The 57,164-nt window shown below is 72.1% G+C and carries 48 protein-coding genes, 1 tRNA gene and 1 pseudogene (1 of these 50 running past the window's edge); 21 read left to right on the forward strand and 29 right to left on the reverse strand.

All coding sequences use genetic code 11. The features are described 5' to 3' along the window. Positions 1-41 precede the first annotated feature (41 nt). The 3 genes from ACI793_RS02875 to ACI793_RS02885 form a co-directional block, all read right to left on the reverse strand. Entirely contained in the window at positions 42-788 is a 747-nt protein-coding gene (locus tag ACI793_RS02875) for an alpha/beta hydrolase (RefSeq protein WP_456604855.1), read from the reverse strand. 1 nt (position 789) lies between these two features. Next, positions 790-1,455, reverse strand: a complete 666-nt coding sequence (locus ACI793_RS02880) for an enoyl-CoA hydratase-related protein (protein ID WP_456604856.1) — start codon at positions 1,453-1,455, stop codon at positions 790-792. A 99-nt stretch (positions 1,456-1,554) separates the two neighbouring features. Then, positions 1,555-2,286, reverse strand: a complete 732-nt coding sequence (locus tag ACI793_RS02885; protein WP_456604857.1) for a class I SAM-dependent DNA methyltransferase — start codon at positions 2,284-2,286, stop codon at positions 1,555-1,557. 277 nt (positions 2,287-2,563) lie between these two features. Between ACI793_RS02885 and ACI793_RS02890 the strand changes: the two genes are divergently transcribed. Next, positions 2,564-4,180, forward strand: coding sequence for an ABC transporter substrate-binding protein (locus ACI793_RS02890; RefSeq protein ID WP_456604858.1), 1,617 nt, complete (start codon positions 2,564-2,566; stop codon positions 4,178-4,180). A 208-nt stretch (positions 4,181-4,388) separates the two neighbouring features. On the opposite strand, the gene ACI793_RS02895 is transcribed toward ACI793_RS02890, so the two are convergent. Next, entirely contained in the window at positions 4,389-7,043 is a 2,655-nt protein-coding gene (locus ACI793_RS02895; protein WP_456604859.1) for a DUF6493 family protein, read from the reverse strand. Further along, positions 7,036-8,403, reverse strand: coding sequence for an SWIM zinc finger family protein (locus ACI793_RS02900; RefSeq protein WP_456604860.1), 1,368 nt, complete (start codon positions 8,401-8,403; stop codon positions 7,036-7,038). The genes ACI793_RS02895 and ACI793_RS02900 overlap by 8 nt, the downstream gene beginning before the upstream one ends. An 80-nt stretch (positions 8,404-8,483) precedes the next feature. Between ACI793_RS02900 and ACI793_RS02905 the strand changes: the two genes are divergently transcribed. Continuing rightward, positions 8,484-11,069 carry a DUF6493 family protein gene (locus tag ACI793_RS02905; RefSeq protein ID WP_456604861.1) on the forward strand — a complete coding sequence of 862 codons (2,586 nt, stop codon included), beginning with the start codon at positions 8,484-8,486 and terminating at the stop codon, positions 11,067-11,069. A gap of 668 nt (positions 11,070-11,737) precedes the next feature. Here ACI793_RS02905 and ACI793_RS02910 read toward each other — a convergent pair. From ACI793_RS02910 to ACI793_RS02925, 4 genes are all read right to left on the reverse strand, one after another. Further along, positions 11,738-13,630 carry a glycosyltransferase family 4 protein gene (locus ACI793_RS02910; RefSeq protein ID WP_456604862.1) on the reverse strand — a complete coding sequence of 631 codons (1,893 nt, stop codon included), beginning with the start codon at positions 13,628-13,630 and terminating at the stop codon, positions 11,738-11,740. Positions 13,631-14,440: 810 nt separating this feature from the next. Further along, positions 14,441-16,306, reverse strand: a complete 1,866-nt coding sequence (locus ACI793_RS02915) for a hypothetical protein (protein WP_456604863.1) — start codon at positions 16,304-16,306, stop codon at positions 14,441-14,443. Next, complete coding sequence (locus tag ACI793_RS02920) at positions 16,303-16,848, reverse strand: ABC-three component system middle component 2 (RefSeq protein ID WP_456604864.1); 546 nt, start codon at positions 16,846-16,848, stop codon at positions 16,303-16,305. Before ACI793_RS02920 ends, ACI793_RS02915 begins: the two co-directional genes overlap by 4 nt. Further along, positions 16,845-17,906 (reverse strand): ABC-three component system protein, encoded by a 1,062-nt coding sequence (locus tag ACI793_RS02925; protein ID WP_456604865.1) that lies wholly within the window; start codon positions 17,904-17,906, stop codon positions 16,845-16,847. The genes ACI793_RS02920 and ACI793_RS02925 overlap by 4 nt, the downstream gene beginning before the upstream one ends. A 1,101-nt stretch (positions 17,907-19,007) precedes the next feature. Between ACI793_RS02925 and ACI793_RS02930 the strand changes: the two genes are divergently transcribed. Together ACI793_RS02930 and ACI793_RS02935 are read left to right on the forward strand one after the other, a co-directional pair. Next, complete coding sequence (locus tag ACI793_RS02930; protein ID WP_456604866.1) at positions 19,008-19,307, forward strand: helix-turn-helix domain-containing protein; 300 nt, start codon at positions 19,008-19,010, stop codon at positions 19,305-19,307. A gap of 73 nt (positions 19,308-19,380) precedes the next feature. Then, a pseudogene (locus ACI793_RS02935) lies at positions 19,381-20,406 on the forward strand (tyrosine-type recombinase/integrase); the annotation flags it as partial. Positions 20,407-20,605: 199 nt separating this feature from the next. Here ACI793_RS02935 and ACI793_RS02940 read toward each other — a convergent pair. The 4 genes from ACI793_RS02940 to ACI793_RS02955 all read right to left on the reverse strand — a co-directional run bounded on the left by ACI793_RS02940 (position 20,606) and on the right by ACI793_RS02955 (position 22,528). After that, a tRNA-Ala gene (locus tag ACI793_RS02940) sits at positions 20,606-20,678 on the reverse strand. Between the two features lie 114 nt (positions 20,679-20,792). Next, complete coding sequence (locus ACI793_RS02945; protein WP_456604867.1) at positions 20,793-21,206, reverse strand: VOC family protein; 414 nt, start codon at positions 21,204-21,206, stop codon at positions 20,793-20,795. Between the two features lie 20 nt (positions 21,207-21,226). Further along, positions 21,227-21,640 (reverse strand): helix-turn-helix domain-containing protein, encoded by a 414-nt coding sequence (locus ACI793_RS02950; RefSeq protein WP_456604868.1) that lies wholly within the window; start codon positions 21,638-21,640, stop codon positions 21,227-21,229. Positions 21,641-21,721: 81 nt separating this feature from the next. Next, positions 21,722-22,528, reverse strand: coding sequence for a M23 family metallopeptidase (locus ACI793_RS02955; RefSeq protein WP_456604869.1), 807 nt, complete (start codon positions 22,526-22,528; stop codon positions 21,722-21,724). Between the two features lie 416 nt (positions 22,529-22,944). Between ACI793_RS02955 and ACI793_RS02960 the strand changes: the two genes are divergently transcribed. The 4 genes from ACI793_RS02960 (at position 22,945) to ACI793_RS02975 (ending at position 27,248) form a co-directional block, all read left to right on the forward strand. After that, positions 22,945-24,480, forward strand: a complete 1,536-nt coding sequence (locus ACI793_RS02960; protein ID WP_456604870.1) for a mannitol dehydrogenase family protein — start codon at positions 22,945-22,947, stop codon at positions 24,478-24,480. Between the two features lie 68 nt (positions 24,481-24,548). Beyond that, entirely contained in the window at positions 24,549-25,313 is a 765-nt protein-coding gene (locus ACI793_RS02965; protein ID WP_456604871.1) for an HAD family hydrolase, read from the forward strand. Next, complete coding sequence (locus tag ACI793_RS02970) at positions 25,310-26,446, forward strand: CDP-glycerol glycerophosphotransferase family protein (protein ID WP_456604872.1); 1,137 nt, start codon at positions 25,310-25,312, stop codon at positions 26,444-26,446. The genes ACI793_RS02965 and ACI793_RS02970 overlap by 4 nt, the downstream gene beginning before the upstream one ends. Beyond that, complete coding sequence (locus ACI793_RS02975) at positions 26,424-27,248, forward strand: phosphocholine cytidylyltransferase family protein (RefSeq protein WP_456604873.1); 825 nt, start codon at positions 26,424-26,426, stop codon at positions 27,246-27,248. The genes ACI793_RS02970 and ACI793_RS02975 overlap by 23 nt, the downstream gene beginning before the upstream one ends. A 49-nt stretch (positions 27,249-27,297) precedes the next feature. Here the strand turns inward: ACI793_RS02975 and ACI793_RS02980 are convergent, their stop codons facing one another. Genes ACI793_RS02980 through ACI793_RS02995 form a run of 4 tightly spaced genes read right to left on the reverse strand, consistent with a single transcriptional unit; the run spans position 27,298 to position 31,198 of the window. Continuing rightward, on the reverse strand, positions 27,298-28,002 hold the full coding sequence (locus ACI793_RS02980) for an SCO family protein (RefSeq protein WP_456604874.1): 705 nt from the start codon (positions 28,000-28,002) through the stop codon (positions 27,298-27,300). After that, positions 27,999-28,730 carry a YcnI family copper-binding membrane protein gene (locus ACI793_RS02985; protein WP_456604875.1) on the reverse strand — a complete coding sequence of 244 codons (732 nt, stop codon included), beginning with the start codon at positions 28,728-28,730 and terminating at the stop codon, positions 27,999-28,001. The genes ACI793_RS02980 and ACI793_RS02985 overlap by 4 nt, the downstream gene beginning before the upstream one ends. 48 nt (positions 28,731-28,778) lie before the next feature. Then, entirely contained in the window at positions 28,779-30,557 is a 1,779-nt protein-coding gene (locus ACI793_RS02990) for a copper resistance CopC/CopD family protein (RefSeq protein WP_456604876.1), read from the reverse strand. Beyond that, positions 30,554-31,198, reverse strand: a complete 645-nt coding sequence (locus ACI793_RS02995) for a zf-HC2 domain-containing protein (protein ID WP_456604877.1) — start codon at positions 31,196-31,198, stop codon at positions 30,554-30,556. Before ACI793_RS02995 ends, ACI793_RS02990 begins: the two co-directional genes overlap by 4 nt. A 104-nt stretch (positions 31,199-31,302) precedes the next feature. Here ACI793_RS02995 and ACI793_RS03000 point away from each other — a divergent pair, with 104 nt between their 5' ends. The 5 genes from ACI793_RS03000 to ACI793_RS03020 all read left to right on the forward strand — a co-directional run bounded on the left by ACI793_RS03000 (position 31,303) and on the right by ACI793_RS03020 (position 36,262). Further along, positions 31,303-31,866: a sigma-70 family RNA polymerase sigma factor gene (locus tag ACI793_RS03000; RefSeq protein ID WP_456604878.1), complete on the forward strand. Its 564-nt coding sequence runs from the start codon at positions 31,303-31,305 to the stop codon at positions 31,864-31,866. A 106-nt stretch (positions 31,867-31,972) separates the two neighbouring features. Next, the gene (locus tag ACI793_RS03005) at positions 31,973-32,590 is read left to right on the forward strand and encodes a DUF47 domain-containing protein (protein WP_456604879.1); all 618 of its coding nucleotides are present in this window, start codon (positions 31,973-31,975) and stop codon (positions 32,588-32,590) included. A 20-nt stretch (positions 32,591-32,610) separates the two neighbouring features. Then, positions 32,611-33,612 carry an anion permease gene (locus ACI793_RS03010; RefSeq protein WP_456604880.1) on the forward strand — a complete coding sequence of 334 codons (1,002 nt, stop codon included), beginning with the start codon at positions 32,611-32,613 and terminating at the stop codon, positions 33,610-33,612. A 10-nt stretch (positions 33,613-33,622) separates the two neighbouring features. Continuing rightward, positions 33,623-35,038 (forward strand): MFS transporter, encoded by a 1,416-nt coding sequence (locus tag ACI793_RS03015; protein WP_456604881.1) that lies wholly within the window; start codon positions 33,623-33,625, stop codon positions 35,036-35,038. Between the two features lie 243 nt (positions 35,039-35,281). Further along, positions 35,282-36,262 carry a sulfite exporter TauE/SafE family protein gene (locus tag ACI793_RS03020; protein WP_456604882.1) on the forward strand — a complete coding sequence of 327 codons (981 nt, stop codon included), beginning with the start codon at positions 35,282-35,284 and terminating at the stop codon, positions 36,260-36,262. A gap of 81 nt (positions 36,263-36,343) precedes the next feature. Here ACI793_RS03020 and ACI793_RS03025 read toward each other — a convergent pair whose 3' ends face one another. After that, complete coding sequence (locus tag ACI793_RS03025; protein WP_456604883.1) at positions 36,344-37,339, reverse strand: NAD-dependent epimerase/dehydratase family protein; 996 nt, start codon at positions 37,337-37,339, stop codon at positions 36,344-36,346. 64 nt (positions 37,340-37,403) lie between these two features. Further along, the gene (locus ACI793_RS03030; RefSeq protein ID WP_456604884.1) at positions 37,404-37,901 is read right to left on the reverse strand and encodes a DUF5994 family protein; all 498 of its coding nucleotides are present in this window, start codon (positions 37,899-37,901) and stop codon (positions 37,404-37,406) included. A 192-nt stretch (positions 37,902-38,093) separates the two neighbouring features. On the opposite strand from ACI793_RS03030, the gene ACI793_RS03035 reads away from it, so the two are divergent. Beyond that, the gene (locus ACI793_RS03035; RefSeq protein ID WP_456604885.1) at positions 38,094-38,462 is read left to right on the forward strand and encodes a nuclear transport factor 2 family protein; all 369 of its coding nucleotides are present in this window, start codon (positions 38,094-38,096) and stop codon (positions 38,460-38,462) included. A gap of 73 nt (positions 38,463-38,535) precedes the next feature. On the opposite strand, the gene typA is transcribed toward ACI793_RS03035, so the two are convergent. Together typA and ACI793_RS03045 are read right to left on the reverse strand one after the other, a co-directional pair. After that, positions 38,536-40,428: a translational GTPase TypA gene (gene typA / locus ACI793_RS03040; RefSeq protein WP_456604886.1), complete on the reverse strand. Its 1,893-nt coding sequence runs from the start codon at positions 40,426-40,428 to the stop codon at positions 38,536-38,538. A gap of 99 nt (positions 40,429-40,527) precedes the next feature. Beyond that, positions 40,528-40,875: a hypothetical protein gene (locus tag ACI793_RS03045; protein WP_456604887.1), complete on the reverse strand. Its 348-nt coding sequence runs from the start codon at positions 40,873-40,875 to the stop codon at positions 40,528-40,530. Between the two features lie 144 nt (positions 40,876-41,019). Between ACI793_RS03045 and ACI793_RS03050 the strand changes: the two genes are divergently transcribed. Both ACI793_RS03050 and ACI793_RS03055 read left to right on the forward strand, forming a co-directional pair. Then, positions 41,020-42,582: an alpha/beta hydrolase fold domain-containing protein gene (locus tag ACI793_RS03050; RefSeq protein ID WP_456604888.1), complete on the forward strand. Its 1,563-nt coding sequence runs from the start codon at positions 41,020-41,022 to the stop codon at positions 42,580-42,582. After that, positions 42,579-43,679, forward strand: coding sequence for an L-dopachrome tautomerase-related protein (locus ACI793_RS03055; protein ID WP_456604889.1), 1,101 nt, complete (start codon positions 42,579-42,581; stop codon positions 43,677-43,679). Before ACI793_RS03050 ends, ACI793_RS03055 begins: the two co-directional genes overlap by 4 nt. Before the next feature lie 52 nt (positions 43,680-43,731). On the opposite strand, the gene ACI793_RS03060 is transcribed toward ACI793_RS03055, so the two are convergent. Then, positions 43,732-44,289, reverse strand: coding sequence for a YceI family protein (locus ACI793_RS03060; protein ID WP_456604890.1), 558 nt, complete (start codon positions 44,287-44,289; stop codon positions 43,732-43,734). 87 nt (positions 44,290-44,376) lie between these two features. Here ACI793_RS03060 and ACI793_RS03065 point away from each other — a divergent pair, with 87 nt between their 5' ends. Next, positions 44,377-44,895, forward strand: coding sequence for a MarR family winged helix-turn-helix transcriptional regulator (locus tag ACI793_RS03065; protein ID WP_456604891.1), 519 nt, complete (start codon positions 44,377-44,379; stop codon positions 44,893-44,895). A 4-nt stretch (positions 44,896-44,899) separates the two neighbouring features. Here ACI793_RS03065 and ACI793_RS03070 read toward each other — a convergent pair whose 3' ends face one another. From ACI793_RS03070 to ACI793_RS03085, 4 genes are read right to left on the reverse strand one after another with little or no spacing between them, the layout of a single operon-like run. Next, positions 44,900-47,008: a xanthine dehydrogenase family protein molybdopterin-binding subunit gene (locus ACI793_RS03070; RefSeq protein WP_456604892.1), complete on the reverse strand. Its 2,109-nt coding sequence runs from the start codon at positions 47,006-47,008 to the stop codon at positions 44,900-44,902. Further along, positions 47,005-48,000 carry an FAD binding domain-containing protein gene (locus ACI793_RS03075; RefSeq protein ID WP_456604893.1) on the reverse strand — a complete coding sequence of 332 codons (996 nt, stop codon included), beginning with the start codon at positions 47,998-48,000 and terminating at the stop codon, positions 47,005-47,007. Before ACI793_RS03075 ends, ACI793_RS03070 begins: the two co-directional genes overlap by 4 nt. Continuing rightward, positions 47,997-48,518, reverse strand: coding sequence for a (2Fe-2S)-binding protein (locus ACI793_RS03080; RefSeq protein WP_456604894.1), 522 nt, complete (start codon positions 48,516-48,518; stop codon positions 47,997-47,999). Before ACI793_RS03080 ends, ACI793_RS03075 begins: the two co-directional genes overlap by 4 nt. Before the next feature lie 39 nt (positions 48,519-48,557). After that, the gene (locus tag ACI793_RS03085; RefSeq protein ID WP_456605184.1) at positions 48,558-49,454 is read right to left on the reverse strand and encodes an enoyl-CoA hydratase-related protein; all 897 of its coding nucleotides are present in this window, start codon (positions 49,452-49,454) and stop codon (positions 48,558-48,560) included. A gap of 85 nt (positions 49,455-49,539) precedes the next feature. Here ACI793_RS03085 and ACI793_RS03090 point away from each other — a divergent pair, with 85 nt between their 5' ends. Both ACI793_RS03090 and ACI793_RS03095 read left to right on the forward strand, forming a co-directional pair. After that, the gene (locus ACI793_RS03090) at positions 49,540-50,193 is read left to right on the forward strand and encodes a TetR/AcrR family transcriptional regulator (RefSeq protein ID WP_456604895.1); all 654 of its coding nucleotides are present in this window, start codon (positions 49,540-49,542) and stop codon (positions 50,191-50,193) included. Positions 50,194-50,257: 64 nt separating this feature from the next. Next, positions 50,258-51,829: a long-chain-fatty-acid--CoA ligase gene (locus ACI793_RS03095; RefSeq protein ID WP_456604896.1), complete on the forward strand. Its 1,572-nt coding sequence runs from the start codon at positions 50,258-50,260 to the stop codon at positions 51,827-51,829. A gap of 19 nt (positions 51,830-51,848) precedes the next feature. Here the strand turns inward: ACI793_RS03095 and ACI793_RS03100 are convergent, their stop codons facing one another. Both ACI793_RS03100 and ACI793_RS03105 read right to left on the reverse strand, forming a co-directional pair. Then, on the reverse strand, positions 51,849-52,517 hold the full coding sequence (locus ACI793_RS03100; protein WP_456604897.1) for a response regulator: 669 nt from the start codon (positions 52,515-52,517) through the stop codon (positions 51,849-51,851). After that, positions 52,514-53,707, reverse strand: a complete 1,194-nt coding sequence (locus ACI793_RS03105; protein ID WP_456604898.1) for a sensor histidine kinase — start codon at positions 53,705-53,707, stop codon at positions 52,514-52,516. Before ACI793_RS03105 ends, ACI793_RS03100 begins: the two co-directional genes overlap by 4 nt. A 191-nt stretch (positions 53,708-53,898) precedes the next feature. Here ACI793_RS03105 and ACI793_RS03110 point away from each other — a divergent pair, with 191 nt between their 5' ends. Continuing rightward, positions 53,899-54,543, forward strand: coding sequence for a hypothetical protein (locus ACI793_RS03110; RefSeq protein ID WP_456604899.1), 645 nt, complete (start codon positions 53,899-53,901; stop codon positions 54,541-54,543). Positions 54,544-54,613: 70 nt separating this feature from the next. Here ACI793_RS03110 and ACI793_RS03115 read toward each other — a convergent pair whose 3' ends face one another. Further along, positions 54,614-55,468, reverse strand: coding sequence for a patatin-like phospholipase family protein (locus ACI793_RS03115; protein ID WP_456604900.1), 855 nt, complete (start codon positions 55,466-55,468; stop codon positions 54,614-54,616). Between the two features lie 80 nt (positions 55,469-55,548). On the opposite strand from ACI793_RS03115, the gene ACI793_RS03120 reads away from it, so the two are divergent. After that, positions 55,549-57,164, forward strand: partial view of a class I adenylate-forming enzyme family protein gene (locus tag ACI793_RS03120; RefSeq protein WP_456604901.1) — the 5' portion only. The gene runs 124 nt beyond the window's last position; the window shows 1,616 of its 1,740 coding nt (coding positions 1-1,616); its start codon is at positions 55,549-55,551; its stop codon lies beyond the right edge, outside the window.

A 57,164-nucleotide genomic window follows, 5' to 3' on the forward strand; every position in this document is an offset into this window, starting at 1 on the left:
ACGCACCGTAGGCCACCGGCCCGCGGGCGATCCCGCTCGGCTCAGCAGCGCGCGAGCGCGGCGAGCAGTGCCGGCCAGGCGGTGCTGCGCGGGTCGATGACGACGAAGTGCCCGCCCGCGACCTCCACGAGCCGGGCCGTGGGGTGCGCGGCGACGTAGGACCGGCCCACGGCGAGCGGGACGATCGCATCGGTGGTGCCGTGCAGGATCGTCACGGCGGTGTCCGGAGCGGGCTGCCGCACCGGGTCCAGGTCGGTGCGCTCGGCAGCAGGCCGGCCGAGGAACGCCCGCACCGCGTCGCCGTCGAGGGCCAGTTCCTCCGCCAGCCGGAGGTCCGCGACGGGCGCCAGCGCGACCACGCCGGCCGGCGCCGGGGTCCGGGGGTCGGCGGCGGCCTGCAGGACCAGATGGCCGCCGGCCGAGTGCCCGACCAGCACGAACCGCCCGTCACAGGCTCGTCCCAGCTCGGGGACGTCGGCCAGGAACCGGATCGCCGCGGCGACGTCGTCCACCGTGTCGTCGGGCCGGCCGGGCACCCGCCGGTACTCGATCGCGGCCGTCGTCCAGCCGGCGGCGGCGAGGGCTGTGGTCAGCGGGCGCGCGTGGACGCGGTCGTAGGCCGGCCGCCAGAACCCCCCGTGCACGAAGACCACCAGGGGCCGCCCCTCGGCGCCTGGGCCGCCGAGGTAGAGGTCGACGACGTGGTCGGGGTGGTCGCCGTAGCGCAGCTCCCGGTCGGGTCCGGGGGCGGGCAGCTGCAGGACCGAGCGGTCCTCGGGGGCGGCCACGTCAGCCGCGGTCGCCGGCCCGCAGGCTGTCCAGGGCCGGGCCGTACATGCGCGCCTTGATGGTGCCCAGCGTGGCGCCGGCCTTGCCGGTCAGCCCGGTGGCGATCTCCACCGCCGTCGAGCGGACGGCGTCCTCGGCCACGGCCTGGTCGACGATGCCGGCCTCGACGGCCTCGGCACCCCCGTAGCGGCGGCCGGTGGTCATCGCGATGTGCGCGGTCTGCGGCGCGAGCCGGGACTGGATCAGCGCGGACATGCCCGGGGTGAACGGGATGGCGATGTCGACCTCGGGGAGGCACCAGAAGCCGCGGTCTTCGCGCATGACGCGGACGTCGTGGCACAACGTGAGCATGGCGCCGGCGGCGAACGCATGGCCCTGGACCGCGGCCACGGTGGGCAGCGGCAGCGCGAGCACGCGGGCCAGGAGGTGCTGGACGCCGGACACGTACCCGCCCCACTGGTCCTCGTGCGTGGAGAGCCAGTCGAGGTCCAGGCCGTTGGAGAAGAACTTGCCGGTGGCCGTGGTGACCAGGGCACGGGCGCCCTCGGTCTGCTCGACCTCGTCGAGCGCGGCGCCGACCGAGGTCAGCCAGTCCGGGGAGAAGCGGTTCTCGGTGTCGCCGAGGTCGAGCACGAACACGTCGCCGGAGCGATCCAGCGTGGGCATGGCGGGTCCTTCCGGAGGAGGCGGTCAGCGGGCCGCGCTGCGGCCGTGTCGCCGCCGATCATGCCGTCCGGTGGCGTGTCCACCGCCCCGGACACCTCGTCAGGCCGGTTTCCGCCACACCGAGACGTGGCTCCCGCTCTCGCCGGTGAAGGGCTCTCCGCGCCAGCCCGCCGTCCGCCGGTCCAGCTCGAGCCCGGCCAGGTGCGCCATGAGGTCGAGCTCGGCGGGCCAGACGTAGCGGAAGTTGCTGGCCGCGTACCGGACGGTCCCGTCGTCGGCACGCCAGTAGTGGTGGGAGGTGCCCTGCTGCGTGACCGGGTCGAGGGTGTCGAAGCCGGTGTGGTGGCCGCCGACGTGGAAAGGCACCGCCGTCTGCCCCGGCGGGAAGCGCCGGAGCGGCGGGACGCCCAGCTCGACGACGAAGCACCCGCCCGGCGCGAGGTGGCGTGCGGCGTTGCGGAAGCACTCGACCTGCTCGGCCTGGGTCCGCACGTTCCCCAGGCTGTTCCAGACCACGTAGACCAGCGAGAACTCACCGGGGGCGGTGCTGGTGGCCATGTCCCCCACCACCACCGGGATGCCGGCACCTTTCCGGTGGAGCTCGTCGGCCATGGGCCGGGACAGCTCGATGCCGGTGACGGGCACGCCCCGCGCGGCCAGGGGGATGGCGACGCGCCCGGTGCCGATCGCGAACTCCAGCGCCGGCCCCTCCCCGGCCAGGCCGGCGAGGAACGCGACCGCCGGGTCGAGGACCTCGGGCGCGAACATGAACGCCGCGGTGTCGTCGTAGGTGCTCGCGGTCGCTGCGTCCCAGACGTCGCTGCTGCTCACGGGCCGCAGCCTGGCCCTTCGCCGGCCGGGCCACCATCCGTTTCCCGCCGCGTTGTGCGCAACGCATGGCGGGCCGGAGAACATCGGTGCGCTCCGCACAGTGATCCACATCACCAGGCGGTCCAGACTTCGAACCAGCGCTCTGCGCTCGCGCAGGTGCGCCGGCCTCCGGCGCGCCGTGCTGTCTGTGGATGACCGATCGAGGAGTGGACACATGCGAGGACATCGACGCCCGATGGGAGCCCCGTGGAAGCGGACTCTCGCTTCGGTAGGGCTCGTGGGGCTCCTGCTCGGGAGCGCTGCCTGCGGTGGTGGCGGCGACGACGAGAGCGCCGGACCGGCCCAGGAGGGCACGGTCGACGACATCTCCGAACAGGGTGACCCGGTCACCGGCGGCACCATCGAGGTCGGGCTGGAGGCGGAGACCAACAGCTGGCTGCCCGGTGAGGGCAGCTTCGGCAACCCGGGCACGACGGTGGCCTTCGCGATCTACGACCCGCTGATGAAGCGCACCGAGGAAGGGGAGGTGAAGCCCTACCTCGCCGAGTCGATGGAGCCCAACGAGGACTTCACCCAGTGGACGCTGACGCTGCGTCCGGACGTCCAGTTCCACGACGGGACGCCGCTGAACGCGCAGGCGCTGAAGTCGAACTTCGACGACTACCTCACGCTCCCGACGTCCAACGTCGCCGCGAGCCTGGCGGAGGTGACCTCGATGGAGGTCGTCGACGACCTCACGGTGCAGTACAACCTCGAGGCCACCAACGCGGCCTTCCCGGACATCCTGACCCAGTCGCCGGGATGGCCGTTCTCGCCCACCGCGGCCGCGGCAGCCGGCCCCGACGCCGGCTCGCAGCCCGTCGGCACGGGCCCGTTCCAGTTCGTGAGCTGGCAGCGCGACAACGCGCTCGAGGTGGAGCGGAACGAGAACTACTGGCAGGACGGACTCCCCTACCTGGACGGCATCACCTTCCGGCCGATCCCCGACGAGGACACCCGCCTGGCCAGCCTGGAGAGCGGTGACATCCAGGCCATGCAGACCCTGCGCCAGAGCACCATCGCCCGGGCGCGGGACCTGAGCGGTGTCGACAACTACGAGTACCTGGGCAACAACAGCGGCGGGTCGCTGCTCAACACCGGCCGGCCGCCGTTCGACGACGTGCGGGTGCGGCAGGCGCTGGCCTACGCCATCGACCAGGAGGAGCTCATCGAGGTGCTCGGTGGCACCGGCATGACCCCGCCGGCCACGCAGTACTTCAGCCCGGACAGCCCGTTCTACTCCGAGGACGCCGCCGAAGCCTTCCCGGGCTTCGACCCGGAGCAGGCCCAGGAGCTCTACGACGACTACATCAACGACCCGTCCCGCTCCGACGGGCAGCCGGCCGGCACCCCGATCTCCTTCACCTACAACTGCCCGCCCGACCCCAGCCTGAACGAGCTCTCCCAGCTCTACCAGGCGTTCTGGAGCTCGCTCGGCATGGAGGTGGAGCTCAACGCGGTCGAGCAGGCCGCCCACATCCAGAACGCCATCGCGCGGGACTACGACGCGGCGTGCTTCCGGTTCAGCGAGGAGGCCGACCCGTACTTCATCCTCGACGAGGCGTTCACGGAGGGTCCGCTCAACTTCACCGACTACACCAGCCCGGAGATCGACGAGCAGCTGGAGGTCCTGCGCACGACGACGGACCTCGAGGAGCGTCAGGCGGCGGTCGAGGAGATCAGCCTCCACCTCTCCGAGAACGTGCCGAACCTCTTCACCGGCTACACCCTGACCGACATCGCGGTGCAGGAAGAGGTGAAGAACGTCGCCGGCTGGGAGTTCCCCGACGGCACGCCCGGTGACAAGGTCCCCGGTGCGACCGCCATGTGGGGCCACGTCTGGCTGGCCGAGTAACCGATCCGTGACCGGCGGCCCGGGCGGAACCACGCCCGGGCCGTCGCGCACCGAGCACCGGTAAGACCCGAACAACGACTCAGGCCGCCCTCCGCAAGGAGGGCGGCCTGAGTCGTCCCGGGGAGCAGGAGCCCCGTCACGGCGGGTTGCCGAGAACCAGCCCTACGCCATGGCCCCGCGGCGGGAGCACGACTCCCCACCCCCGTGGCTACCGAGGCCGAGGCACTCGCCGGCAAGCCTGCGCCAGCTGCGACCTGCTCGACCCGGCAGCCGCCACTTCGAACACCTCGGGCAACCTCACCTCCTGGCCCCGCTCGGTAGCCAGCTGGGCCAGGAGGTCGACGAACATGTGCGCGTCACGACGCCCTTCGAGGGCGGCGACGGCGCTGACCAGGCACTGGAGCAAGGCATCGCCGGCCCGCGGCTCGGCGCGGGCGGCGTCCGTCATGGCCTGTGCCACCCGCGACCCGATGACCGCCTCCGCGACGAGCAACTGGGTGAGAACCCGTCCCAGGCCGGCACCGTCGAGCATGGACCGGCGCGCCAGATCGATCAGGGCGTCTACCGCGCGCGCTCGCTCGCTGCCGTTCTTCGCCGACAACCCGAGCAGCAGCACCGACAGCGTCGGCGGGCCGATCGGACGCGTGCTCCTGCCGAGGGACTCCAGCAGCGGCTCGCTGCCCGACCGGTTCTGGATCAAACCGCGGTACAGCCGGGGGTGGGCGTGCGCGGCGAGCAGGTCGGGGTCGTGTGCCAGCAGCAGCGGCCACTGCGCGGTCACCTGGTCGAACCGCGCCGCGCACTCCCCGTCGGCCGCCTCGGGCCCGAAGGTGCTGAGCGGGTCAGTGCGATCCAGGACGGCGAGCAGCGCACCGTCGAGACCCCGGTGACCTGCGTCGACACCTCGCCAGGCGACCCGGCTAGGGCGGGCGGCATGCCGGGGATCACGCTGTCCACGTTCCCCGCGGTCGGCCACCAGTTGCCAGTCCGGACAGCGCTCCCGCAGGGCCCGGAGCTGCTCACGCAGGAACCGGCCGGCACGTGAGGATGAGAACCGCAGCTCATCGTGCTCCTCCGGCGGGACGCGCAGGAGCGCGACGCAAGCGTCGATCAGCAGGACGCCGGCACGCGGGTTCAACGCGTCGATCCGTCGCATCAGCTCCGCGGCGGCCAGAGAGCCGCGACGCGTGGTCGGCAACGACAACGACGTCCCGCCGCCGGCGTGGACAGCACCGGCGACCTCGTGGGTCCGCCGTGTGAGCAGCTCGGACAACGAGGAGCCGCGACCCAACCGGGGTGGGGCCACGAGCCGCCGAACCGTCTGGAAGCTGCTCTCCCAGCCGTAGTCCCGCCCCAGGAAGCCCCGGCCCGGCGACGCCCCGCGCAACCACACGAGGGCGAGCGCGGCGAGATCGGCGCGGGGTTCCTCACCAGACCAGGCCCCGGGGAAGTACCCGGCGAGGAGCTCCTCGGCGCGGCGGGCCAGCACCTCGCCGCCGTTGCGCGGCCGCTCCCGGGCGAGACGCAGAACGCCTTCGAGCAGGCGCTCGATCTCGGCCGGATCGTCCGCCTCCTCGATCAGCCTGGCGAACAGCTCGCCGAGCTCATCGGCGTCATGCACCGGGACGACCGCGGGATCTGGCTCGGACAAGATGGGTTCGGGCGGCTCCTCCACGCGGACCGGCGCGGCGCTGGGCGGTCGGAGGCTAGGAGCAAGGCCGGCGGTGTACGGCTCGAGCAGCTGCTGCCGCTGGTCAAGGTCCGGCACGAGCGTGGTGAGCAGGGCGATCGCGCGCTCCTGGACGTCGACCCGCTCGTGCTGGACCGCGGTCGCCACCAGCTCGGCGATCTGTGCGGCGGCGTCGGGCCGGTTCGCGGCGACATCGGAGAGCAAGCTGAGCGTGGCGGACACGGTGCCCTTGTCGGCGCGGGCCAGGGCCGCGGGGGCGGAGGCCAGGAGCAGATCCACGTCGAGGTGCCCGCCGGCCAACAGCGTGCGGAGAGTCGTCAGGCCCAGCTTCACGACCGGGCCGTGCTCGGACGCGAGCAGCCGGCTGTACGTCGCCTGCCGGTCGACGAGTTCCTGCTCGGTGGGCGCCAGCGCACCGTGCAGTCCGACGAACCAGGTGACGTCAACGGCCGCCCAGTCCCGGAAGAAGGCGCCGAGCGCGATGTCGATGAGCCGCCCGCGGTCGACGGTCCCGTCGACGACGAGCGCCGTGAGCGCGTGCTGCCACGTGCTCTCCGGTCGGGGTGGAGGCGGCGGGCCGTCGCCCCAGTGCTGCGGCTGCAGGTGGTAGCGGTCGTGGTCGGCCATCCGGCGCCCGATCCGCTCGGTGGCGAGCAGGTCCCACAGCTCGTCGTCGAGGAGACGGGGATCGGAGCGCAGCTGGTCGAGGACGGTGGACGACGGCAGGTCCAGGGCCAGGCCCCACACCATGGACTCGAGGTAGTCGGGGAAGTCCGGCCGCGCGACCGCGCCTTCTCGCACCAGGGCGCGCACCAGGGGGAAGTGCTCGGCTCGCATCTCCCGTTGGACGAGCAGCGCTGCGGGAAGGTCGCCCAGCCAAGCCGGCTGGCGGTCGGTCAGGACCTGCACGGCCAATGGCGCGATGTCAGGAGGAAGGCGTGCGTCGTCCAGGGCAGCCGCGACCTGCCGGAGGCCGGTGACGCAGCCCAGTGCGGCGAGCGACACGGCCCGGCTGTCGTCGTTCCACCGGATCCGCTCCGCCAGGGAACGCACCCGGATCGAGACCTTCCGGCGCCCGCCCTCATCGAGCCCGGCGAGCGCCGTCACCAACTCGTCCAGCCGGTCGGGCGCGCCGAGAAGTTCGAGGACGGCGTCGACCGTCGCGTCAGCCACGCCGGACGAGCTCCACCGCGAGGACGTGCTTGCACGGCCCTCGGTTGTCCTGGTGCCGGCCATACCAGGGGCAGGAGCAGCGATGGCCGGTCGTCGTCCGGCGGACGACGTGCCGGGGTTCTTCCGTCCCGACGTAGGCCAGTTCGCCGTCGAGGCGGACGGCGCCCTCCTCGATCAGGGCGCGTGCGTCGCGCAACCGAGGGTGCATGGTCTCCAGCGCAGTCGCGTCGTAGGGCAGCTCGCGGTGAAAGTAGGCACCCTCTCGGGCGTCGAACCCGACCCGGCCGGCGGCGCCGAGCCGTCCGAACGCGCGCAGGACCCGGCCCTCGTCGATGCCGGCCCGCCGCGCCAGGTCGCCGACATCCAGGTGGGGCTCGAACGCGAGCAGCGCGGAGATCAGGTCGCTGTCGCCCGATGACGCGGGGTCGGCGAGGTCGCGGAGCACACCGCCCTCGCCGGAGAACCCCCGGCTCACTTCGGGGCTGAGCGTCACGCTCAGCCGGGCGCCGCGCATGTCGAGTTCCCACACGCTGGCGGACGGCGCCCCCGGCGTGGCGACCGCCGGGGCGTAGGCACGGAGAGCGGAGCCGAAACGGAGGAGCGGCTCCAGCACGCGCAGCCGCTCGGGACCGGCGAGGCAGACGGCACCCGAGCCAGCTCGGCCGGTGAGGCGCAGCCCCCGGCCGGCGGGCACGGCCCAGAGCATCGCGGTGCGGGCACCGGTGGCCCGGGGCAGCGACTGGACGAACCGGCGGGCCTCGACCGCAGGGATCTCAAGCACCGGAACCATGGTCGAGGCGGCCACCTGGACCTCGGCAAATCCCTTGAGCCACCGCTCGGGCAGCGGCACCCGCTTTTCGGTCACCGACTCCTCAACGGTGGTGACCGTGACGTCCTCGCCGACGGACAGGTGCAGCGGGTCGAGTCCGCCGATCCCGGCGAGGGCCTGCCTCATGGGCGGGTTGAAGTCCACGTTCGTCGTCCCGGTTTCCAGCGCCGGTCCGTCGAGTGCGTCGGGCAGCACGTCCAGCCGCGCGTAGACCCCGCAGCACGCCGAGAAGCTCTCGAACCGCAGCCGGTCGCCGTTGCTGGTGACCACCGGGTCGGCGGCCCGCAGGACGGCGGCGAGCATCCCCGGCGGCACGTAGTAGCGGGTCCGGGCGACCCGGGCGACGGCGAGCAGCGCCGTGGCCATCTGCTCGGCGTGGCCGAGAAAGCCGTCGAAGAACCTGGGGTGGTCGGCCAGCCCACGCGCCATGAAGCCACCGCTGGTGGCCAGGCGCAGGTCCGGGCGCCCGTCGAGCACGCCGACGGACGAGGGTTGGGCATAGCGGTACACCTGCTCCACCCCCGCTGCCATGCGGGCAGGCTAGGTCAACATCAGCGCGACATGCGGCACCTTCGCGGAGAGCAAGCCCGAACGGGTGGCACCCTGCGGCGGTGGCCCGCGCGACCTCCTCCTCCCCCGCATTCCACGAGCTCGACCGCGCGGTCGTCTGCGGACTGATCCACGAACGCGGCGAGGCGGCCCGCAGCGCGACGTACGACGCAGCCTGGGAGTGCGACATCGAGACGTGGCGCCAGGTCCAGAAGGCGCTGGACGACGCCCGGGACGGCATCCGCCCCGCCTCCGCAATCGATGAGGCCCCGCGCTGGCTCGCCCGACTGGTTCGTGACCGGCTGGCCGACCTCGCAGAGCGACGCGTGTGGGACAACGCGTTCGAGACGATCCGGGCCCTGGAGCGGCTGCGGCTGATCGACCTGCAGGCCGACGACACCTACGTGCTGGCCGTCGTGTCCACCAACGGCGACCGCTTCGCACCCCTGCGCGCCGACTACCTGCGCGCGGACCCGGAGCTACGGGAGAACGTCGTCTGGCGGATGTTCGAGGTCGAGGGCGGCGGCGAGATCAGCCTGGCCAACGTCGACAAGTACAGCCACGAGAAGAACGGCTGGAAGCAGGCCTTTCTCGACCTGACGGCCGACAGCACGCTGCCCCGCCCCCGCGTCCTCACTGCCGCGCTGGACGCCCTGAACCGCGACTTCAGCGCCTACCGCGCCGGCTGGTACGCCCGCCTCTACGACGCCCTCTCCCCCACGGCCGAGGAGCAGGCCGGCCATCAGGAGCGATTCCGCCGACTTCTGCGCAGCGAGGTCGCGGCCACGGTGAAGCTCGCCGTGGCCAGGCTGCAAGCCGTCTCCAAGGCCGGCCTGCTCGACGACGCCGCAACCGTGCCGGCACTGCCGCCCGCGCTCCTCGTCCCGGTGAAGGGCACCGCGGTCGCGGCTGTCCGACTGCTGGCCGACATCGCCGACCGCACACCCGCGCTCGCCGGCCAGGTGACGGAGGCCGCCGCCACCGCGCTCGGCCATCCGCACGCCGACGTCCAGCAGGCGGCAGCGAAGCTCCTCTCCCAGCTCGGCGCGGACCATCTGGTCAGCGCCGCGGCAGAGGACCTCGAACCCAGCGTGCGCGCCGACCTCGGCCAGTCGCTGAAGCCGTCCGACGAAGAGGTCTCACCGGTTGCGCCCCCGGCCGTCCCGCCTCGTGCGCTGGTGCCGGCCGGGCCCGACGACGTCCTCGACCGGTTCGCGGCCCTGCTCGAGGACGCCGGCGACCCGGTCGAACTGGAACTGGTCCTCAGCGGACTCGCCGCGTCCAAGGAACCCGCAGTGCTGCGCCCGCTGCTCAAGCGGGCCAGGAACGTGCTCAGCCGCGGACCACGGGACGCCGTGTTCCAAGGCTGGCTCCGCGGCCACCTTGCCGGGCTCGTGCTGCGCTCCGCCGGCGAGGAGGAACCGCCCACGCTGCCGACGCCCAACCAGTCGATCGGCTTCCTCGTCCGGCGGCTCGACGAGGTCGCAGCGGTGCTCGCGGGGAAGGCGCCCCCACGTCGCCTGCTGGCCACCCCCAACGGCCCCGCCGGCTGGGTACGGCCCACGGAGTTCGCGGAGCGCCTCGCCACGACCCCCACTGCCGCGGGTCGGTACGACCTCATCGGTGCGTTGCTCCGTCTCCACCCCGACGGTCGACCCGCGGCTCTGGAGGCCACGACCGGACTCACCGGGCGGCTGCCGGAGGACGTGCTCGCCGCCGTCCGCTACGCGCTCGGCGGGCCACCCCCGTCCAAGGGCCTGGAGCGCGCCTCCGACATCGCCATGTGGGTGGCGGCGAGCCGGTCTCGGGCACCGCTGGCCGATGACACCTGGCTGCTGGACCAGGGCATCCGTGGCGCTGGTCGGTCCGGGGCCCTGACGCCCAGACTGGATCTCGTACCCGAGGCCACCGGATGGACGGACGACCTAGGGGTCATGCACCCCCTGATCTCCTGGTACTGGTCCGTCCACGTCGAGGACGCCGCGCCCGGCCTGCCCGACGACGAGCCGACCGCCACGACAGGGCGCGGGCAGAGACCGGACTTCGAGGCCGGCTGGGAGGACATCGAGGACTTCGTGGGCTGGCAGGCGCTCATCTGGCCGCACGACGCGGAGCGCTTCCTGATCGACGCCGTCCACCCCGTGCTCGAGACGGCCACCACGCACGAGGTCCGGCATGACGCCGTCCGCGTGCTCGACGCCCTGTACCGGCACCCCGGTCGGCTGGGGCCGCTGTCATGGATCACGCTCGCAGCAGGCCTCACTGCAGCCCGGGCTGATGAACGGGCCCGGGCGGTCGACGCCGTCCTGCACTTCGCCGACGCCGGGCGCCTCACCGCCGCCCAGCTCGCGCGGGGCCTCGCTGACATGGCCGGGCTGGGAACGCCGACACGGTGGGCCGGATCGTTGAAGGACGTCGCGGGCGCCGGGCCGGCGGGCCGCCGTCTCGTCATCGCCGCCCTCGGCGCTGCCCTGCCCGAGTTCGATCCGGCCAGGCGCGGTCTGCACGCCCTCCTGCAACTGCTTCGCGAAGAACTGCTGCGCGAGCAGGCGGCGACGCCGGCATTGCTCCGTCCCTGGCTGGCCCAGTTCTCCGGCTCGTCACGCACCGCCGCGGTGGCACGGGCGCTTGCCGCCACCAAGGACTGAAGCCGCGAGGACGGCCCGGTCCCTCCACCGGCCAGACCCGCCGGTCCGCGACGATGCCACCACAGCCGGACGACTCACCAGGCGGCACCGGACCCGCACGACTTAGCTGCCGAGGGTGTCGAGCAGAACGCGGTGGCGCCAGGCTCGATCGGGAGGCGACACCAGGAACGACTCAGGCCGCTCCCCAGAAGGAGAACGGCCTGGTCATCGGGGTGGAGCTGAGGGGACTCGAACCCCTGACCCCCACACTGCCAGGCCGTCATGATCGCGTTCGTGACGGGTCGCCATCGTTCCGTATGCCGGCTGACCTGCTGTCCTGAACGAGGACGCATCTTGGCGCATGACCGCGAACATCACCGACTGCAACCACAACTGCAACCAGAAGTCGGCCCCGCGTCCGACGATGCCCATTCCGGCTCAACGACCTGCCGGTCCAGGCGATGCAACGGATCAACGCCGGCGCACGGGGCGTCTGCCAACGCCGGAACCCGGCCGACGGCGGGGCGGAGGTACGCCCGTAGGGGCCGACGACGGCGCCCCTGGCCCGCGCGGCCGCCGGGCTGGCCCGTCCACGGCTCGGCATGTGGGCCGAGATTTGCGCTGGCCGCAGGTCACCGGCTCACCTCCGTCCGACGCCTAAAGCTCGGGGGGTCAACTCCTCTCTATCACTAGCAATCTATGCCGAGCGCTCTGAGGAGCGCCCGACTAGAATCATCCCAGGAAATTGCCGTCGCTACCTGAGCCCTCAGGTCCGCCGCTCGATGAAAGCTGGCCGCCGGGTCTACCAACACTTCCTTGATGCTGGTAGCCCAGGCATCGATCACCTGATCATCCGCGGCTTGAACCGGCAAGATTTCCCGAGGGATGCGCCGGTCGCCGTCCGTCACGAATTCGCGCAGCATCACCGCCAAGCCACTAGAAGAACCCATAAGGACTGGGACCCCAGCCGAGATGGCCTCATAGGCGGCGAGACCAAACCCCTCGTGTCGAGATGGCATAAGCACAAGCCGCGACTGCCATAAGTCTCGCCGCAACGAGGACTCGTCGGAGGAGTATGGCCTGAGAACCACCAATAGGTGAGGGAGGCTAATCGCCTCCAAGCGCCTCTTAACCTCATCCTGCTGCCCTTCCGGGACCCCGCGAATGACAAGCGTCGGCGTAATACCGGACTGATTCGCGAGTTCAGATACAGCATTGGCGGTTGCCTGAACTGCTATATCGATACCTTTGGAGACGATATCGTCAGCTCGGGCGATCAGAAGAATCTGACGAACGGGAGGGATGTCCTCGGGGTCCACCTGATCGCCCCAGTCGCGAAGACCTGGGCGGAAGTTGAGAACCTCCGGCAGTGGACCAGTCATTCCTCGCATCGAGTTTGCAATGGAGTCCCGAAGCAGAGGGCCGACGCCAGCGACTAGGTCGGCCGAGAAGGCCAGTTCTACCTCCAACTCTCTCCTCTCATCTGCAATAGTCATGTGCGACGGCCCCCCGGGAACCTCCTTTGCGGACTCAAGCATCTCCGCATCCATGTGCACGAAATGTATCCGGCAAGCACTCGGGAAATATAGATTCTTTATCGCGTAAGCATACGGTCCAAGAATACGGCCGTGACCAATGACGACGTCAGGCTCGTAGGCCTCGTCCTCGAAGCGTGGCTTCATGAGCAGTAGCTGCTTCCCTGCGACTCCAGGGATCGAATCTGGAACTACCAGAGTCACGCCCTTTGCTGTTGCATCGTCACGCTCGCTGTCATTCGCATCGGGGACGACAACGTGCACGAGACAGTCGAGACTTGCAAGCGATGCAGCCAGTTCGCGATTGAAAGTCGAGATGCCACCTGCACCCGATTGCCATTCGTCGGCCACCAAGAGGATGCGCGGCCGCGAATCAACCGGACCGCGAGGTGTGGAACGATTAGTTTTGGGTCCCGGCGCGTCACTAGGACCAGCAATCTCCGCAGCCAGGCTTCTAACCACGGCCGACAGGGCTGCAGGTCCCTGCTGAACGCCACCCGAGCCAATCTCTACCCAGCCTCCCCCTGGGCCCGCCAGACCCAACACCAGCCGATCGAACCCCGCGTCGTGGATGCTCTGTCGGAGCAGGCCGGAGAACCGCGCAATCCGCGAGTATCCCTCCCGCGCCTCGACACGCCAATCCAAGTCAGCGTCTGGGATAAGGACTGCAACGAGCGCCAGGCTAACGCGATCCTTGAACTCTCGTCGGTACCGAACCGACAGGCTGAGCGCCTCATTGATTCGATTATTTGTGTTCTTTGGCGAGTATCGCCAGAGCTTCGCCTCAACCGCAAGAGTCTGCCGCCCCGAAGAGTTGGATATGACCAAGTCAGGGGCGTCACGGTGCTCGTATTTTTGACTGGGCCATGCCTCGCTGTACCCGGAGATTAGGTCCGAGCTGTCCAATTCTCGTCGGAGAGCATCTTCGAAAACCTCAGCGGCGTGCCTGACGTATTGAGCCCAATCGTACGCGGGGCGCTCCCCACCGTAAGACAGGTTGGAAGTCCACATGTCGTGGAGTTCGTTCAGAAGATTGTCTTCCAACATTTTCTCCGTAGCGGCGTAGGTTCGGGACCTGCGTCCTGCGGCTCACTGGCGCCTCCGCATTGATGCTCAGTGTATCGGTATCGGTCATCGCTGATAGCGACCAAGCCAGGTCCTCGTCGTCGTGTCCTGCGCGAATGTGTCGATCGACCGCCACGGACCGTGCTGGCGGTCGCAGCGGACCCATCGCGGCATCGGCCCGTTGCACGGCCGTCAACTCTCATGCAGTGAGCTGCAGAGAGACAGGGGCTGCCTTGAAGTGGAACGTCGCCAGGTTTGAAGCGTCGACGCAGCCGGCCAGGCGGCTCTCGGAGGCGCTCACCTGGCGACCACAAGGGTCTAGCGTCGGTACATCGCTTGGCACCCACGGCAGTGATGAAAGCCCAATTCAAGACCACACAAGCCCACGAATAGTTGACCTACAGCCGCGCATCGGTGCGCCGGGCGCCAGCCCGCGCATCCGCTCTGCTTGGGCGACTGTCCGCACTTGGCTGGCTAGGTCCCCAAGTGGGCCGACGGAGGATACACAGCGCAAGAGACGGTGCCGCTGGCCCGACCATTGCTTGCGATGACTTCAGACGGTATGCCCGCGGAGTTGATCCGGTCGTGGCGCCGAAACCCGTCTGCCGCGAAAGAGACCCACGTTCTCCCGCCAGCAATCAGGCGACACCCGAGCATTCGGTGCAAGCGAGATGTACGGGCCTGTTCGCGCCAGCGTGTGTCGACGTCGCCGGATACTGGTGAAATCCTCTCGCACGACCCGAGAGCTACTGGACCGGCGCCCACCGACGTTTGGCCGCGGTCGATGACCACCTAGGTGCCGCTGTCGATGGGGTTGTCGCGCGGCGGGAAGAAGCCATACCGACCGAACGCCGTGGTCTTGGTGAACGCTATGTCCACCGACGCTGCGTCGAGCCCGTCCGGGGGGTCCATGTTCTCCATGATCAGAATTTGGCCACCGAAGGACGCTTGGATGTCCGCGTAGAAGCGTGCGGCGACCCTGACGTCCAAGATGTCGGCGGCATCCGACGGCTCGCCATGGTCTGGCGGACGGTAGGTGACCAGCGGAGAGTCGAGCACCACGAACCCTGGATGAGGAAGATCGCGTTCGAAGCAGAACTGGGCGAGGCCGATCGTGAATGCAGCGTGCAAGATCGCCCGGACGCCCTTGCCGTGCGCGGCGCGAAGTTGGTCGCCGGCGACCAAATCCTGCTCGCTGCGGTCGTAGCGGACCTGATCGGCGTCAGGCACGCCCCACGCATGCAGCCGTTGCGCGACTGCCTGCGAGAAATCCGAAAGCGTCCCCAGTTGGAGCCCCACTACCGCAGCGGCGCTTTCGGCCTGCCCCTCGGCTGCGATGGCAGCCCTCATTGCGTTAAGCCTGTCGATCTGCTCAAAGTCCGCGAGGTGGCGCTCCAGCGCGCTGCGTTTGTTGAGCAGTTCTGAGAGATCGACCTGTTGCGGAGTGATTGCCTCGTCAAGTCGGCGAAGCTGGCTGTCCAAGGCGCCAGCGGACAGTGACAGGTCGCGCATGGTCGCCGACAAAGCTGATCGCTCCCGCTCGAGGTCGGCGAGCGCCTCGAGAAGGTCGGCGTTGAGCGCGGCCGTCTTGCGCTGCTCGGCTGCAACGGATGCGCCAAAGTGTGTTGCGTCCTGCACGACGTGGTCGTTGAAGTGCTGATACTCGGGCTCAGCACCACAGAAGACGCAGGTTCCTGGTGTGAAGAAGCCCAGGAGTGTCCCAGCTTCTCCAATCATCTCGAGCCGGTCGAAGTCCGACGTGTACTTGGCCGACAGCAGTCGGAAGCGAGACATTAGCGTATCGATATCGCCAGATCGCTGACGCACGTCGACGGACTGGCGGTCCAACTGTGCCAGCTGGCCAGCCACCCGGCTGCGGGTGTCCGTTAGCTCGGAGATTGCTGCGCTCTGCTGCCTCACCGTCTCGTTAAGCCGTGCTACCTGGGCACGTAGCTCCGCTGGCTCGCCAGCGGAGCTAACCCTCTCTTTGAGTCCAGCAAGCAGTTCGTCGATCACTTCGGATTTTGCGTTTACGACGCGACTGCGTTCCGCCCGGGACTGCACAGCGATCAGATCACTGTCATCCTCGCCTTGCAGGAACAGCTTCAGCGTCGAAATTTCCGCTGTCCTGTCCGTCGGGCGGCCACTCAGCGCTGGCGGGACCTCCGACTGCATCTGAGTCTCGTCGACAACGCATAGGTGGGAGACGTTGCGAAAGCTAAGCGACTTCGTCTCGTTTCGAGCATTCTTACGGACCCGCTTGTTGTCCAGGCCGACCAGCGCCAAGAGGTACCGCGACAGGCTCCCTTCGCTGCTCGCGTTATGCGTGGCAGCAAGTGTCTGCGGCGGCGGGTTGAGAGGGCTAGTGCGCACGTCGCTCGGGTAAAGGCCGATGCCGCCGCCGTTGACTGAACGTGTGAGTGTTACCGGTTGACCCGACGGCAGCAGCAGGCCCAACAGAGCGGTGCTGTAGCCGGCCCGCTCGGGGATCTCCTTGAGCTTGGACGCGCCCAGCATGAAGTCGATGGCATCAACGATGAACGACTTGCCTGTATCCGACGGACCTCTGACGACGGTGACACCGGGTCCGAACGACACGGTGGCCGTCGGTACGTCGCTTCCAAGGAAGGTGAGATGTGTGAAGACGAGTCGATTCACGACAACTCACCCCGCTCCTGCGTCGACACGTCCGGGGCCTCGAACTCTTCCGACCAGGAAGCGAAGATGCCCCGCATTTGACGGCGCAGGGAGTGCTCGGAGAGGTCGTCGAAGTTCCGGACGACCCAGGCCACGCGTTCGTGCAGCGTTGTCGCGTAAGTGGATCCCAAGATCTCGACGAAGTGGTGCGCGCCTTCGCCCGCATGGAACTGCACTCCGTCTGGGGCGAGGCTCATCTGCACAAGCCCGGCGCGGATCATCAGCTGAAGTCCAGCCTCGACAGCGTCGCGTTTGACGCTCAACTCACCGGCCCGCACGGGCAGGGCAGGATGCAGGCTTTCGGGGCCGCCGAGGTCAGCGCTGTGAAGGACTCCGTGGTCGAGCAGGACCAGTCGATTAACGTCGAGCTTCTCGGGATACGCCTCGGTGAGGACCATCAGCACCCTGACTCCTACCTCGACGGGGCTGTTCAGTGGAGCCGCGGAAACGGCCGGGTCGGCGTTTTCTGAGGGCGTGAACGCGGTGGGACCGTCAACGCTCATGGCTGAGACGACCAGGTCAGCCGGTCAACATTGGCAAGTTGGTGACAGATCCCTTTTCGATCGTCGATCTCGGTCACGGCGATCAGGGTGTGACGGCTTAGGTCGAGTTGCCCGACGAGAGATAGGACGTTGCTTAGCCGTTCGAAACCCGTGCCGTAGTCCGCTTCAGCCGTGTCGATGACTCCGGAGTGAATGTCGTCTTGCAGCTTGTCGAAGGTCCCGGGGGGGACGGAGTCACGGGCGTATACCCGTAGGGACTCCGCCTTATAGAAGCTCTCTCGTTGGCGTTGGAAATGCTGGCCGATCCTCGCGTTGAAGGCAAGAGAGTCGACGCTGAGATCCTCTTCAGGGTGCTTTTCGCAGTACACGCTGAATAGTTGGCTGACGTATCTCGTCTCGTGCGGCGCGACGTCGACCGGAGGAAGCTTATGCGCTGGCCGGGGCTTGAGGGAGGTCGCGAACCGGGCGCTGTGCCAGGGCGTACTCCTGTGGACTTCTAGCGCGTCGGCCAACTCAACGGACTTGAAGGTCGCGAAGTCGGTGCTCGTGACTAGCTCCCGGACCTTCGCTAACCGAGCGGTTTCGAGTGCCGCGGCAAGCGGCTGCCCATCGGCAAGCTTGTTGAGCAATGCCTCCCGCAGCTTGGTCGGCTGGCTGAGCAGCTTGTTCAATGAGGTCGCGCAGCCACGGGGGGCAAGGAACCGGTAGCTGTCTGGCATGACGTAGTGCCCATCGAGCACTGCGAGGAACACTTTGAGCATCTCCGGCGCCGCGTCACTGAGGGTGAGCGATCTTGCGTAGTGCTTGCCCTGGTAGCAGTCCCACGGTCCTTCGAGGCCGCGCTCCGTTTTGAAGGCAGCGATGTCGGCGCCCTTGTCGCCAGAGCCGCCGAACCGCTTGATCTGCGCGTAAGACACGGCCAGCCCGTGCGCCCACTCGTAGATGAACTCCTCCCACTCGTCGCTGGAGTAGAAGGCGATGCGCGCCTTCGCAGAGACCGGAGCACCGGTTAGGGCGACCTGCACGGCCGTCGGCGATGGGTAGGGGAGATCGTGCATCAGCTCAGCAGTGTCTCCACCACCGAGGGCGCCGGCCTCCGACACGCTCTACTGCCCCCGTTCCCGGCTCCTGCCCATCGGGCCAAGTGTCTAGCCAACCTACGACACCCTTCGGTACCCCTTGCCAGCACGGGACGCGACTCCGGCTTCGACGGAACCCGGGGTACCCGAGGCCCCGGCCCTGGCCCCGCCGAAGGGCAAACCGCCGCACCCCTCAGCCCCTCCCTGACGTACAAGATCAAGTGCTACACACGTCTTGCATCTCGGGCTCGGGGACTTCTGGTGCTGTTGCCGCTGAGGTGGTGCTCCCGACCCGTCAGCAGGGCCCTGAGCCGCACCGTGGCATTCCTCCAGTAGGCATCGGCGTCGTCGGTGACGTCGGAACCGTTCTCCGTAGGGCAGGTGGCTACAGACGACGGCAAGGCGGGGGATGCCGGCGACGACCAAGCCGTCTCTGATGCCACCCCGACCGGCGCGCCACTGAGCGGCAGCACGCCAGGCTCAGGTTCTCGGCGGGCGATCTCAGGCGCCCGGTCACCCTCGTGCGACTTGCCGAGCGCCAGCGCACGCACCCTGTCACCCCTTCGCCGTCTGCCGGCATGACGGTCGCAGAGTCCTGGATGCATGAGGTGTGTCAGGTCGTGGTCTTCTCCGGTTGCGCAGTCGAGATGGCCGCGGGGAGCGTTCAGGCCAGGACGCGTGCACGTGGACGAGGGTCCACCGCGCGAAGAACCGCTGAGGGGTGACGGGGCGCAGTCGCGGCCGGGGTCCTGCCAAGGACCTGGTCTCGGCCGTCCATTCGAGCTCTTGGCCCTGCAGTCGCCCACGGGTCAGCGAGGGTCGGGGGCGGCGTACGACCGACTAACCGACTTGATCGGTCGCCGTACTGGAGGAGAACCGGGGACCGCCGGAGCAGCTCGGGAGGGCGTCAGCTCGACGGACGTCCCCCGCCGGCACACGGAGACCCGGGCTGTCGGAGAACCGGAGAAAGACAGGAAGTCAGCCGGGCACTGTCAGCAAGCGGCCGGAAACGGCGCCTTCTTCATGTGGGCGTGCGACGCCGGACGCGTGCGCACGAGGCCACGCGACGAGGAGGACGAGATGAGCGACGCGCAGCGACCTCGGGAGCCGGTCTCCAGCGACCCGCTGCTCCTCACCCCTGAGGAGGCCGCCACGGTGCTCCGCCTCGGGCGCACGACGGTCTACGCGTTGATGAAGGCGGGCGACCTGCGCCCCGTCCACATCGGCCGGAGCTGCAGTCTCTCCCGCAGAGAGCTCGAACGTTACGTTCGCGGCCTGGAAGCTCCCCGCACCGCTCCTCGTGCGCTGCGCCGGGCCGGGACCACCACGGACCAGGGCGGACTCTTCGAACTGAGCCCGACACCGCCCGATGCCGCGTGAGTCCACAACCGCTCCGCCGGCGTCGGACCGCTCGGCCAGACTGACACTCCAGCCCACGACCCAGGGGTGACCGATGGCAGGGCGCTCAGCGAACGGTGAGTCGACGATCTACCAGGACGCCGACGGGCGGTGGCACGGTTACGTCTCCGTCGGCTTCGCCCTCACCGGCAAGCCCGACCGCCGGCACGTCACCGGCAAAACCCGCGCCGTGGTGGTCGCGAAGGTCCGCGACCTGGAGCGCAAGCGCGACGCCGGCACCCTCAGCGCCGTCTCCACCCCGACCGTCGCCGACTGGCTGGAGCACTGGCTCACCACCATCGCCCCGCGCCGGGTGAGGCAGCGGACCCTGGAGAGCTACGAGTCCGCCGTCCGCAAGCACCTGGTCGCCGGACTCGGACGGCACCGCCTCGACCGGCTGCGCCCCGAGCACCTCGACCAGCTCTACACCGCGCTCCTCGACGCCGGCTACTCCCCCGCCACCGTGCTGCGCCATCACCGCATCCTGTCGCGAGCGCTCACCGTCGCCATGCAACGTGGCCACGTCGCCCGCAACGTCGCCGGGCTCGTCGATCCACCGGCTCAGAAGCAGAGCGACGTCGCCACCGCCCTCGACCTCGGCGAGGCCCGCGCCGTGCTGGGGGCCGCGGCACATGTGCGCAATTTCGCCCGCTGGACCGTCGCCCTCGCCCTCGGCCTGCGGCAGTCCGAGGCCCTGGCGCTGCAGTGGAAAGACGTCGACCTGCTCAACAACACGCTGACCGTGCGGCGCAGCATCCACCGGGTCCGAGGCGGGGGGCTGATCTACGAGGAGCCCAAGACCCGCCGGGGCCAGCGCACGCTCGCACTGCCAATGCCCCTCGTGGCCGAGCTGCACCGGCACAAGGCCGTCCAGAACGGCGAACGGATGCTGGCCGGCTCCGAGTGGCACGACGAGGACCTACTCTTCGCCCAGCCCAACGGCCGGCCGATCGACAAGAAGACCGACTACGACGACTGGACCCGCCTGCTCCACAAAGCCGGCGTCCGCCACGTCCGGCTGCACGACGGCCGGCACACCGCGGCCACCCTGCTGCTGAGCGAGAACGTCCACCCCAGGGTGGTCATGGAGCTGCTCGGCCACAGCCAGATGCGCACCACGATGGACACCTACAGCCACGTCATGCCGGCCCTGGCCCGCGAAGCCGCCGACCGGATGAGCGCCCTGCTGCTGCCGGGTGAGGGCGGGCAAACTGCAACCACAACTGCAACCAGAGACGACTCAGGCCGCTCCCAGAAGGGGAACGGCCTGGTCATCGGGGTGGAGCTGAGGGGACTCGAACCCCTGACCCCCACACTGCCAGTGTGGTGCGCTACCAGCTGCGCCACAGCCCCGAACCGGTCCGCAGTGCTGCGTTCGGACCGGGAGTAACTGTACAGGGCTGGGCGCGTCCGCCCGCGCAGGGGTGGCGACGGCGCACCGCGCGGCGCCACCCCGCCCGTGCGGCCTCAGGCGCCCTTCATCTGCGCGATGCGGATGTGGTTGCCGAAGGGGTCGCGCAGGCCGAAGTCGATGCCGTAGGGCTGGTCGACCGGCTCCTCGGTGATCTCCACGCCCTTCGACTTCAGCTCGGCGTGGGTCCGGTAGGCGTCGTCGCAGGCGAAGAAGAGGTGGCCGCCGGCCACGCCCTTGCTGATCGCCGCCCGCACCTCGGCCGCGGTCTCCTCGCTCATCGAGGGCGGTCCGGGCTTCTCCAGCAGGACAGCGCGGTCGGGCTGGGCGGGGAGGCTCACGGTGAGGAACCGCATGGGACCGAAGTTCATGTCGGTCTGGACCTCGAACCCGAGCTTGCCGACGTAGAAGTCGAGCGCCTGGTCCTGGTCCGGGACGTAGATCTGGGTGATGGTGATCGCAGTCAGCATGCGGCGAACGCTAGGAGCGCTCACTCCCCGGGCGCTTCTCCAAAACTGCTCGGTCGCAGCCAGGCCATCGCGAAGCAGGACGGCGCCGGCGGCAGCGGACCGCGCCGCCGGTGCACGCTCGGCGGCTCGCCGACGACGTCGCGGAAGACGCGGCTGAACGTGCCGAGGCTAGAGAAGCCGACCGCCATGCAGACGTCGGTGACGCTGAGGTCGGTCGAGCGCAGCAGGAACATCGCCCGCTCGACCCGCCGCCGCTGCAGGTAGCGGTGGGGCGTCTCGCCGAAGGTGGCGCGGAAGGTGCGTATGAAGTGGGCCTCGGAGACGTGCGCGATCCGGGCCAGCGTCGCGACGTCGAGCGGCTCGGAGTAGCGGCGGTCCATGGCGTCCCGCGCCCGCAGCAGCCGCCGGTTGGACTCCTCCACCGCGCGGCTCACGCCGCGACCTTATGGAACAGCCGGCTCTCAGGGCCCCGCGCCGAGCCTGCGAGGCGCAGGCCCCTGCGAGCCGGTCCTTCGTCAGATGTCGACGCCGCGCTCGCGCAGCCAGGGCACCGGGTCGATCCGCTTGCCGTCGATCCCGCCCTTGTGCACCTCGAAGTGCAGGTGCGGCCCGGTGGACTGACCGCGGTTGCCCAGCAGCGCGATGGTGTCGCCGGCGTCCACGTAGTCCCCCGGCTCGACCAGGATCTTGTCCATGTGGCCGTACACGGTCACGTCGCCGTTGTCGTGGAGGATGTACACCGCCAGCCCGAAGCCCGAGGCGGCCCCGGCGCGCAGCACGACCCCGTCGGCCGCCGCGTACTCCGGAGTGCGCATGGGTGCGGCGAGGTCGATCCCGTAGTGGAAGGTGCCCCACCGGCTGCCGTAGCCGCTGGTGAGCCGGGCGCCGGCGACCGGCATCACCGTCTTGGGCCGGGCTGCCTCGGCGGCGGCGGCCGCGGCCTCGGCGGCCTCGGCCTCGGCCCGGGCGGCTGCCTCGGCACGGGAGGCCCGGGAGGCGGCGACCTCCTTCAGTCGGGCCTCCGCCTCGGCGACGGTGACCGACGCCCGCGGCAGTACCTCGAGCTGCTCCTCGGTGCCGAGGAGCTGCTGCTGGGCCGCGAGGACGGAGGTGCTCTCCGGCGCGGCTCCGGCCGGGCCGGTGAACCCGAGCGAGGCGGCCGCCAGGCCGCCGGTGAGGAGCGCACCGAGCAGGACGCCGGGGCGGCGATCCGGCCGCGGCCGTGCGGCACGCCGGGAGTGGCGGGCCGCTCCCCGTCCGGAGGTGGGGTCCACCGCGACCAGCAGATCGGTCGGGGTGTCGGAACCCGTCCGTGCGCGCATGCACCAGCCCGTTCGCGAAGGAGGATGACCGGATCGGCCTCGGCCATCGAAACATTCCGTGACGTCCTCGTGACCAGCCGTCCGGCGAGTCTCCGGGGACACGCCGGACGAGATGTCGCACACGTCCCAGCCGCCACAGGCGTGACCTACACCGATGTGATTCGACGGGATGAGCGGAGTCACACCCGAGCGGGCGACGAACGGTTTGCCGCAGGCCGCTTTTGGCAATAACCCTTGCCCCGGCGTGGAACATCCCGCGCCGCCCGTACGCCCTTCTCCCGGTTGCGACCTGGACACATCGGCAGCGGAGGCATTGCGCGGCTGGGTGCCGAACCCGTGTACTGCTGGTCTGCACCGGTCCGGAACCCGGTCGACCGCTGGAGGCAGCAGCACGGACGCGACGAAGGAGGGGTGCGATGACGCAGGTCGAGATCATGCCGTTTCCCCCGACCCCTTCCCGGGCGCCGCTGCCTGAGATCCACCCCCTCACCGAGCAGTCCCTGGGCGACTACGGCGACCAGCTCCTGGTGCCCACCTACGACCGGGCCGCGCTGACGCCGGCCGTCGTCCACTTCAGCGTCGGCGGCTTCCACCGCGCCCACCAGCTGCTCTACTTCGATGAGGTCGCCGAGCGCCGCATCTCGAACGGCTGGGGCGTGGTCGGCGTCGGCCTGCACAGCCGGACGATGAAGGAGGCGCTGGCTCCTCAGGACCACCTCTACACCGTGGTCGAGCGCAGCCCCGACGGCGAGCGCGCCCGTGTCGTGGGCGTGATGGTCGACTACCACTTCGCCCCGGAGAACCCGGCCCGGGTGCTGGACCTGCTCACCGACGAGCGCACCCGCATGGTGTCGCTGACGATCACCGGCAGCGGCTACCGGCTGATCCCCTCCAGCGGGACGTTCGACGCCGACGACGTCGACATCCAGGCCGACCTGCGTTCCCCGGACTCCCCCCGCACCGTCTTCGGCTACCTGGTGGAGGCGCTGGACCGGCGCCGGCGCTCCGGGCTGCCGCCGTTCACCGTGGTGTCCTGCGACAACATGCACCGCAACGGCGACGCCGCCCGCGCGGCCGTGGTCGGCTTCGCCCGGCTGCGGGACGAGGTGCTGGCCCGCTGGATCGACGACCGGGTGGCCTTCCCCAGCAGCATGGTGGACCGGATCACCCCGCACACCTCCGCGGGCGAGCGCGAGGCCGTCGCCCGGCGCTACGGCGTGGACGACCGCTGGCCGGTCATCACCGAGCCGTTCTCGCAGTGGATCATCGAGGACACGTTCAGCTTCGGCCGTCCGCCCCTGGACCAGGTCGGGGTCCGCTTCGTGCCGGACGTCGCCGCCTACGAGCTGATGAAGACCCGACTGCTCAACGCCAGCCACTGCGCGCTCGGCTACCTGGGCTCCCTCGCCGGTCTGGGCACGCTCGACCAGGTCATGGCCGAACCGGTGTTCGCGCACTACGTCGAGCGGCTCATGGACGACGAGGTCACCCCACTGCTGCCGCCGCCCGAGGGCATCGACCTGGTCGAGTACAAGCGCACGCTGCTGCAGCGGTTCGCCAACCCCGCGATCTCCGACGGGCTGCCCCGGCTGTGCCGCCGCGGCTCGACGAAGATGCCGCACCACCTGCTGCCCTCGCTGCAGGAGGCGCTCGCCGGGGGCCGCCCGCACCGGCTGCTGACCCTCGCCGTCGCCGGCTGGTTCCGGTACCTCCGCGGCACCGACGAGACCGGCGCACCGCACGCGGTCGACGACCCCTCCGCCGAGGAGCTGCAGGCCCTCGCCCGGGCCGGCGGCACCGACCCCCGCCCGCTGCTCGGGCTCCGGTCGATGTTCGGGACCCTCGGCGACCACGCCGGCTTCGTCGACGAACTACACCAGGCGCTGGAACGGCTCGACCGCGACGGCGTCCGCGCCTCGCTGGCCGCGGCCACCGCGGTGCCGCTCCGCTGATCCACCCACCGCACGCCGCCCGGACCCACCTCGCCCGGGCCCGACACCGACCGAAGGGAGACAACCCGGTGCCGACCGTTCCGCCGACGCTCCACGAGCGGGTGACCCACCTGCTCTGCGACGCCGACGGCAACCTCTTCCCCTCCGAGGAGCCGGCGTTCGACGCCTCCACCGAGGTCACCAACGCCTTCCTCGCCTCCCTCGGCATCGACCGGCGCTTCACCGCCACCGAGCTGCGCTCGGCGGCCACCGGCATGAACTTCCGGACGACGGCGCGCACCCTCGCCGAGCAGGCGGGTGTCCCCGACGCCGACGTCGAGCCCTGGGTCGTCCAGGAGCGTCGCGCGGTGACCGAGCACCTGGCCCGCACCCTGCAGCCGCACGCCCCGACCCAGGCCGCGCTGCGCACCCTGGCCGGGCACCTGACGCTGGCCGTGGTGAGCTCCAGCGCCCTGGCCCGCCTGGCCGCCTGCTTCACCGCGACCGGTCTCGACGAGCTCCTCCCGGCCGAGCGCCGGTTCAGCGCCGAGGACTCGCTCCCGGTCCCGACGAGCAAGCCCGACCCGGCCGTCTACGCGCACGCCTGCGTGCAGCTGGGCATCGACCCGGCGCAGGGGCTGGCCGTCGAGGACGCCGTCGCCGGGGTCCGCTCCGCCGTCGCCGCCGGGTGCCCCGTCGTCGGCAACCTGCTGTTCGTGCTGCCCGAGGAGCGCGAGGAGCGCGCCGCCGCGCTGCTGGCCGCCGGCGCGCTCACCGTCGTCAGCTCCTGGTCGGAGCTGGCCGACCTGCTGCTGCCTGCGCTCGCCGGGCGGGCCGTGGAGGTGGCCCGGTGAACATCGTCTACGTCGCCTTCCGCGGCCACTTCTCCGACAGCCCGCGCGCCCTCTACGAGGAGCTGCTGGCCCGCGGGGTCGAGGCCACCCACACCTGGCTGTCCGCGCCCCACACGCAGGACACCTTCCCCGACGACGTGACGACGGTGCCCTTCGGGAGCCCGGAGTCCATCGCCGCGCTCGAGGGCGCCGACCTGGTCATCTCCAACGACCACATCCCGCTGGACTGGGAGAAGCGGCCGGGCGCCACCTACCTGCAGACGTGGCACGGCACCATGCTCAAGCGGGTGCACAACGACGTGCTCTGGGCGCCCGAGGGCCGCCTGGCCTACCTGGACCAGGACATCGCCCGCTGGGACCTGCTCCTCTCCCCCAACGCGATCACCACCGAGCGACTGCGCAAGGCCTTCGGGTTCACCGGGCCGATCCACGAGACCGGCCTGCCGCGCAACGACCTGCTGCACGGTCCGCGACGCGACGAGGTGCGGGCCCGGGTGCGCGCCGAGCTCGGCATCGCTGACGACCAGAAGGCCGTCCTCTACACCCCCACCTGGCGCGACGACCTCGTCTTCGCCGGCGCCGAGGGCGGCGCGGGCCGGTCCTTCGAGTTCCCGATCGACCTCGAGGCGTTCACCGAACGCCTCGGCGGCGATCACGTGCTGCTGCTCCGGCTGCACAACATGGTGCTGGACCGGCTGGACCCGGCCGAGGACTCCGTCGTCCGCGACGTCTCCGGCTACCCGGACATCCAGGACCTGTACGTGGCCGCCGACCTGATGGTCACCGACTACTCCTCCACGATGTTCGACTTCGCCAACACCGGCCGGCCGATGGTGTTCTTCACCTACGATCTGGACCGGTACCGGGATCAGCTGAGAGGCTTCTACTTCGACCTCGAAGAGGTCGCCCCGGGGCCACTGGTCCGCACCAGCCCGGAACTGGTCGACGCGATCGCCGACATCGACGGGATCAGCGACCAGTACGCCGCGCGTTACGCGCGGTTCCGGGAGACCTTCACCCACCTCGAGGACGGCGCCGCGACCCGGCGGGTCCTCGATCTCATCCTCCCGACCGCAACCGCGTCCGGGCAGACCAGAACGACCGAGGGAGATGATGCTCGTGCGCTCCGGTGACCGCGTGCTCAACCCCGTTCCACGGGCGACGGCGCCGCGCACGACGCGGGCCGCCTCCCGGAAGACCCCGTCCCCCTCGGTCCAGGTGATCATCCTGGCCGCCGGCATGGGCACCCGGCTGGGCCGGACGGATCCCAAGCCGCTGACCAAGCTCCGCGACGGCCGCAGCATCCTGCAGCGCCAGGTGGACGGCCTGCGCGCCGTCCTCGGCGACGACGTCAACATCACCGTCGTCGTCGGCTACCGCAGCAAGCGGATCATGAAGGCCGCGCCGGATCTGCTGTTCGCCTACAACCCCGACTTCGCCGAGACCAACACGTCGAAGAGCCTGCTGCGTGGTCTGCGGTCGACCCGCGAGGGCGGGGTCCTGTGGCTCAACGGCGACGTGGTCTTCGACCCGGCGGTGCTCGAACTGGCGCTGCCGACCATGGCCGCCGACGAGAGCTTCGTCTGCGTGGACACCAACACGGTCGCCGACGAAGAGGTCAAGTACACCCTCGACGCCGACGGCTACGTGCAGGAGCTGTCGAAGACCGTCGTCGGCGGGCTGGGTGAGGCCGTCGGCATCAACTTCGTCTCGTCGGCCGACAAGGCCACGCTGATCGACCACCTGGCCACCTGCGGCGACCAGGACTACTTCGAGCGCGGCATCGAGACCGCGATCGCGACCGAGGGACTGCGCGTCCGCCCGCTCGACATCTCGCAGTACAGCGCCGTCGAGGTGGACTTCGAGACCGACCTGGCGCGCGCCAACTCGCTGTTCTCCGCCTCGAAGAAGAACACCGTCGCCGACGTCGGCTGACCGTCCGGCCGGCCGGGAGGGGACTCCCCGCCGGCCGGAGGCAGCCGGATCAGTCCACGACCCTCGCGAGGTCGGCGGCGATGTCGCTGAAGGTGTTCTCCGCGTCGAAGGCCACGTGCGCGGCGTCGTCGGCCCCGTAGAGCAGCAGCAGGGCCGAGTGGGCCCGGCCGTCGTCCTCGGCCAGCGGCACGCCCGCCGAGAGCTGGGCCTGCTCGATGGTCTCCTGGTCACCGGTCAGGCCCACGAACCCGACGGGCAGGTCGGCGTCGAAGCGGCCCAGGTACTCCCCGAGCACCTCGGGGGTGTCCGTGGCCGGGTCCGTGGTCACGAACACGACCTGCACCTGCTCGGCGATCGCCGGGTCCACGGTGCGCAGCGCCACCGCGACGTCGGCCATCGTCGTCGGGCAGATGTCCGGGCAGTCCGTGTAGCCGAAGAACAGCAGCGTCGGCCGGCCGGCCGTCTCCGCCTTGAAGTCGAAGGGCGCCCCGGTGGAGTCGGTCAGCGTGAACGACGGCCGGCGGTAGGCCTCGGCCAGGTCCAACCCGGCGTAGACGTCCTCGGGCCCCTCCACGGTCGCCGCCGGGGGGTCGGCGTGGTCGTGCCCGCCCCCGGAGCCTGCAGCCGTCTCCTGGGCGGAGGACGAGCCCCCGCAGCCGGACAGCGCCAGGCCCGCGGCGAGCAGCAGCACCGGGAGCGCCCGGTGGCGCCGGCTTCCACCGGGTCGGGTACGACGAAGGACGACAGGGCTCACGGAGCCACGGTACGACGGCGGGCGGCCAGGCCGAGCGCGAGACCTGCGAGCCCGGCCAGCAGGCCGAGGACCGCGACGACGAGGGCCGTGGTGGCGGTTCCGGACGCGCCGTCGTCCTCGGCCTCGGCCGTTCCGCCGTTCCCGGCCTCGGCAGCCTCGTCCTGGACCGAGGTCTCGCCGGCCAGCGCCAGGACCGGTGCGGGCCGCTCGGGCTCCGGCTGGCCGTCGACGGTCGGCTCGATCCACGCCGCCTCGCTGCCGTCGCTGTAGGTCTGCACCGCGGGGAAGGTGAGCTGCTCGACATCCTCCGGGAAGGTGCCACCGGACAGCGCGAACTCCTGGAACTGGCCCGGGGCGATGCCGCCGCCGGGGTCCGCCCGGAACTCGACGACCGACACGTAGCTGCTGATCTCCCGCCCGTGCGACTCCATCGGCTCGGGGAGCTCCGCGGTGGTCAGGACGACCGACCATCCGGGCACCGGCTGCGCGCGCAGCGAGGCCAGCGCCGACCCCTCGGGGATCTGGATGCGCAGCGCGACGGTGCTGGCCGTGTCGCTCTCGTTCGGGACGCGGAAGGTGAGCTTGCCGTAGCCCCCGGGTTCGGCGTCGGCGCTGGAGACGGTGACGTGCGCGGCAGCCGTCGAGGCGACGGTCACCGATGCCGCGAGCGCCACGGCGGCGGTGGAGACGACGACGGCGGCCCGGGAGCGGGCGCGGGGCAGGGACATGGAACTCCTCGAGGGTGGTGGGTGGGTGAGGTCGGTCGACGGGCGCGGTCAGCGCACCGGGAAGGTGGTGGACGCCGTGGTGGCGGTGAACTCGTCGAGCCGCAGCGTGACGGTGAGCCGCCAGGTGCCGGCCGTCGGGACGGTCATGTCCCGCGCGACGTACCGGCCCGGTCCGGCGGCCGCGATCTCGACGTCGAGCGGGCCGATCTCCTGCTGCTCCTCGGAGAGCGACACCCGGATCTGCTCGGGCTGGATGGCGCGGCCCTCGTCGTCGTAGAGGTAGAGCTGGGCGACGTTGGTGCCGGCCTGCGCCGGTGCCACGGTCAGCTGGACGCTGCCGGCGTCCCCGGCTCCGCCCTCGAGCGGGACCGTCACGTCGACCGGATCGGAGTGGATCGCCTGCCCGGGCGGGGTGCCGACCAGCACCGCGGAGACCAGCACGATCGCGGCGCCGAGCACGGCCTCGACGACCAGCGACCGGCGCAGCGACGGCAGTTCGTCGGCGGCGCTCTCCGTCCGGAGCCGGTCCCGGGCCGCCACCGACTCGTCGTCGGACAGGTCCGCAGCTCCCGACCCCACCGCGGCGAGGGCGGGCACGCGGCCGCGTCGCCCGGCGGGTGCGCGGCGGACGCCGAGCCGCTGCTGCACCCAGACCCGCGAGACGCCGGCCGCACCCAGGACGACCAGGAAGAAGGTCAGCTTCGCCATCAGGAGCCGGCCGTATACGGTGTCCACCAGCGCCGTGGGCGACCCCAGCTCGCGCACCGTCTGCAGGATGCCGGTCACGACCAGCGCCGCCACCGCCGCGAACGCCAGCCGGGAGAAGGCCCGGAGCGCGTCGGCGAAGTCCCGGTCCTCGTCGAAGGGCCGGAGCACGACCAGGAGGAGCGCCGCCAGCCCGCCCAGCCACACGGCCATGGCGGCGACGTGCACGGCGGTGACCGCCACCGCCAAGACCGGCCACTGCCCGGCCACCGCGTGCCCGGTCGCGGCCGTGGCCACGACCAGCCCCGCCGCGCAGGCCCCGGCGGCCACGAGCTCCGGCGGCTGGGGCCGGCTCGCGCGGCGCCACACCGGACGGAGGGCGGCGAGCAGCCCCACGGCGAGGACGGCGCGGGCGAGCAGCGCCCAGCCGGTCGAGGTGGCGGCGGTGGCTGCGAGCAGGCGGGGGTCGAACAGCGAGGAGAAGCCGGACCCCGCCGCGTACGGCCCCTGGAGGAGGAAGGCCAGCACCGCGGTCGCCGCCGCGGCTCCCGCACCCCACGTGCTCAGCGCGCGCAGCCGCGGGGACGACCAGCCGCCGGGCAGGCACAGGAGCACCAGCACGGGCACCCCGACGGCCAGGGCGATCCCCCCGAAGCCGACCGTGCGCACCAGCTGCTGCGCGCCGTCCACGAGCCGGTCCGAGGACTCGTGGGTCTCCGAGGCCGCCACCAGCTCGCCGTCGCCGACGACGAAGGACCAGGCGCCCTGCACGGGGTGGGAGTCGGCGGAGACGATGCGGTAGGTGACCAGGTAGCCGCCGTCGGGCAGCTCGGGCTCGAGCGGGATGGTGAGCGTGTCGCCGTCCACGGAGGCCTCGTCGGTGTCGACGCGCGTGCCGTCGGCCGTCAGCACCCGCGCGTACCCGGCGCCGAGCGACACCCCCTCGCTGAACCGCAGCGTCACCTCGGTGGGCGGGGTGTCCAGCCGGGCGCTCTCGCCGGGCTCGGTCGAGACGAGGACGGCGTGCGCGGAGGCCGGACCGGCGAGCACGACGCCGGCCAGCAGCCACCCGGTGAGCAGCAGGAGCAGGGAGACGCCCCGCCGGCTCCGGAGGGCGGTCACGCGGGGACCCGCTGCCCGATCGGGACGTCGCGGACGCGGCGGCGGCGGGCCCGGAAGGCGCCCGCGGAGACCAGGACGACGCCGGCCACCAGGAGCAGATGGGTCAGCGCCCGGTCGGCGTGCACGTGCCCGGCGCCGAGGTCCGCGAGCGTCACCGGCACCAGCAGCGCGGTGAAGGACAGCAGGAAGGGCAGGGCTCCGGCCGCGAGGCGGGGCGCCGCGGCGACGGCCAGGAAGGCCGCGGCGACGGCGAGGTTCCAGGCGCCGGTCTCGTGCGCCATGTGCGTCGGCGCGCTCATCGCCCCGGGCCCCGTGACCAGCACCGGCCACGCGATACCGGCCTGCGCGACGCCGACGGCCAGCAGCGCCAGACGCAGCCCGGTGTCGACCAGCCGCGCCCGCGCGGCCGCGGCGGCGCCCGGCAGCTCCCGGGGCAGGGCGGCCAGGACCGCACCGGTGAGGTCGGGCACCACGGGCGCCGGGGCGAGCCGCGCCCGGCGGGTGGCGAGGGCGGCCCGCTCCGACCAGGCGGCGCAGTCGGGGCAGCTGCGGAGGTGGTGCTCCAGCGCGCCGGCGGGCATCCCGAGGGGCTCGCCGTCGAGACGGGCGGAGATCGCCTCGCGGAAGGGGGTGCACGGCATGCCCTGGTGGTCGCTCGAGCCCCCTCCCCGGTTCCCGAGACCTCGGTCACACACGGACGGGCGTAGCCGCGGGGGCCCGGGTGGGCGTGCGGGAGGATGGCGGCATGGACGAGCTGGGCCCCCTCGCGGCCGACGCCGCGGGCGGCGATCCGCTCGCCGCGGCAGCACTGGTGCGGGCCACCCAGTCCGACGTGTGGCGGTTGTGCGCCGCGCTCGGCGACCCGGGCTCGGCCGACGACCTGACGCAGGAGACGTACCTGCGCGCCTTCGCCTCGCTGCACCGCTTCGAGGGGCGGTCGTCGGTGCGCACCTGGCTGCTCAGCATCGCCCGCCGGGTCTGCGCCGATGCGGTGCGCAGCCGGCGCCGCCGGCGGCTGACGGTCGTCCGGGACGAGGTCGACCTCACCGAGGTGCCCGCCCCCGGCGGGGCGGACCCGGTCGGCGAGGGCGCCGGCGTGACCGACCTGCTGGCCCGCGTGGCCCCCGACCGCCGCGAGGCCTTCGCGCTCACCCAGTTGCTCGGCCTGTCCTACGCCGAGGCCGCGGAGGTCGCCGGCTGCCCGGTGGGCACCATCCGCTCCCGCGTCGCGCGAGCCCGCGCCGACCTGCTCGACTCGCTCGCCCGGGTGGACGAGGGCGACGACGAGGGCGAGATCGCTCACAGGTGATCGCCGGGTGCCCGGGAGACACCGTCCGGCCGACCTATGCTGCGCGACGGCCGTGTCCCCGCGCCTCGCGGCGGCCGGTGCCCACATCGAGACGGAGCCTTCCCCCGTGCGCTTCAGCCTGACGCCCAAGGACTCGGGCTTCTACCCCCTGTTCACCGCCTCCGCGGAGAACCTGGTGGTCGCGACCGAGGTCCTCGGCGAGTTCGTCCACGACCACGCGCGCCGCGAGGAACTGGCCGACCGGCTGCGCGACCTCGAGCACGTCGGTGACCAGGCCACGCACGCGATCTTCCGTGCCCTCAACACCAGCTTCGTGACGCCCTTCGACCGCGAGGACGTCTACGCCCTGGCCAGCAACCTCGACGACGTCATGGACTACGTCGAGGCCGCGGCCGACCTGGTCATGCTCACCGGTCTGGGGACGCTGCCGGCCGAGATGAGCCAGCAGGTCGCGCTGCTGCAGCGCTGTGCCCACGTCACCGCGGAGGCGATGCCCCGGCTGAAGACGCTCAGCGACCTCTCCGACTACTGGATCGAGGTCAACCGGATCGAGAACGAGGCCGACAAGCTCTACCGGCGGCTGCTCTCCCGGCTCTACAGCGGCGAGTTCGACGCGCTGGAGGTCCTCAAGCTCAAGGAGGTCGCCGACCAGCTGGAGGAGGCCGCCGACGCCTTCGAGCACCTCGCCAACGTGGTCGAGACGATCGCCGTCAAGGAGTCCTGACCGTCCATGGACCTCTGTTGATGGATCCGGCCTTCCTCGGTCTGCTCGTCATCGTCCTGGTCGCGCTGGCCTTCGACTACACCAACGGCTTCCACGACGCCGCCAACGCCATCGCGGTGGCGGTCTCCACCAAGGCGCTCACCCCGCGCGCGGCGCTGGCGCTCGCCGCCGTCATGAACCTGGTCGGGGCACTGATCTCCACCGAGGTCGCCGAGACGGTGGGCGCCGGCCTCATCGACCCGCCCCAGGGCAACAACGGCCTGGAGATCGTCTTCGCGGCCCTCATCGGCGCCATCACCTGGAACATGATCACCTGGTGGTACGGGCTTCCGTCGTCCTCCTCGCACGCGCTGATCGGGGGCCTGGTCGGTGCGGCGCTGGCGGCGGCGCACTCGGTCCAGTGGATGGGCGTCCTCGAGAACGTCATCGTCCCGATGATCGTCTCGCCGCTGGTCGGTTTCGGCCTGGGCTACCTGTTCATGCTGGCCCTGCTGTGGACCTTCCGGCGCGCGCACGTGTCCAGGGCCAACCGCAACTTCCGCTACGCGCAGATCGTCAGCTCCGCGACCATGGCGCTGGGCCACGGCATGCAGGACGCACAGAAGACGATGGGCATCATCACGCTGGCGCTGTTCACCGCCGGTGAGATCGACACCTTCGAGGTGCCCTTCTGGGTGGTCGTCGCCGCCGCCGCGGCGATCAGCGCGGGCACGTACGCCGGCGGCTTCCGCATCGTGCGCACGCTGGGGCGGCGGATCATCCAGCTGACGCCGACCGGCGGCTTCGCCGCGCAGACCGTCGCCTCGAGCGTGATGGTGACGACCGCGACCGTCTTCGCCGTCCCCATCTCCACCACGCACGTCACCACGACGTCGATCATGGGCGTGGGCTCCACCCGGCGGCTCTCCGCCGTCCGCTGGGGCGTGGCAGGCAACATCGTGGTCGCCTGGGTCGTCACGCTGCCGGCCGCCGCCGCGGTGGCCGCGCTCGCGTTCGTCCTCACCGACCTCGCGGTCGGTTAGGGGTCCCCCGGTGGCCGCCGTCGAGGGCCCGGCCCCCTCCAGCGTGTCCCTGGGCACCGCACCGGGCCGGTGGCTGCTCACCGCCACGGTGCTCGCCTCGGGCATGGCGTTCCTCGACGCCACCGCGGTGCAGGTGGCGCTGCCGACGCTGGGACGCGAGCTCGGCGCCTCCCTGTCGGACCTGCAGTGGATCGTCAACGGCTACCTCCTGCCGCTGGCCGCACTGATCCTGCTGGGCGGGGCGCTCGGCGACCGCTACGGGAGACGCCGGGTCTTCCTCCTGGGCGTCACCTGGTTCGCGGCCGCGTCGCTGCTCTGCGGGCTGGCGCAGACGCCCGGCCAGCTGATCGCCGCCCGGGCACTGCAGGGCATCGGCGGCGCGCTGCTGACCCCCGGGAGCCTGGCACTCATCCAGTCCTCCTTCCGGCCTGCCGACCGGGCGACGGCGATCGGGGTGTGGTCCTCCCTCTCGGGCGTGGCCGGGCTCGTCGGCCCGTTCCTGGGCGGCGCGCTCGTCGACCTGGCCAGCTGGCGGCTGGTCTTCCTGCTGAACGTGCCGCTGGCCGTGCTCGTCGTCGCCGTCGCCGGGCGGCACGTGCCGGAGAGCCGCGACCCCGGGCCGCACGGCCGGTTCGACGTCCTGGGCGCGGTCCTGGGCGCGGTCGCCCTCGGCGCGCTCACCTACGCGCTCATCACCGCCGGGGAACGCGGTGGGACCGACGTCGTAGTCTCCGCGGTCGTCGCCGTGGGCACCGGCGCACTGTTCGTCGTCCGCGAGCGGCGGACGCACTTCCCCGTGCTGCCGCCGCGGCTGTTCGCCGACCGGCAGTTCACCGGCGCCAACCTCGCCACCCTCGCCGTCTACGGAGCCCTCGGGGGCAGCTCCCTGTTCCTGGTGCTGCAGCTCCAGGGCGTACTGGGCTACGGCGCGACCGCCGCCGGCGCGGCGACGCTGCCGACCATCCTGCTGATCACCCTGCTGTCGCCCGGAGCCGGCGCGCTGGCCCAGCGCATCGGACCGCGGCTGCCGATGGCCGCGGGCCCGCTGACCGTCGCCGCGGGGACGCTGCTGCTGGTCGGTGTGGACGGCGGTGCCCCGTACTGGGTCGAGGTGCTGCCCGGCACCGTCCTCCAGGGCCTCGGGATGGCGCTGACCGTCGCGCCGCTCACCGCCAGCGTGCTGGGGGCCGCGCCGGACGCGCTGGCCGGGGTGGCCAGCGGGGTGAACAACGCGGTGGCCCGCGCCGCCCAGCTGCTGACCATCGCCGCCCTGCCCGTGGTGGTGGGCCTCTCGGGGGCGGACTACGCCCAGCCCGCCGCGCTCACCGACGGCTACCGCGCGGCGATGATCAGCTGCGCCGCGCTGTTCGCCGCGGGAGGTGCGGTGGCCTGGGCGACCATCCGGAACGACGTCCTGCGTGGCTGATCCCACCAGCCGGACGGCCCATTGCCGCATAAGCGCATCGATCTGGTAGACATATCGCCGTGACGCGACCGACGACGCTGCTCCTGGTGAGCCGCCTGCACGTCGATCTGCTGCGCGTCTGCACCGCCGCCTGTCCGGGCTGCTGAGCTCCCGGCGCCGTTCCCGGCGCCCCCCTCGTCTCACCTCCTTCCCGCGGGCCCCTGCGCGCCCGCGCTCCTCCTGAGACCGGAGTCGGTACCCCCTGTGAAGACCCTCGTCCTGCTCGCCCTCGTCGGCCTGGGTGCCCAGCTCGTCGACGGCAGCCTCGGCATGGCCTACGGCGCCACCTCGACGACGTTGCTGCTGGCCATCGGCACCAACCCCGCCGCCGCCTCCGCGACGATCCACCTCGCCGAGATCGGGACGACGCTCACGTCCGGCCTCTCGCACTGGAAGTTCGGCAACGTCGACTGGAAGGTCGTCGCCAAGATCGGCATCCCCGGCGCGATCGGCGCCTTCGCCGGTGCCACCGTCCTGTCGAACCTCTCGACCGCGGTCGCCGCCCCGGTGATGTCCCTGATCCTGCTCTCCCTCGGCGTCTACCTGCTGGTCCGGTTCACCCTGCGCGGCATCGACCGGCGGAACCTCGGCAAGCCGGTCCGCGCCCGTTTCCTCGGCCCGCTCGGGCTGGTCGCCGGCTTCGTCGACGCCACCGGCGGCGGTGGCTGGGGACCGGTCGGCACGCCGGCGCTGCTGGCCAGCGGCCGGATGGAGCCGCGCAAGGTCATCGGCTCGGTCAGCACCGCGGAGTTCCTGGTCGCGCTGGCGGCGAGCCTGGGCTTCCTGTTCGCGCTCGGCTCCCAGGGGATCGACTTCACCTGGGTCGCCGCGCTGCTCATCGGAGGCAGCATCGCCGCACCGCTCGCGGCCTGGCTCGTGCGGCACATCCCGCCGCGCATGCTGGGTTCCCTCGTCGGCGGCCTCATCGTGCTGACGAACAGCCGGACGCTGCTGCGGAGCGACTGGGTCGACGCCGGCGACCTCACGCGCTACGCGGTCTACGCCGCCCTGTTCGCGGTGTGGGTGCTGGCCGTCGTGCACTCGTTCCGCGAGCACCGCAAGGACGTCGCGCTGGAGGCGGCGGCCGCACCGGCCCACGTGGGCGAGGCGAACATCGTGGCCGAGCTGGACGAGCCGGCCGTCGACGCCGTGCGCGCCGGCCGCCCCAGCGCCCCCCGCGACTGATCACCCCCGCTGCCAGGATCAGGTGACCTGATCGTCGAGCGTCCTCCCTCACCGTGGACCGTGAGGGAGGACGCTGCACGATCAGGGTCCCTGATCGTGGCGGGTGAGCAGCTGGGCCTCGAGGTCGGCCGGGAGCCCGGGCTCGGGCAGGCCCATCGGTGAGAAGTGCCCCCGGGTGTCGGTCTGCTGCCACGCCCAGGTGGCCTCGACCGTCTCGCGCAGTGGCCGGCTGGGCAGCCCGAGCTCGCGCGCCCGGGTCGTGTCGACGTCCCAGGCCGTCCGCGCCACCGCGGCCGGCAGCCACAGCGGCAGGTGGATCCACGGCTCCACGCCGGCCTCCAGCAGGTCCTCCTCCGGCACCGGAACCCACTCCGCGTCGCCGCCGGTGACCTCGCGACACAGGTCCAGCAGCCCGCCCAGCGTGGTCATCCCGGCCGGCCCGGTGGCGTTCACCGCGCCCGAGCGCCCCTGCTCGGCCATGCCGACCAGCCAGCCGGCGAGGTCCCGGGCGTCGACGAGCGCGATCGGCTGGGCCAGGCCCTCCGCGGGGACGACGACGTGGCCGCCGCGCGCGATGCGGTCCAGCCACCAGCCCAGCCGGTGCACGTAGTCCCACGGGCCCACGATCAGGCCGGCGCGCGCGGTCAGGAAGCCCTCGCCGACCGCCGCCTCGAGCACCCGCTCGGCGTAGGCCTTGTTCGGGCCGTACTCGTCCTCGTCGGTGTCCCAGGTCGGCTCGTCGTCCTCCGGGCCCAGCGGGCCGGGCGGCCAGGTGCGGTAGGCGTTCAGGCTGCTGACCAAGGCGTAGCCGTGCACCCCGGCCAGCGCTGCGGCCGCATGTCGCGCGGCCGGCCGGGTCCGGCAGGAGGTGTCGACGACGAGCTCGGGCGCCCAGCCCGCCAGCGCCCGGGGCAGCGCGTCGGGATCCTCCCGGTCGCCGTGCAGGGTGCGAGCGCCGTCCGGGGGCGCCCCGGAGACGCCGCGGGTGAAGGTGGCGACGTCGTGGCCGCGTCCGAGCGCCGCCGTCACGACGTGCCGGCCGAGGAAGGAGGTGCCACCGAGCACGAGGAGCCGCATGGCCCCCACCCCAGTCGACGCGCTCCCCCGCCGTCCAGCGGGTTCGCGGTCGGCGTAGCGCGGGTTAGACGGCGCGGCGGTGCACCTGCGGGACCTGCGGCAGCGGCGTGGAGCGTGCGGCGGCCAGCACCATCTGCGGCGAGCGCGGCAGCCCGCGGCGCGTGCACAGCCGCAGCGCCCGGGCGCCGGTCAGCACGTCGGTCTCCGGCGGGACGACGAGCAGGTCCGCGCGGCGCGCACCCCCGGCCCAGGTCAGGCAGACCACCAGCGGGTCCATGCTGCGGAAGCCGCCGGTGCGCACCACGCGGTCCCGGAGGACCAGCTTGCGTGCCGCCGGCACCCAGGCCTCGAGGGAGTAGGTGAAGCGCTCGATGCGGACACCCCGGCGGTCGAGCTCCGCGATCAGCTCGGGCAGCTCCACCTCGAGGTCGCGGCTGCGCGGGAACCAGGCGCCGTCGAAGGCGGAACTGCCGTCGCCGGCGCCGTCCCGCAGGCTCACCCGGACATCGATCCCGCCCCGGAAGTGGTTCTCCGCCGGAGCCGTTCGGGTGATCGTCGTCATGCGGTCGACCGCCTCTCGTGCACTCGTCCCCCTGGGGTCATGACCCATGGCCCCGAGAAGAACGTAGGTGGGGCGACGCGCGAGTCGTGGGGCACGAGGGGCCGGCGTGCCGAGCCGGTTCAGCGGGTCGTCACCACGCGTACGTGGCTCGCCACACCGTTCTCGTCGGTACCGCGTGCGAGCATCCGGGCGATGGACGCCTCCGCTCTGCTGACCCGCCTCTGCCGGCTCATCGGCGACCGCCGGTGGACCGACCTGACCCCGCTGCTGCACGACGACTTCGTGTGCCGGTACGCGCACACAGGTGAGGCGTTCGACCGCGAGACGTGGGTGCGCCTGAACGCCGAGTACCCGGGGTTCGACCGCCTGGTCGTGCACGACGTGGTCGGCGCCGGTGATCGGGCCGCAGCCCGCTGCCACGTCACCGGGTACGCCGACGGCGACCTGGTCCACTTCGAGGTGGCCACCTTCGTCACCGCCCGGGAAGGGCGGATCTCGGAGATGACCGAGGTCTGGGCGGATGTGGCGCGGACGCCGCCTCCCGGGACGCGACCCGGCTGACGCCGGCCGGCCCGCACGACGAGAAGGCCCGCCACGCGACTGCGTGACGGGCCTTCTGCGCGGTGTGATCAGGTCAGGACGGCTTGGGCTTCTTGTTCTTGGCCTTGCCGCGCTCGGTCTGGTCGAGCACCACCTTGCGGATGCGGACGGTGGCCGGGGTGACCTCGACGCACTCGTCCTCGGCGCAGAACTCCAGCGCCTGCTCCAGGTTCAGCACCCGCGGCGGCACCAGGCGCTCGAGCTCCTCGGAGGTGCTCTTGCGCATGTTGGTGAGCTTCTTCTCCTTGGTGATGTTCACGTCCATGTCGTCCGGACGGGAGTTCTCACCGACGATCATGCCCTCGTAGACGTCGGTGCCCGGCTGGACCATGAGCTGGCCGCGCTCCTGCAGCGAGAACATCGAGTACGTCGTCGCCACGCCCTGGCGGTCGGCGACCAGCGAGCCGGTCGGGCGGGCGCGCATGTCGCCCAGCCACGGCTCGTAGCCCTCGAGGTTGTGGTTGAGGACGCCGGTGCCGCGGGTCTCGGTCAGGAACTCGGTGCGGAACCCGATGAGGCCGCGCGAGGGCACCATGTACTCCATCCGCGCCCAGCCGGTGTCGTGGTGCACCAGGTTCTCCAGCCGCGCGCGACGGGTGGCCAGCGCCTGGGTCAGCGTGCCGACGTACTCGCCCGGCGTGTCGATGGTGACCCGCTCGACCGGCTCGTGCAGCTTGCCGTCGATCTCCTTGGTGACCACCGTGGGGCGGCCGACCGTGAGCTCGAACTCCTCGCGGCGCAGCTGCTCGACCAGGATGGCCAGCGCCAGCTCGCCGCGGCCCTGCATCTCCCAGGTGTCGGGGCGGTCGGTCTGCAGCATGCGGACCGACACGTTGCCGACCAGCTCCTGGTCGAGGCGGTTCTTGATCAGGCGGGCGGTGAGCTTCTTGCCCGACTTGCCCGCCAGCGGCGAGGTGTTGATCCCGATGGTGATCGAGATCGAGGGCTCGTCGACGGTCAGCGGGGGCAGCGGGCGGGGGTCGTTCGGGTCGGCGAGGGTGTCGCCGATCATGACGTCCTCGATGCCGGCGATGGCGACGAGCTCACCGGGGCCGGCGCTCTCGGCCGGGGTGCGGGTGAGGCCCTCGGTGACCAGCAGCTCGGTGATCTTGACGTTCTTGATCGTGCCGTCGGTGCGGCACCAGGCGACCTGCTGGCCGCTCTTCATCGTGCCCGAGTGGATGCGCAGCAGCGCCAGCCGGCCGAGGTAGGGCGAGGCGTCGAGGTTGGTGACCTGCGCGCGCAGCGGCTCCTCGGCGTCGTAGACCGGCGCCGGGATGGTGTCCAGCAGCGTCTTGACCAGCGGGGCGAGGTCGTCGCTGTCGGGTTCGGTGCCGTTCTCGGGGCGGGTCAGCGACGCCTTCCCGGAGCGGCCGCTGCAGTAGACGATCGGGAACTCGAGGGCGTCGGCGTCCATGCCGGCGTCCTCCATGAGCTCCATGAACAGCTCGTAGCACTCGTCGACGACCTCGGCGATGCGCGCGTCGGCGCGGTCGGTCTTGTTGACCGCCAGGATGACCGGCATCCCCTTGGCCAGCGCCTTGCGCAGCACGAAGCGGGTCTGCGGGAGCGGGCCCTCGGAGGCGTCGACGAGCAGGCAGACGCCGTCGACCATGGACAGGCCGCGCTCGACCTCGCCACCGAAGTCGGCGTGACCGGGGGTGTCGACGATGTTGACGACGACGGGGTTGCCGTCCTCGTCCGCCAGGTGGATCGCGGTGTTCTTGGCCAGGATGGTGATGCCGCGTTCGCGCTCGAGGTCCATCGAGTCCATCACGCGGTCCTGCGTGGAGTCGTTGTCCGTCCCCTCGCCCTTGGCGCGCCCGAGGGCACCTGCCTGGCGGAGGAGGGCGTCGACCAGGGTCGTCTTGCCGTGGTCGACGTGAGCGATGATCGCCACGTTGCGCAGGTCGTCGCGGGTGGGCATGCGGAAGGGCACCTCAGGGGGGTTCGGGGAGGCCGCTGCGTCAGCGCGCGGCATCTCGTTCAACGGCCGGCGGCCCGCCGACCTTCCCAGAGTAGTCGCTCAGCCGGCGGTCTCCCCCTCGCGAGCGGCGTCGGCCACCGCGAACGTCACCCCTGCGGCGGTCAGAGTGACCAGACTCACCGCCAGCCAGGCCGACATCCCGACGCCGATGGCCAGCACGTGGGCCAGGACGAAGGCGCCGACGTAGAGCCCGGCCAGGGCGACGGCGGTGCCCGGGCCGCGGCGGCGGAGCCACAGGGCGCCTGCGGCCAGCCCGGCCGCGGCGAACACGGCACCGCCCAGCGCGCGGACGCCGGTGCCCTGCGCGACGCCGAACCCGGCGGCCAGGCCGACGGCGACGAGGACGGCGGAGGGGAACCGGGTGCGGACGAGACCTGCGGTCGACATGTCCCCCAGTCTCCCCGACGGCAGCCCGACGCGGCCGCGACGCGTGCTGCGACGCGTGCTGCGACGGCCACCGGGTAGCACCCAACAGACCGTCCGCCGGGTGGCGCGATGCCCCGGTGCCCCGATCCGGAGGAGCGAAGACGCATGCCCTTGTCCTACGACACCCTGCCCGGCGACATCGACCACCTGATCGCCGACGACCACGCGATCGTCGAGCGCCAGTTCCAGCACCTGGAGGCCGGCCGTGGCAACCGGCGCGTCCTGGTGGACCAGATCTCCCTCGAGCTCGCCCTGCACGCGTTCGCCGAGGAGACGGTGCTCTACCCGATCTGGACCGAGATCGGCATGACCGACGAGCACGACGACGCCGAGCACGAGCACCAGGAGATCAAGGAGCTCCTCGTGACCCTCGGCCGGACCGAGCCCGGCGAGACGGAGTTCGAGCAGGCGCTGACCGACCTGATGCGCGTCGTCCGCCACCACGTCCACGACGAGGAGGACGAGGAGCTCCCCGAGTTCCGGCGGAAGGCGGGGCCCGCGCGCATGGCCCAGCTGGGCAAGGAGTTCCTGGCCGCCAAGCGTCAGGCGCCCACCCGCCCGCACCCGCACGCCCCCGACGAGGGCCTGGCCGAGCGGATCGCGGGCATGCTCGCCAAGCCGCTGGACCACGTGCGCGACCTGCTCTCGGGCAAGCAGAAGGAGGCGGCCACCGACGCCTCCGGGCTGCTCGACCCGCAGGCCCAGGCCATCGTCGACGCCCACTCCTCCCTCGGGCCGCTGCCCTTCGAGATCCTCACGCCCGACCAGGCCCGGAAGCAGCCCGGCCCGAAGGCCGCGGTCGAGAAGGTGATGGCCGAGCGGGGCATCGAGGGCCCCGAGCCGGTCGGCTCGGTGGAGGACCTGGAGATCCCCGACGGCGCCGGCGGCACGCAGCGGTTCCGGGTCTACCGGCCGGCCGACGCGGCCGCCGGTCCCCTGCCGGTGATCATGTGGATCCACGGCGGCGGCTGGGTGCTGTTCGACATCGACGACCACTACGACGCGTCCTGCCGAGGCCTGACCAACAAGACCGGCGCCCTCGTGGTCACCCCGGACTACCGACGGGCGCCCGAGGCCGTGTTCCCCGCTGCGCACGACGACGTGCTGACCGCCTACCACTGGCTGCTGCAGAACGCGGCCTCCATCGGTGGCGACGCGTCGCGGATCGGCATCGGCGGCGAGTCCGTCGGCGGGAACATGGCCCCGGCCACCTGCCTGCAGCTGGCCGCCAACGGCCAGCCGGTGCCGGTGGCGCAGGTGTGCGTCTACCCGCTGACCACAGGGGAGCAGTTCGGCGAGTCGATGGCCGACGCGGCGGACGGACGGCCGCTCAACCGCGCCCTGCTCAGCTGGATGGCCATGCACGCCTTCGAGGGCCGGCCGGACGCGGCGAAGGACCCGCGGATCGACCTGCTGGGCTGGACCACCGAGCAGCTGGCCACCATGCCGCCGACGCTGGTCATCACCGACGAGCGGGACGTGCTGCGGAGCCAGGGCCAGCAGTTCGCGCAGAACCTCGAGGCCGCCGGCGTGCCCACCACGCACCGGTACTACCCGGGCGTGATGCACGAGTTCTTCGGCGCCGCCGCCGTGCTGGACAAGGCCGAGCAGGCCCAGCAGCTGGCCGCCGACCACTTCCGGCAGGCGTTCGCCGCGGTGCGCGCGTGACCGACCTGGCCCGGGACGAGCCGATCGGCGAAGTGGAGCTGGTGCACGCGTTCACCGGCCCGATGCCGACCGGGGTGAGCGTCTCGCACACCGGCCGGGTGTTCGTGAACTTCCCGCAGTGGGGCGACGACCCGCCGGCCACCGTGGTGGAGCTGCGCGACGGCCGGGAGGTGCCGTTCCCCGACGAGGCGTGGAACTCCCCGTCGGGCAAGGACGACGCCGGGGCGTTCGTGTCGGTGCAGAGCATCGTGGTGGACCCGGCCGACCGGCTCTGGGTGCTCGACACCGGCAGCCCGATGTTCGAACCGACCGAGCCGGGCGGGCCCAAGCTCGTCCGCGTCGACCTCGACACCGACTCGGTGGCCCAGGTCATCACCTTCGACCCGTCGGTCGCGCTGGAGACGACGTACCTCAACGACGTGCGCTTCGACCTGCGCCGCGGCGAGGCGGGCATCGCCTACATCACCGACTCGGCCGACTCCGGGCCGAACGGGATCATCGTGGTGGACCTGGCCAGCGGGCAGGCGTGGCGCCGGTTGCACGACCACCCCTCGACCAAGGCGCTGCAGCCCCCGGAGCTGCGGATGGTCGTGGAGGGCCGCGAGTTCCTGGAGCGCGACGAGGACGGCGAGACCTCGCCGGTCACCATGGGCGCCGACGGGATCGCGATCTCCGCCGACGGGACGCGACTGTTCTACTGCCCGCTGGCCTCGCGTCGCTGGTACAGCGTGGCCACCGACGCGCTGGTCGACCGGTCGACCAGCGACGACGACGTCGCGGCCACCGTCGTCGACGAGGGCGACAAGGGCGCAGCCGGCGACGGCCTGGAGACCGACGACGCCGGGCGGCTCTACGTCACCGACGGGGAGCACGACGCGATCCACCGCCGGCTGCCGGACGGCTCGTGGGAGACCGTGCTGCACGACGACCGCCTGCTGTGGCCCGACACCATGTCGGTGGCGGCGGATGGCCATCTGTACGTGACGGCCAACCAGCTGTACCGGCAGGCGAAGTACCAGGGCGGCCGCGACGTCCGGCGCAAGCCCTACGCGCTGTTCCGGACACCGATCGACGCCGGGCCGGTCCGCCTGCGCTGACGCCGAGGGGCCCCGGACGCGCTGTCCGGGGCCCCTCGTGGGTCGATCGCGATCAGGCGGCGCGGAGCACGGCCTCGATCTCGAGCTCGACGCTGATCTTGTCGCCGACGACGACGCCGCCGCCGTCCATCGGCATGTCGATGTCGACGCCGAACTCCTTGCGGGAGATCTCGGTCTTGGCCGAGAAGCCGGCGCGCGTGCCGCCGTAGGCGTCGGGGCCGAAACCGTTGAGCTCGAGCTCCAGGCTGACGGGCTTGGTGATGCCCTTGAGGGTCAGCTCGCCCTCGACGTGCCAGTCCTCGCCCTTGGCGACGACGGCCGTGGAGCGGAACGTCATCACGGTGTGGTTGCCCACGTCGAAGAAGTCGGCGGACTTGATGTGGGCGTCCCGCTGCTCCTGACGGGTGTCGATCGAGTCCATGTCGATCGTGGCGGTGACCGAGGACTGCGCGGGGTCGGCGGCGGTGACGAGCACACCGGAGAACTCGCGGAAGTAGCCGCGCACCTTGCTGACCATCATGTGGCGGACGGAGAAGCCGACGGTGGAGTGCGAGGCGTCGATGTCCCAGGTGCCGACGACGTACCCGGGGATCTGGACGGTGCTGGTCATGGTGTCTCCAAGTGGTTGAACGTGGAACCTTCTTGCCGGGCGGTAGCGTAGTTGAGCGCTGAACTATTCCGCCAGTAGGATGTCCCCATGACCGCGCACGTGTCGTCCACCCCCGCCGGCGCACCGGAGTTCGGCGAACCCCGTTGGCTCGACGCCGACGAACAGCGGGCCTGGCGGGCCTGGCTCTTCAGCGCCCAGCTGCTCCTGGACCGGCTCGACCGCGAGCTCACCCACGCCACGGGCATCTCGCACGCCTACTACGAGATCCTGGTCGCCCTCTCGGAGGCCCCCGAGCGGATGATGCGCATGAGCGAGCTCGCCGACCGCTGCCTGTCCTCGCGCAGCCGGCTCTCGCACGCGGTGTCCCGCCTCGAGGAGCGCGGCTGGGTGCGCCGCCAGGTCTGCCCGGACGACGGCCGCGGGCAGCTCGCCGTCCTGACCGACGACGGGTTCGGCGCCCTCGAGGCAGCCGCACCGGTCCACGTCGAGAGCGTCCGCACGCACCTGTTCGACCAGCTCACCCCTGAGCAGGTGGAGCACATGCGCGACCTCGGCGAGACGCTGCTCGCCCACATCGACCCGGCCGCGATCAAGGGCCTGGGCTAGCGCGTCAGGTCAGACCCAGCTCGCGGAAGTACTTGTCCGGGGTGATCGGCAGGTCCCGCACCCGCAGCCCCGTGGCGTGCCAGTAGGCATTGGCGACGGCGGCAGCGGCGCCGGTGATGCCGATCTCGCCGATCCCCTTGAGCCCGAGTTCGTTGACGTAGGGGTCGTGCTCGTCGAGCCAGTGGATGTCGAGCTCACCGATGTCCGCGTTGGTGGCGATGTGGTAACCGGCGAGGTCGTGGTTGACGTAGTGACCCAGCCGCTCGTCGGCCACCGACTCCTCGTGCAGGGCCATCGAGACGCCCATGCTGAACCCGCCCACGAACTGCGAGCGCGCGGTGTGCGCGTTCACGATCGTGCCGGCGGCGTAGACGCTGGTCGCCCGCGGCAGCCGCACCTCCCCGGTGTCGTGGTCCACGCGCACCTCGACGAAGTGCGCGCCGAACGCGTGCATCGAGTAGTCGCCGGCGTGCGGTGACTCCCCCGGCACCCCGCCCTTCACCACGATCCCGTGCGGCGGCAGCTGCCCGCCGTGCTTCTCGTCCAGTTCACGGCGAACCTCCCGCGCGGTCAGCACGATCGCCGACCCCCACGAGGTCAGCCCCGTGGAGCCGCCCGCGCCCCCGGCGAAGGGCAGGTCGCTGTCACCGATCCGCAGGTCGACCGCCTCCAGCCCGACCCCGAGCGCGTCGGCGGCGATCTGGGACAGCGCCGTCCAGGCACCGGTGCCGATGTCCGAGCCGTCGATCTCGACGGTCCACCGGCCGTCGTCGTGCCCGGTGATGCGGCACTCGGCCCTGCGCCGGCGGGTCGGGTAGGTCGCCGCCGCGACGCCGGTGCCGATCAGCCACCGGCCGTCGGTGCGCACCCCCGGCCGCAGGTCGCGCCCGGCCCAGCCGAACCGCTCCGCACCGGTGCGCAGGCAGGCCACCAGGTTACGGCTGGACCAGGGCACGTCCCGCTCCGGATCGCGCCCGGGCTCGTTGCGGATCCGCAGTTCGACGGGGTCCAGGCCCAGCTCGTGCGCCAGCTCGTCCATCGCCGACTCCAGCGCGAACATGCCCGGGGTCTCCCCCGGCGCACGCATGATCGTCGGCGGCGGCACGTCGAGCCTCGCCAGCCGGTGCGTGGTGCGCCGGTGCGGCGCGGCGTAGAGCACCCGGGTGGGGGTCGCGGTCTGCTCGGCGAACTCGCTGATCCGCGAGGTGTGCTCGACGACCTCGTGGCTGACCGCGGCCAGCCGGCCCTCGGCGTCGGCGCCCAGCCGGACCCGCTGGATGGTCGGCGTCCGGTGGCCGACGAGGGAGAACATCTGCTGCCGGGAGAGCTCGAAGACGACGGTGCGCCCGACCACCCGCGCGGCCATCGCGGCCAGGATCTGGTTGGGGTGGGTGAACGCCTTGGAGCCGAACGCACCACCCACGTACGGGGAGATGACCCGCACCTGGTCCCGCTCGAGGCCGAACGCCGTCACCAGATCGTTGACGATGTTGTGCGGCCCCTGGTTGGCGTCCCACAGGGTCAGTCGGTCGCCGTCCCAGCGGGCCATCGAGGTGTGCATCTCGATCGGGTTGTTGTGCTGGGTGGGTGTGGAGTAGGTGGCGTCCACGGTCACCGCGGCGGCAGCCAGCGCGCCGTCGACGTCGCCGATCACCGAGTCGGTCGCGAAGCCGGCCATCAGCTTCGGCGGGGCGTACAGGTCCGGGCGGTCGGCCGACAGCGCGACGTCGGGCTCCTGCGCCTCGTACCCGACGGCGACGGCGCCGACGGCGGCCTTCGCGATCTCCGAGGTCTCGGCGACGACGGCGGCCACGATCTGGCCCTGGTAGTGCACGTCGAGCGACTGCAGCACCGGCAGGTCCGAGGCCAGCCCCTCGCCCAGCCGCGGCGCGTTCGCCGGGGTCAGCACGGCGAGCACGCCCGGCATCGCCTCGGCCCGGGACGGGTCCAACCGGGTGATCCGGCCGCGGTTGACCGTGCTCTGCACGACGGCGACGTGGCAGATCGGCTCGCCGGGGTCCTGCTCGTAGGCGTAGGGAGCGGTGCCGCGCACCTTGGCCGGGCCGTCGATGCGCTCGACGCCGGCACCGACCAGCCGGTCCATGGTGGTCATCGGGCGTCCTCTCCGAGCTGCAGCAGGGTCCGGACGACGAGGTTGCGGGCCAGCGGCACCTTGAAGCCGTTGTCCCGCAGCGGCACGGCGGCGGCCAGTTCCGCGTCGGCGGCCGCGGTGAACGACGCCTCGGTCGCCGGACGCCCGCGCAGCGCCTCCTCGGCCGCCGTCGCCCGCCACGGCCGGTGCGCCACTCCTCCGAGGGCCAGCCGCACGTCGGCGACGAGCCCGTCGGTGACGCGCACGGCGGCGGCGACGCTGACCAGCGCGAAGGCGAACGCCGCCCGGTCCCGCACCTTCCGGTAGCGCGAGGGCATGCCCAGCGCCGGCAGGTCGATCGCGGTGATCAGCTCGCCGTGCCGCAGCGTGGTGTCGCGGGCCGGGTCCTCGCCCGGGAGGCGGTGCAGCTCCGCCATCGGCACGGCCCGCTCGCCGTCGGGCCCGAGCACGCGGACGGTGGCGTCCAGGGCCACCAGCGCGACGGCCATGTCCGAGGGATGGGTGGCCACGCACGTGCCCGGCCCCTCCAGGGTCTGACCGAGGATCGCGTGGTTGCGGTGCACGCCGTGCAGGGCGCCGCAGCCGCTGCCGGGAGCCCGCTTGTTGCAGGGTGCGGTGACGTCGGTGAAGTACGGGCAGCGGGTGCGCTGGAGCAGGTTGCCGCCGGTGGTCGCCCGGTTGCGCAGCTGCCCGGAGGCGCCGGCCAGCAGCGCCTCGCTGAGCACCGGGAACCGGTCGCGGACGCGGGCGTCGGCGGCGAGGTCGGCATTGGGGACGGCGGCGCCGATGCGCAGGCCGCCGTCCGGGAGCTCGGCGATCTCCGCCGAGGTCAGCCTGCGGACGTCGACCAGGACGTCGGGCGTGGCCACGCCCAGCTTCATCAGGTCCACGAGGTTGGTGCCACCGCCGAGGTAGGCCCCCTCGGGTTCGGCGGCGAGCAGGGCAACGGCCGCGGCCGGATCGGCGGCCCGCTCGTACCGGAACTCCCTCATCGCCGCACGCCCTCGGCCCGGGCGACCGAGGCGACGGCCGGCACGATGTTGGCGTAGGCGGCGCACCGGCAGAGGTTGCCGCTCATCCGCTCGCGGATCTCGTCGTCGGTGAGGTCCCCGGCGTCGCCGTCGACAGGGGTGACCCCGCTGGGCCAGCCGGCCCGCGCCTCGGCGAGCACGCCGGCGGCCGAGCAGATCTGGCCGGGCGTGCAGTAGCCGCACTGGAAGGCGTCGTGCTCGACGAAGGAGCGGTGCAGGGCGTGCGGCTCGCCGCCGGCCGCCAGCCCGTCGGAGGTGGTGACCTCGGCGTCCGCGACCGTGACGGCGAGGACGAGGCAGCTGTTCACCCGTCGGCCGTCGAGCAGCACCGTGCAGGCGCCGCACTGACCGTGGTCGCAGCCCTTCTTCGGGCTGGTGTTGCGCAGCCGTTCGCGCAGCGCGTCCAGCAGCGTGGTGCGGGTGTCGACGGTCAGCGGATAGGCCGCGCCGTCGACGCGCAGCGTGATCTCGGTGTCCACGCCGCTCTCTTGCCCGGGGCCCGGCGTCCGTAAGCCCCGTCAGTCGCCGGGTCGCACGTCCGGCGGCGGCGCCGGCCACCGGGGCACACCCGCGAGCGACCCGTCTCCCATGCGCGCGGCGAAGCGAGGGGGCCGCTTCTCCAGGAACGCGGCCACGCCCTCCGCGCTGTCGGGTCCGTCGCCCAGCTCGACCAGCGCTCGGGACTCCGCCCGGTGCGCGTCCCAGGGCGACGAGGCGCCGAGCATCGACCACAGCAGCTGCCGGGCGGTGCCCACCGCGAGCCCGCTGGTGTTCGAGACGATCTCGCGGGCCAGCGCGTAGGCGGTCGGCAGCAGCTGGTCGTCGGCCACCACCTGGGACACCAGCCGGCCCCGCAACGCCTCCTCGGCGTCGAAGACCCGACCCGTGGCGACCCACTCCATCGCCTGGCTGATGCCGACCACCCGCGGCAGGAACCAGGACGAGGCGGCCTCCGGGACGATGCCGACCCGGCCGAACACGAAGCCGAACCGGGCCGACGCGGCGGCGATCCGGATGTCCATGGGCAGGGTGAGCGTCGCCCCGATGCCCACCGCCGGCCCGTTGACCGCGGCGATCACCGGCTTGCGCAGGGCGGCGAACGGCAGGGCCACCACACCCCCGGCGTCCCGGGGGACGCCGTCGATCTCCTCGCGCAGCGGGCCCGGCGGCCGGGGCTGGGTCCGCCGGTCGGCGAAGGTGTCCGGGCCGCTCCCGAGGTCCGCGCCCGCGCAGAACCCCCGACCCGACCCGGTCACGACGACGACGCGGACCTCGTCGTCGGCATCGGCCGCGGCAGCCACCCGGGCGAGCTCGTCGGCCATCGTCCAGGTGAAGGCGTTCAGCCGCTCCGGCCGGTGCAGCCACACCGTGGCGATCCGGTCGGCGACCTCGTAGCGGAGCTCGCTCAGGTCCATCGACACCTCCGGCAGGGTTCCACCGCCGGGGTGAGCGGTCAACGGTGACTGTCCCGCGACCACGGCCGCGCCTAGGCTGCAGCCGATGACGACCGAGCCCGCATCCGTGGCGACCGCCCCGACGCCCCGGAGCCGGTCGGCGCGGACCGCGGACAGCCGGCTGCTCATCCTGGACGCCGCGGTCGCCTGCCTCGTCGAGGACGGCGCGGCGGGCGCCTCCACTCTCGCCGTCCAGGCCCGGGCCGGCGTCTCCCGCGGGCGCCTGCTGCACCACTTCCCGTCCCGGGCCGAGCTCCTGGTCGCGGCGGCCGACCACCTCGCGTCGACGCTGCTCGAGGAGGTCCGCAGCCGCGCGGCCGCCCTCATGGAGGACGAGCCCACCGGCCGGGAGCGGGTGGACCGCGCCATCGACCTGATGTGGACGACGTTCCAGGAACCGCCGTTCTGGGCGGCGATGGAGCTGTGGACCGCGGCGCGCACGGACCCGGCCCTGCGGGCGGCGCTGCGTGCCGAGGAGCGACCGCTGCGCGCGGCGATCGCCGCGGTCGCCGACGGCATCTGGGGACCGGAGATCGTCGGGTCGCCGGTCTACACCGACCTCACCGAGCTGCTGTTCACCAGCATGCGCGGCGTCGCCCTGCTGTACGCGTTCGAGGACCGCCCGGCCGCGACCGATCCGCACCTCGCGCTGTGGAAGCGGCTGGCCGCCCGGCTGCTCAGCCTCGACGGCGAGGCTTGACCCGCCCGGCAGCCCCCGACAGCATGACGCAGGTCACATCTGCCGGCGTCGTCCAGGAGCGTCCGTGAGCGTCGAGATCCCCGTGCTGCAGGGCCGCGGCATGACCATGAGCGACCAGCTCGCCCGGCATGCGCGGAAGAGCCCCGACCTGCCGGCGCTCCGCTTCGAGGGGACCGGCCGCAGCTACGGCGAGCTCGACGAGCGGGTGACGCGGCTGGCCCGTGCCCTGCAGCGACGCGGCGTCGGACCCGGCGACCGGGTGGCCGTCCTGGCGCTCAACGGCATGGAGACCTGGGAGGCCTACCTGGCGGGTGTGCGGCTGGGCGCGATCGTCGTGCCGGTGAACTTCCGGCTGGTGGCCGACGAGGTCGCCTACGTGCTCACCGACTCGGGCGCCGTGGCGCTGGTCGTCGACACCGCGCTGGCCGAGGTCGCCGCGAAGGCACGGGAGCAGGCACCGTCGGTCACGAGCACGCTGGTGATCGGAGGGGACTACGAGGACGCGCTGGCCGACGCCGGCGACGAGCCGCTCGACATCGCGGTCGACGAGGACGAGCCCGCGTTCCTCATGTACACCTCCGGGACGACCGGCCGTCCCAAGGGCGCGGTGCTGACCCACCGCAACCTGCTCATGCACGCGCTCAGCCAGCTCGCCACGCTGGGCTCCGATCCCCACGACCGGGTCGGGGTCCCCGGCGCGCCGCTGTTCCACATCGCCGGCCTGGCCGGGGGCATGCCGGCGATGCTGCTGGGCGGCACCCACGTGATCATCCGGTCCGGCGCGTTCGACCCGGTCGAGACGCTCGACCTGATGGAGCGCGAGAAGGTCTCGAACATCTTCCTGGTGCCGGCGATGTGGGCGGCCGTGCTGGCCGTGCCCGGCATCGGGGACCGCGACCTCTCGCACCTGCGCCGGGTGTCCTGGGGTGCGGCCCCGGCCTCCACGACGCTGCTGCGGGCCTTGATCGACGCGTTCCCGCAGGCGGAGGTGATCACCGCGTTCGGGCAGACGGAGTGCAGCCCGGTCACCTGCCTGCTGCGTGGCGAGGACTCGGTCCGCAAGATCGGCTCGGTGGGCACCCCGATGCTCAACGTCGAGGTCCGCGTGGTCGACGACGCCATGCAGGACGTCCCGCAGGGCGAGGTCGGCGAGATCGTGTACCGCAGCCCGATGGTCATGAAGGAGTACTGGAACAAGCCGGAGGAGACGTCGATCGCTTTCGAAGGTGGCTGGTTCCACTCCGGCGACCTCGTGCGCCAGGACGAGGACGGCTACTTCTACGTCGTCGACCGCAAGAAGGACATGATCATCTCCGGCGGGGAGAACATCTACTGCGCCGAGGTGGAGGACGTGCTCGCCGCGCACCCGAAGGTCGGCGAGGTCGCGCTGATCGGCGTACCCGACACGAGGTACGGCGAGGCGCCGCTGGCGGTGGTCGCCCCGCGGAACGCGGCCGACCCGCCGACGCCCGAGGAGCTCGCGGCGTGGTGCCGGGAGAAGCTGGCCCGATACAAGAACCCGCGGGAGTACTCGGTCGTGGGAGCGCTGCCCCGGAACCCCAGCGGCAAGGTGCTCAAGACGGCGCTGCGCCAGGAGCACTCGGCCGGCTCGCTGGTTGCGGAGCCGGTGGTCTGACGAAGGAACCCCTGAGCTCTCAGTCGTCCCGGCCGGGACGCACCAGGCCCGACTCGTAGGCCACGACCACCGCCTGCACGCGGTCCCGCAGACCCAGCTTGGCCAGCACGCGGGCGACGTGCGTCTTCACGGTCCCCTCGCCCAGTACGAGCCGGGCCGCGATCTCGGCGTTGCTGAGCCCCCGCGCCATGAGCCGGAGAACCTCGTCCTCCCGCGGTGTGAGCCGCTCCAGACCGGCGGTGGCGACCGGCGCGGCGGCCGAACGCCCGACGTAGTCGTCCAGCAGCCGGCGCAGCAGCGCCGGCGCCAGCAGTGCTTCACCGCTCACCGCCGCGCGCACCGCGGCGACCAGCTGCTCGCGCGGCATCGACTTGAGCAGGAAACCGGTGGCACCGGCGCGCAGGGCCTCGACGACGTGCTCGTCGGCGTCGAACGTCGTCAGCATGACGACGGCCGTCCTCAGGTCCGGGTCGGCCGTGAGCCGCCGGGCCACGGCGATCCCGTCGACCCGGGGCATGCGGATGTCGACGAGCGCGACGTCCGGGCGGAGCTGGCGGCACAGCGCCAGCGCGGCCGCGCCGTCGGAGGCCTCGCCGACGACCTCGAGATCGGCTTCGGCCTCGAGGATCATGCGCAGGCCGGTGCGGACCAGCGCTTCGTCGTCGACCAGCAGGACCCGCACGCTCATGCCGCCGCAGGCTCACGGGCGGGCACGGGGAGCACCACCCTGGTGCGCCAGCCCGGCCCCTCGTCCCTAGGCCCCGCGCTGACCCGGCCGTCGAAGAGGGCCGCCCGTTCCCGGATGCCGGCCAGACCGAAGCCGGGCCGACCGCCGTCGCGGCCGTGGCCCGGACCGTCGTCGGTGACGTCGACCTCCAGCGTGTCGGTGCCGAGGACGAGCCGCACGCGGATGCGGGCTCCCGGGGCATGCTTCAGCGCGTTGGTCAGCGACTCCTGCACGATCCGGTAGGCGGTCGCCTCGACCGCCGAGGGCAGTGGACGCAGTTCCCCCTCGACGCGCACCGCGACGTCACGGCCGGCCCGCGCCGCTGAGGCGGCCAGCTCCTCGATCTGGGCGAGCGTCCCGGGTTGCTCGCCGACCTGGTCGCCCTCGGCGTTGCTCTCCCGCAGCACCCGCAGGGTCCGCTGGAGGTCGGCCAGCGCGGCACGGCCGGCGGCCAGGACGACGTCGAGCGCTTCGGCGGTCGCCGGTTCCCGGCCCGCGAGGCTGGCCTGGGCGGCGTCGGCGTGCAGGAGCATCAGGGTCACACCGTGCCCGACGACATCGTGCATCTCCCGGGCGATCCGGCGGCGCTCCGCGGCCAGGGCCGCCGCCCGCTCGAGCTCGTCCTCACGCATCCGGGCGCGGGCGGCAGCCGCCTCGCGCTCGGCCCGGATCGCGCGGTCGAGGCGTTCCCGGGCCAGGCGGGCGAACACCCAGACGACGAGCGGGATGACTGCGTTGCCGACCTCGTCGGCGAAGCGGACGTCGTCGGCGACGAAGGGGTACACCTCGACCGCGGCGAGGATGGCGGCCAGCCCGACGACGGCGTCCCGGCGCCGGTCGGCGTACTGCGCCACCGAGTAGACGGCGATGAGCACCGCCGCGAAACCGGACACCGCCGGCGCCTCGCCGAGCAGCGTCTGGAAGGCCAGCCCCAGGGCCGAGGCGACTGCGGCGGTGAGCGGTCGCACCCGGCGGATGACCAGGCAGCCGGTCATCACCGCGAAGGCGAGGTGCTGGAGCGGGCGGGGCCCGGACACCTCGTCGGCCAGCGCCAGGAGCTCCAGCTGCCCCGCGATCGTGAGCCCGGCCGCCAGTACCCCGTCACGCACCCACGGCGGCAGCGTCCGCCATCGCGATCCGATACCCGGCATGGACGGGAGCGTAGGGCGGGAACGGCCTCCGGGGATCTGCCGAGCGACCGATACCGCGTCTGCCGTGCGGCGGACAGACGCAGCGAACGAGCGGCCACGGTTCCGCCCTGCGGCGGACTCGCCTGCCCCCGGCCGGCGGCAGCGTCAGGGGCGACGGACGCGACCGTCGCGCCCATCGAGGAGGACCAGCCATGAACGCCACCACCGCTCCGGACGTCTCCGACCCCCGCACCCGCGGGCGGGGGTCACCGCTCCCCGCGCTCGCCGGCCTGGGCGGGCTCGCCGCCTTCGCCGCGGCCGCCGTGACCTTCGGGGACCCGCTCGCCGGGTCGACGGATACCGCCCAGGCCGCGACCGAGCTGGCCGGATCGTCGGCCGTGCCGGCCGCTGTGCTCATCGGCGCCTACGCCGTGCTCGCCCTCGCCGTCACCGGTGCGCTGGCGCACCGGCTCGGCCGGGCGGGAGAGAGCCCCGCCGTCCGGCTGGTCCCCGTGCTCGGGCTGGGACACCTGCTCCTGCTGGCGGCCGCGTTCGCTGCCCCCGCGGCGGCCGTCTCGGTCGGCACTCAGGTCTTCGACGGCGGTGTCACCGCTACCGGCACCGAGAGCGCCCTGGTGCTCATGAACGTCGCCCACCCCATGTCGGCCTGGTTCGGCCTGGCCTTCCTGGTCGCCGTCGCCCTCGCCGCCCGCGCAGCCGGAGCGCCGCGGGCCCTCGTCGTGGTCAGCGCGGTGTTCGCCGTGGGCCTGGCGCTGCCTCCGGTCGGCTGGCTGGTGACCTACCTGATGGCCTTCTGGTTCGCCGGCGTCGGTGTCTGGCTCTGGCTGCGCGGCTGACCACACCGCGAACCAGGGGGGCCCGGGCCCGCGGGGGACGCGGCCCGGGTCCCCGCTCCGTCGATCCGTCTCAGCCGGTCCAGGCCTCGGCCACCCGCTCGACGGCCTCGGCCGCCTGCGCCCGGCCGGCCCGAGCCGACGGCGCCCGGGCGGCGGGGTCGAGCACGTTACCCCCGATCGCCTTGCGCGCGGCCTCGTCGGGGGTGACGACGGCGACGCGGGCGGACACCATGCCGGTCACCTGCGCGTCGACGCTGGCGATCGGGCCGACGCCCCGGGGGATCGGGGCGAGCACCACGACCCGGTCGTAGCCCTGGGCGAGGTCGGCGTTGGCCGTCGAGCGCATCCCGCCGTCGATGTAGCGCTGCCCGCCGATCGTGACGGGCGGGTAGACGCCCGGGACGGCGCAGCTGGCCGCGACCGCCTGCAGCAGGGGAACGCCCGAGTCGCGGTCGAAGGCGCGGAACTCCCCGGTGGCGGCGTCGACCGCGGTGACCGTGAGCTGCCGGTCCGGCCACTCGCGGCCGACCAGGCGGGAGCCGATGACGTCGAGCCGCTCCTGCTCGGTGGGGGTGAGGCCGGCCTTCTCGGCGGCGAGCGCGACCTGCCCGACCCGGCGGCGGAACTCCACGTCGCGGCCGCGGCTGACCAGCATCGCCCACGCGTAGCGCGCGAGGTTCGACCGCGACATCCGCGCCACCTTCTCCTGCGCCGGGGGTTCCAGCTGCCGGGCGAACATCGCCTCGAGCTCCGCTCCGCTGGTCACCTGCGCGCCGACCACCGACCCCGCCGACGTGCCCACGACCAGGTCGGCCGTGGTCAGATCCACGCCGGCGTCCGCCAGGCCGGCCAGCACACCGATCTCCCACGCGATCCCGGTGATGCCGCCGCCGCCGAGTACGAGGGCCCTGCGCTGGTCGCTCATGACCCCATCGTCACAGACCCTCGACAGCCGATGTGGCGTGGGCCACCCTGTCGGCACTCGAACCGAGCGAGAGGACCCGTATGACGACCACGCAGCCGGCAACCGGATCGACGACCGCCAGCTGGCCTCCGGGCCTGCCCCGGTCGCTGGACTACCCGGAGGTACCGGTCGGCTCGATCCTCCGTGCGGCGGTGCGCCGCTGGGGTGACCGGGCCGCGTTCATCCAGCACGACCTGCCGCTGAGCTTCACCGAGCTCGGCGCGCGGGCGCACGCGGTCGCGGGCTGGCTGGCCGACCACGGCATCGGCCGGGGCGACGTCGTGGCGCTGCACATCCCGAACTGCCGCCAGTACCCACCGCTGTACTTCGGCATCATGCTGTCGGGGGCGACCTTCTCCCCCACCAATCCGCTCCTGCCGGCGGCCGACCTCGCCGCCCAGCTCACCGACGCCGGCGCCACGGCGCTCATCACCTGGGACCAGGTGCTGCCGTTCGCGCGGCCCGCTCTGGAGGCGACCCCGGTCCGGACGGTCATCGTCACCGGTGACGCCCACGCGTCGGACTTCGCCGCCCGCCTGGACATCAGCGAGGGCGACGTCGACGCCGCCGACCTGCTGAACGGCGATCCCACCGACCGGCACCTCGACGCCGCCGTCGACGTCGGCGCCGACCTCGCCCACCTCGCCTACACCGGCGGCACGACCGGCGTGAGCAAGGGCGTGGAGCTCCCGCACCGCAACGTGATCACCAACGTGCTGCAGTCGGTCTGCTGGACCAACGGCGGGCTGCCCGAGCTCGACGAGCACGGCGACGTAACGGTCCGCCAGGTGGGCAGCGCCGAGGAGTACCCCACCCCGATGGGCACGGGCCGGCTCATCAACCTGACCCCGTGGTTCCACGCGATGGGCGCCGTCGGCTTCCTCAACGGCATGGTCATGAGCGGGACGACGGTCGTCATCCACCCGCGCTTCGACCCCGTGCAGTACGTCGAGGACATGGCGCGCTACGACGTCACCTCGATCGGCGGCGCGCCGCCCATCTTCGTGGCGCTGCTGCAGGTACCGGCCTTCACCTCGGGTGAGTGGCCGAACGTGCGCGGTGTCTCCAGCGGCGCCGCGCCGCTCCCGGTGTCCCTGATCGAGCGGCTCCGGACGCTGCTGCCCAACGCCACCATCGGCGAGGGCTACGGGCTCACCGAGGTCACCATGATGGCCACCAGCAACCCCTCGTTCCGGTCCGGCACCCGCAAGCCCGGCACCGTCGGCGTCCCGGTCTTCGACACCGAGATCAGCATCCGGTCGCTCGAGGACGGCGCACCGGTGCCCCAGGGCGAGCGGGGCGAGGTCTGCATCCGCGGCCCGCAGGTGATGCGCGGCTACGCCCACCGCCCGGAGGCCACGGCGGAGTCGATCGACGCCGACGGCTGGTTCCACACCGGCGACGTCGGGATCCTCGACGAGGACGGCTACCTGTCGATCGTCGACCGGACCAAGGACATGCTGCTCTACAAGGGCTACAACGTCTTCCCGCGCGAGCTGGAGGAGATCCTCTTCGGCGTGCCCGGCGTGGCCGGCGCCGCGGTGGTCGGCCGCCCCGACGAGGAGGCCGGCGAGCTGCCGGTCGCCTACGTCGTCCGCAAGGGCGACGACGCCGGGGCCGCGCTCACGAAGGACTCCGTGCTGGAGGCGGTGAACGA

This window comes from Blastococcus sp. SYSU DS0617, from assembly GCF_054051075.1.

What these genes read in the sequence shown, in the direction of transcription:
- ACI793_RS03045 (WP_456604887.1), bottom strand. Translation starts at nt 40,875, where the DNA reads ATGTCGACCGCAGGTCTCGTCCGCACCCGGTTCCCCTCCGCCGTCCTC.
- ACI793_RS03050 (WP_456604888.1), top strand. Translation starts at nt 41,020, where the DNA reads ATGCCCTTGTCCTACGACACCCTGCCCGGCGACATCGACCACCTGATC.
- ACI793_RS02900 (WP_456604860.1), bottom strand. Translation starts at nt 8,403, where the DNA reads ATGGCAGCGGGGGTGGAGCAGGTGTACCGCTATGCCCAACCCTCGTCC.
- ACI793_RS03075 (WP_456604893.1), bottom strand. Translation starts at nt 48,000, where the DNA reads ATGAGGGAGTTCCGGTACGAGCGGGCCGCCGATCCGGCCGCGGCCGTT.
- ACI793_RS03100 (WP_456604897.1), bottom strand. Translation starts at nt 52,517, where the DNA reads ATGAGCGTGCGGGTCCTGCTGGTCGACGACGAAGCGCTGGTCCGCACC.
- ACI793_RS03000 (WP_456604878.1), top strand. Translation starts at nt 31,303, where the DNA reads ATGGACGAGCTGGGCCCCCTCGCGGCCGACGCCGCGGGCGGCGATCCG.
- typA (WP_456604886.1), bottom strand. Translation starts at nt 40,428, where the DNA reads ATGCCCACCCGCGACGACCTGCGCAACGTGGCGATCATCGCTCACGTC.
- ACI793_RS03115 (WP_456604900.1), bottom strand. Translation starts at nt 55,468, where the DNA reads ATGAGCGACCAGCGCAGGGCCCTCGTACTCGGCGGCGGCGGCATCACC.
- ACI793_RS02925 (WP_456604865.1), bottom strand. Translation starts at nt 17,906, where the DNA reads ATGCACGATCTCCCCTACCCATCGCCGACGGCCGTGCAGGTCGCCCTA.
- ACI793_RS03035 (WP_456604885.1), top strand. Translation starts at nt 38,094, where the DNA reads ATGGACGCCTCCGCTCTGCTGACCCGCCTCTGCCGGCTCATCGGCGAC.
- ACI793_RS03030 (WP_456604884.1), bottom strand. Translation starts at nt 37,901, where the DNA reads ATGACGACGATCACCCGAACGGCTCCGGCGGAGAACCACTTCCGGGGC.
- ACI793_RS03010 (WP_456604880.1), top strand. Translation starts at nt 32,611, where the DNA reads ATGGATCCGGCCTTCCTCGGTCTGCTCGTCATCGTCCTGGTCGCGCTG.
- ACI793_RS02955 (WP_456604869.1), bottom strand. Translation starts at nt 22,528, where the DNA reads ATGCGCGCACGGACGGGTTCCGACACCCCGACCGATCTGCTGGTCGCG.
- ACI793_RS02985 (WP_456604875.1), bottom strand. Translation starts at nt 28,730, where the DNA reads ATGTCCCTGCCCCGCGCCCGCTCCCGGGCCGCCGTCGTCGTCTCCACC.
- ACI793_RS02910 (WP_456604862.1), bottom strand. Translation starts at nt 13,630, where the DNA reads ATGTTGGAAGACAATCTTCTGAACGAACTCCACGACATGTGGACTTCC.
- ACI793_RS03065 (WP_456604891.1), top strand. Translation starts at nt 44,377, where the DNA reads ATGACCGCGCACGTGTCGTCCACCCCCGCCGGCGCACCGGAGTTCGGC.
- ACI793_RS02975 (WP_456604873.1), top strand. Translation starts at nt 26,424, where the DNA reads ATGATGCTCGTGCGCTCCGGTGACCGCGTGCTCAACCCCGTTCCACGG.
- ACI793_RS03085 (WP_456605184.1), bottom strand. Translation starts at nt 49,454, where the DNA reads ATGGACCTGAGCGAGCTCCGCTACGAGGTCGCCGACCGGATCGCCACG.
- ACI793_RS02960 (WP_456604870.1), top strand. Translation starts at nt 22,945, where the DNA reads ATGACGCAGGTCGAGATCATGCCGTTTCCCCCGACCCCTTCCCGGGCG.
- ACI793_RS03090 (WP_456604895.1), top strand. Translation starts at nt 49,540, where the DNA reads ATGACGACCGAGCCCGCATCCGTGGCGACCGCCCCGACGCCCCGGAGC.
- ACI793_RS02920 (WP_456604864.1), bottom strand. Translation starts at nt 16,848, where the DNA reads ATGAGCGTTGACGGTCCCACCGCGTTCACGCCCTCAGAAAACGCCGAC.
- ACI793_RS03110 (WP_456604899.1), top strand. Translation starts at nt 53,899, where the DNA reads ATGAACGCCACCACCGCTCCGGACGTCTCCGACCCCCGCACCCGCGGG.
- ACI793_RS03060 (WP_456604890.1), bottom strand. Translation starts at nt 44,289, where the DNA reads ATGACCAGCACCGTCCAGATCCCCGGGTACGTCGTCGGCACCTGGGAC.
- ACI793_RS03025 (WP_456604883.1), bottom strand. Translation starts at nt 37,339, where the DNA reads ATGCGGCTCCTCGTGCTCGGTGGCACCTCCTTCCTCGGCCGGCACGTC.
- ACI793_RS02995 (WP_456604877.1), bottom strand. Translation starts at nt 31,198, where the DNA reads ATGCCGTGCACCCCCTTCCGCGAGGCGATCTCCGCCCGTCTCGACGGC.
- ACI793_RS02880 (WP_456604856.1), bottom strand. Translation starts at nt 1,455, where the DNA reads ATGCCCACGCTGGATCGCTCCGGCGACGTGTTCGTGCTCGACCTCGGC.
- ACI793_RS02945 (WP_456604867.1), bottom strand. Translation starts at nt 21,206, where the DNA reads ATGCTGACTGCGATCACCATCACCCAGATCTACGTCCCGGACCAGGAC.
- ACI793_RS03105 (WP_456604898.1), bottom strand. Translation starts at nt 53,707, where the DNA reads ATGCCGGGTATCGGATCGCGATGGCGGACGCTGCCGCCGTGGGTGCGT.
- ACI793_RS02930 (WP_456604866.1), top strand. Translation starts at nt 19,008, where the DNA reads ATGAGCGACGCGCAGCGACCTCGGGAGCCGGTCTCCAGCGACCCGCTG.
- ACI793_RS03070 (WP_456604892.1), bottom strand. Translation starts at nt 47,008, where the DNA reads ATGACCACCATGGACCGGCTGGTCGGTGCCGGCGTCGAGCGCATCGAC.